Annotated in this window: 49 protein-coding genes and 2 riboswitches (2 of these 51 cut by a window edge); of the genes, 27 read left to right on the top strand and 22 right to left on the bottom strand. The window is 75.0% G+C overall.

Annotated elements, in window-relative coordinates; all coding sequences use genetic code 11:
- From LGQ04_RS09055 to thiO, 3 genes are all read right to left on the bottom strand, one after another.
- On the bottom strand, positions 1 to 592 hold the 5' portion of the coding sequence (locus LGQ04_RS09055; protein ID WP_229243363.1) for a thiazole synthase. Its footprint begins 251 nt before the window's first position; the window shows 592 of its 843 coding nt (coding positions 1–592); the start codon lies at positions 590 to 592; its stop codon lies off the left edge, out of view.
- 9 nt (positions 593 to 601) lie between these two features.
- Positions 602 to 838, bottom strand: a complete 237-nt coding sequence (gene thiS / locus LGQ04_RS09050) for a sulfur carrier protein ThiS (RefSeq protein ID WP_229243362.1) — start codon at positions 836 to 838, stop codon at positions 602 to 604.
- 5 nt (positions 839 to 843) lie between these two features.
- Positions 844 to 2145: a glycine oxidase ThiO gene (thiO, locus tag LGQ04_RS09045; RefSeq protein WP_229243361.1), complete on the bottom strand. Its 1302-nt coding sequence runs from the start codon at positions 2143 to 2145 to the stop codon at positions 844 to 846.
- Positions 2135 to 2237, bottom strand: a riboswitch (TPP riboswitch). Its footprint overlaps the gene before it by 11 nt.
- 217 nt (positions 2238 to 2454) lie before the next feature.
- On the opposite strand from thiO, the gene LGQ04_RS09040 reads away from it, so the two are divergent.
- The 7 genes from LGQ04_RS09040 (at position 2455) to guaA (ending at position 8968) form a co-directional block, all read left to right on the top strand.
- A complete protein-coding gene (locus LGQ04_RS09040) occupies positions 2455 to 3207 on the top strand; it encodes an ABC transporter ATP-binding protein (RefSeq protein ID WP_229243360.1) in 753 nt (250 codons plus the stop codon).
- Between the two features lie 4 nt (positions 3208 to 3211).
- Positions 3212 to 4432, top strand: coding sequence for a hypothetical protein (locus LGQ04_RS09035; protein WP_229243359.1), 1221 nt, complete (start codon positions 3212 to 3214; stop codon positions 4430 to 4432).
- A 59-nt stretch (positions 4433 to 4491) separates the two neighbouring features.
- On the top strand, positions 4492 to 5001 hold the full coding sequence (locus LGQ04_RS09030; protein WP_229243358.1) for a hypothetical protein: 510 nt from the start codon (positions 4492 to 4494) through the stop codon (positions 4999 to 5001).
- 82 nt (positions 5002 to 5083) lie between these two features.
- A complete protein-coding gene (thiE, locus tag LGQ04_RS09025) occupies positions 5084 to 5740 on the top strand; it encodes a thiamine phosphate synthase (protein WP_229243530.1) in 657 nt (218 codons plus the stop codon).
- A 97-nt stretch (positions 5741 to 5837) separates the two neighbouring features.
- Positions 5838 to 6515 carry a hypothetical protein gene (locus tag LGQ04_RS09020; protein ID WP_229243357.1) on the top strand — a complete coding sequence of 226 codons (678 nt, stop codon included), beginning with the start codon at positions 5838 to 5840 and terminating at the stop codon, positions 6513 to 6515.
- Positions 6512 to 7189, top strand: a complete 678-nt coding sequence (locus tag LGQ04_RS09015; protein WP_229243356.1) for an OmpA family protein — start codon at positions 6512 to 6514, stop codon at positions 7187 to 7189. Before LGQ04_RS09020 ends, LGQ04_RS09015 begins: the two co-directional genes overlap by 4 nt.
- A 162-nt stretch (positions 7190 to 7351) precedes the next feature.
- Entirely contained in the window at positions 7352 to 8968 is a 1617-nt protein-coding gene (gene guaA, locus LGQ04_RS09010) for a glutamine-hydrolyzing GMP synthase (RefSeq protein ID WP_372470027.1), read from the top strand.
- Between the two features lie 222 nt (positions 8969 to 9190).
- Here guaA and LGQ04_RS09005 read toward each other — a convergent pair whose 3' ends face one another.
- A complete protein-coding gene (locus LGQ04_RS09005) occupies positions 9191 to 10333 on the bottom strand; it encodes a glycosyltransferase family 4 protein (RefSeq protein WP_229243355.1) in 1143 nt (380 codons plus the stop codon).
- Positions 10334 to 10539: 206 nt separating this feature from the next.
- Between LGQ04_RS09005 and LGQ04_RS17710 the strand changes: the two genes are divergently transcribed.
- Positions 10540 to 11319: a hypothetical protein gene (locus LGQ04_RS17710; RefSeq protein ID WP_308016382.1), complete on the top strand. Its 780-nt coding sequence runs from the start codon at positions 10540 to 10542 to the stop codon at positions 11317 to 11319.
- A gap of 122 nt (positions 11320 to 11441) precedes the next feature.
- On the opposite strand, the gene LGQ04_RS08995 is transcribed toward LGQ04_RS17710, so the two are convergent.
- Together LGQ04_RS08995 and LGQ04_RS08990 are read right to left on the bottom strand one after the other, a co-directional pair.
- Complete coding sequence (locus LGQ04_RS08995; protein WP_229243354.1) at positions 11442 to 11867, bottom strand: hypothetical protein; 426 nt, start codon at positions 11865 to 11867, stop codon at positions 11442 to 11444.
- Between the two features lie 3 nt (positions 11868 to 11870).
- Complete coding sequence (locus LGQ04_RS08990) at positions 11871 to 13358, bottom strand: PspC domain-containing protein (protein ID WP_229243353.1); 1488 nt, start codon at positions 13356 to 13358, stop codon at positions 11871 to 11873.
- 135 nt (positions 13359 to 13493) lie between these two features.
- Here LGQ04_RS08990 and LGQ04_RS08985 point away from each other — a divergent pair, with 135 nt between their 5' ends.
- The 3 genes from LGQ04_RS08985 to LGQ04_RS08975 all read left to right on the top strand — a co-directional run bounded on the left by LGQ04_RS08985 (position 13494) and on the right by LGQ04_RS08975 (position 17023).
- Positions 13494 to 14906 (top strand): ATP-binding protein, encoded by a 1413-nt coding sequence (locus tag LGQ04_RS08985; RefSeq protein ID WP_229243352.1) that lies wholly within the window; start codon positions 13494 to 13496, stop codon positions 14904 to 14906.
- A gap of 74 nt (positions 14907 to 14980) precedes the next feature.
- Positions 14981 to 15598, top strand: coding sequence for a LuxR C-terminal-related transcriptional regulator (locus tag LGQ04_RS08980; RefSeq protein WP_229243528.1), 618 nt, complete (start codon positions 14981 to 14983; stop codon positions 15596 to 15598).
- 294 nt (positions 15599 to 15892) lie between these two features.
- Positions 15893 to 17023 (top strand): DegT/DnrJ/EryC1/StrS family aminotransferase, encoded by a 1131-nt coding sequence (locus LGQ04_RS08975; protein WP_229243351.1) that lies wholly within the window; start codon positions 15893 to 15895, stop codon positions 17021 to 17023.
- A 48-nt stretch (positions 17024 to 17071) separates the two neighbouring features.
- Here LGQ04_RS08975 and cobA read toward each other — a convergent pair whose 3' ends face one another.
- The 5 genes from cobA to LGQ04_RS08950 all read right to left on the bottom strand — a co-directional run bounded on the left by cobA (position 17072) and on the right by LGQ04_RS08950 (position 23393).
- Positions 17072 to 18298 carry a uroporphyrinogen-III C-methyltransferase gene (gene cobA / locus LGQ04_RS08970; RefSeq protein WP_229243527.1) on the bottom strand — a complete coding sequence of 409 codons (1227 nt, stop codon included), beginning with the start codon at positions 18296 to 18298 and terminating at the stop codon, positions 17072 to 17074.
- A gap of 88 nt (positions 18299 to 18386) precedes the next feature.
- Entirely contained in the window at positions 18387 to 19769 is a 1383-nt protein-coding gene (locus LGQ04_RS08965) for a sulfate adenylyltransferase subunit 1 (RefSeq protein ID WP_229243350.1), read from the bottom strand.
- Complete coding sequence (gene cysD, locus LGQ04_RS08960; protein WP_229243349.1) at positions 19769 to 20749, bottom strand: sulfate adenylyltransferase subunit CysD; 981 nt, start codon at positions 20747 to 20749, stop codon at positions 19769 to 19771. The genes LGQ04_RS08965 and cysD overlap by 1 nt, the downstream gene beginning before the upstream one ends.
- An 8-nt stretch (positions 20750 to 20757) precedes the next feature.
- Positions 20758 to 21465: a phosphoadenylyl-sulfate reductase gene (locus LGQ04_RS08955; protein ID WP_372470038.1), complete on the bottom strand. Its 708-nt coding sequence runs from the start codon at positions 21463 to 21465 to the stop codon at positions 20758 to 20760.
- 155 nt (positions 21466 to 21620) lie between these two features.
- Positions 21621 to 23393 (bottom strand): nitrite/sulfite reductase, encoded by a 1773-nt coding sequence (locus tag LGQ04_RS08950; RefSeq protein ID WP_229243348.1) that lies wholly within the window; start codon positions 23391 to 23393, stop codon positions 21621 to 21623.
- Between the two features lie 398 nt (positions 23394 to 23791).
- Between LGQ04_RS08950 and LGQ04_RS08945 the strand changes: the two genes are divergently transcribed.
- A complete protein-coding gene (locus LGQ04_RS08945; RefSeq protein WP_229243347.1) occupies positions 23792 to 24157 on the top strand; it encodes a hypothetical protein in 366 nt (121 codons plus the stop codon).
- A 247-nt stretch (positions 24158 to 24404) separates the two neighbouring features.
- Positions 24405 to 24887 carry a DUF456 domain-containing protein gene (locus tag LGQ04_RS08940; RefSeq protein ID WP_229243346.1) on the top strand — a complete coding sequence of 161 codons (483 nt, stop codon included), beginning with the start codon at positions 24405 to 24407 and terminating at the stop codon, positions 24885 to 24887.
- A gap of 19 nt (positions 24888 to 24906) precedes the next feature.
- On the opposite strand, the gene LGQ04_RS08935 is transcribed toward LGQ04_RS08940, so the two are convergent.
- The gene (locus tag LGQ04_RS08935) at positions 24907 to 25284 is read right to left on the bottom strand and encodes a VOC family protein (RefSeq protein ID WP_229243345.1); all 378 of its coding nucleotides are present in this window, start codon (positions 25282 to 25284) and stop codon (positions 24907 to 24909) included.
- A 112-nt stretch (positions 25285 to 25396) separates the two neighbouring features.
- On the opposite strand from LGQ04_RS08935, the gene LGQ04_RS08930 reads away from it, so the two are divergent.
- On the top strand, positions 25397 to 28288 hold the full coding sequence (locus tag LGQ04_RS08930) for a UvrD-helicase domain-containing protein (protein WP_229243344.1): 2892 nt from the start codon (positions 25397 to 25399) through the stop codon (positions 28286 to 28288).
- Here LGQ04_RS08930 and LGQ04_RS08925 read toward each other — a convergent pair whose 3' ends face one another.
- The 3 genes from LGQ04_RS08925 to LGQ04_RS08915 are packed head-to-tail and all read right to left on the bottom strand — an operon-like array spanning position 28289 to position 30462.
- On the bottom strand, positions 28289 to 29629 hold the full coding sequence (locus tag LGQ04_RS08925) for a chloride channel protein (protein ID WP_229243343.1): 1341 nt from the start codon (positions 29627 to 29629) through the stop codon (positions 28289 to 28291).
- Positions 29630 to 29671: 42 nt separating this feature from the next.
- The gene (locus tag LGQ04_RS08920) at positions 29672 to 30244 is read right to left on the bottom strand and encodes a Clp protease N-terminal domain-containing protein (RefSeq protein WP_229243342.1); all 573 of its coding nucleotides are present in this window, start codon (positions 30242 to 30244) and stop codon (positions 29672 to 29674) included.
- Positions 30244 to 30462 carry a helix-turn-helix domain-containing protein gene (locus LGQ04_RS08915; protein ID WP_229243341.1) on the bottom strand — a complete coding sequence of 73 codons (219 nt, stop codon included), beginning with the start codon at positions 30460 to 30462 and terminating at the stop codon, positions 30244 to 30246. The genes LGQ04_RS08920 and LGQ04_RS08915 overlap by 1 nt, the downstream gene beginning before the upstream one ends.
- A 197-nt stretch (positions 30463 to 30659) precedes the next feature.
- Here LGQ04_RS08915 and sucC point away from each other — a divergent pair, with 197 nt between their 5' ends.
- Entirely contained in the window at positions 30660 to 31838 is a 1179-nt protein-coding gene (gene sucC, locus LGQ04_RS08910) for an ADP-forming succinate--CoA ligase subunit beta (RefSeq protein ID WP_229243340.1), read from the top strand.
- Positions 31839 to 31871: 33 nt separating this feature from the next.
- Entirely contained in the window at positions 31872 to 32750 is an 879-nt protein-coding gene (sucD, locus tag LGQ04_RS08905) for a succinate--CoA ligase subunit alpha (protein ID WP_229243339.1), read from the top strand.
- 73 nt (positions 32751 to 32823) lie between these two features.
- Here sucD and LGQ04_RS08900 read toward each other — a convergent pair whose 3' ends face one another.
- Together LGQ04_RS08900 and LGQ04_RS08895 are read right to left on the bottom strand one after the other, a co-directional pair.
- Positions 32824 to 33882, bottom strand: coding sequence for a 1-acyl-sn-glycerol-3-phosphate acyltransferase (locus LGQ04_RS08900; RefSeq protein WP_229243338.1), 1059 nt, complete (start codon positions 33880 to 33882; stop codon positions 32824 to 32826).
- Positions 33879 to 34739, bottom strand: a complete 861-nt coding sequence (locus LGQ04_RS08895; RefSeq protein WP_229243337.1) for a patatin-like phospholipase family protein — start codon at positions 34737 to 34739, stop codon at positions 33879 to 33881. Before LGQ04_RS08895 ends, LGQ04_RS08900 begins: the two co-directional genes overlap by 4 nt.
- Positions 34740 to 34850: 111 nt before the next feature.
- On the opposite strand from LGQ04_RS08895, the gene LGQ04_RS08890 reads away from it, so the two are divergent.
- Entirely contained in the window at positions 34851 to 36116 is a 1266-nt protein-coding gene (locus LGQ04_RS08890) for a cell division protein PerM (protein ID WP_229243336.1), read from the top strand.
- Positions 36117 to 36149: 33 nt separating this feature from the next.
- Here the strand turns inward: LGQ04_RS08890 and LGQ04_RS08885 are convergent, their stop codons facing one another.
- On the bottom strand, positions 36150 to 36701 hold the full coding sequence (locus tag LGQ04_RS08885; protein WP_229243335.1) for a hypothetical protein: 552 nt from the start codon (positions 36699 to 36701) through the stop codon (positions 36150 to 36152).
- A gap of 133 nt (positions 36702 to 36834) precedes the next feature.
- Here LGQ04_RS08885 and purN point away from each other — a divergent pair, with 133 nt between their 5' ends.
- On the top strand, positions 36835 to 37476 hold the full coding sequence (gene purN / locus LGQ04_RS08880; protein WP_229243334.1) for a phosphoribosylglycinamide formyltransferase: 642 nt from the start codon (positions 36835 to 36837) through the stop codon (positions 37474 to 37476).
- On the opposite strand, the gene LGQ04_RS08875 is transcribed toward purN, so the two are convergent.
- On the bottom strand, positions 37473 to 38072 hold the full coding sequence (locus tag LGQ04_RS08875) for an ArsR/SmtB family transcription factor (RefSeq protein WP_229243333.1): 600 nt from the start codon (positions 38070 to 38072) through the stop codon (positions 37473 to 37475). The two genes, purN and LGQ04_RS08875, sit on opposite strands and share 4 nt — an antisense overlap.
- Positions 38073 to 38168: 96 nt before the next feature.
- Here LGQ04_RS08875 and LGQ04_RS08870 point away from each other — a divergent pair, with 96 nt between their 5' ends.
- The 4 genes from LGQ04_RS08870 (at position 38169) to LGQ04_RS08855 (ending at position 44017) form a co-directional block, all read left to right on the top strand.
- Positions 38169 to 39563 (top strand): MFS transporter, encoded by a 1395-nt coding sequence (locus tag LGQ04_RS08870; RefSeq protein WP_229243332.1) that lies wholly within the window; start codon positions 38169 to 38171, stop codon positions 39561 to 39563.
- A 4-nt stretch (positions 39564 to 39567) separates the two neighbouring features.
- A riboswitch (ZMP/ZTP riboswitch) is annotated at positions 39568 to 39655 on the top strand.
- Between the two features lie 79 nt (positions 39656 to 39734).
- A complete protein-coding gene (purH, locus tag LGQ04_RS08865) occupies positions 39735 to 41399 on the top strand; it encodes a bifunctional phosphoribosylaminoimidazolecarboxamide formyltransferase/IMP cyclohydrolase (protein ID WP_229243331.1) in 1665 nt (554 codons plus the stop codon).
- A gap of 132 nt (positions 41400 to 41531) precedes the next feature.
- Complete coding sequence (locus tag LGQ04_RS08860; RefSeq protein ID WP_229243330.1) at positions 41532 to 42443, top strand: ABC transporter ATP-binding protein; 912 nt, start codon at positions 41532 to 41534, stop codon at positions 42441 to 42443.
- Positions 42440 to 44017, top strand: a complete 1578-nt coding sequence (locus LGQ04_RS08855) for an ABC transporter permease (RefSeq protein ID WP_229243329.1) — start codon at positions 42440 to 42442, stop codon at positions 44015 to 44017. Before LGQ04_RS08860 ends, LGQ04_RS08855 begins: the two co-directional genes overlap by 4 nt.
- Before the next feature lie 25 nt (positions 44018 to 44042).
- Here the strand turns inward: LGQ04_RS08855 and LGQ04_RS08850 are convergent, their stop codons facing one another.
- A complete protein-coding gene (locus LGQ04_RS08850; protein ID WP_229243328.1) occupies positions 44043 to 45326 on the bottom strand; it encodes an NAD(P)/FAD-dependent oxidoreductase in 1284 nt (427 codons plus the stop codon).
- A 54-nt stretch (positions 45327 to 45380) separates the two neighbouring features.
- Here LGQ04_RS08850 and LGQ04_RS17705 point away from each other — a divergent pair, with 54 nt between their 5' ends.
- Positions 45381 to 45812, top strand: coding sequence for a DUF3017 domain-containing protein (locus tag LGQ04_RS17705; protein WP_229243327.1), 432 nt, complete (start codon positions 45381 to 45383; stop codon positions 45810 to 45812).
- An 82-nt stretch (positions 45813 to 45894) separates the two neighbouring features.
- On the opposite strand, the gene LGQ04_RS08840 is transcribed toward LGQ04_RS17705, so the two are convergent.
- Positions 45895 to 46986 (bottom strand): aquaporin, encoded by a 1092-nt coding sequence (locus LGQ04_RS08840; protein WP_229243326.1) that lies wholly within the window; start codon positions 46984 to 46986, stop codon positions 45895 to 45897.
- A 392-nt stretch (positions 46987 to 47378) separates the two neighbouring features.
- Here LGQ04_RS08840 and LGQ04_RS08835 point away from each other — a divergent pair, with 392 nt between their 5' ends.
- The 3 genes from LGQ04_RS08835 to LGQ04_RS08825 all read left to right on the top strand — a co-directional run bounded on the left by LGQ04_RS08835 (position 47379) and on the right by LGQ04_RS08825 (position 53771).
- On the top strand, positions 47379 to 48596 hold the full coding sequence (locus tag LGQ04_RS08835) for an NADP-dependent isocitrate dehydrogenase (protein ID WP_229243325.1): 1218 nt from the start codon (positions 47379 to 47381) through the stop codon (positions 48594 to 48596).
- Positions 48597 to 49152: 556 nt separating this feature from the next.
- Positions 49153 to 50139, top strand: coding sequence for a malate dehydrogenase (locus LGQ04_RS08830; protein ID WP_229243324.1), 987 nt, complete (start codon positions 49153 to 49155; stop codon positions 50137 to 50139).
- A 92-nt stretch (positions 50140 to 50231) separates the two neighbouring features.
- A complete protein-coding gene (locus tag LGQ04_RS08825) occupies positions 50232 to 53771 on the top strand; it encodes an ATP-binding cassette domain-containing protein (protein WP_229243323.1) in 3540 nt (1179 codons plus the stop codon).
- A 26-nt stretch (positions 53772 to 53797) separates the two neighbouring features.
- On the opposite strand, the gene LGQ04_RS08820 is transcribed toward LGQ04_RS08825, so the two are convergent.
- Positions 53798 to 55108 carry a DUF2254 domain-containing protein gene (locus LGQ04_RS08820; RefSeq protein ID WP_229243322.1) on the bottom strand — a complete coding sequence of 437 codons (1311 nt, stop codon included), beginning with the start codon at positions 55106 to 55108 and terminating at the stop codon, positions 53798 to 53800.
- A gap of 200 nt (positions 55109 to 55308) precedes the next feature.
- On the opposite strand from LGQ04_RS08820, the gene pulA reads away from it, so the two are divergent.
- Positions 55309 to 56509 carry the start of a pullulanase-type alpha-1,6-glucosidase gene (gene pulA / locus LGQ04_RS08815; protein ID WP_229243321.1) on the top strand. Its footprint extends 4967 nt past the window's final position, so the window shows 1201 of its 6168 coding nt (coding positions 1–1201); it begins with the start codon at positions 55309 to 55311; its stop codon lies beyond the right edge, outside the window.

Raw genomic sequence — 56509 nt, 5'->3', positions numbered from 1 at the left:
CGGACGCCGCGATGGCCTCGATGTTGCGCGGGTTGAGGATGCCGAGCCCCGTGCCGATGGGTGCGCCGAGCGGCATGACGGCCGCGCAGCCGACGTCCTCGAGGCGGCGCGCGAGGATCGGGTCGTCGTTCGTGTAGGGCAGCACGACGAACCCGTCACGCACGAGCTGGTCGGCCGCCTCGACGAGGCCGACGGGGTCGGGCAAGAGCGTGACGTCGTCGGCGATCACCTCGAGCTTGACCCACTCCGTGCCGCACGCCTCGCGCGCGAGGTGCGCGGTGAGCACGGCCTCGCGCACCGAGAAGCAGCCCGCGGTGTTCGGCAGCGCGCGGATGCCGAGCCGGTCGAGCAGGCCCCAGATCCCCGCGTCGTCCGACCCCTCGCCGCCCGCCCGCACCGCGACGCGCCGCATCGCGACCGTCGTCAGGGCGGTGCCGGACGCGACGAGGGCGTCCTCGAGCGTGAGCAGGTTCGCCGCGCCGCCCGTCCCCAAGACGAGACGGGACCCGATCGTCGTGCCGGCGACGACGAGCGGGTCGGGCGTGCCCGACGGCGCGGGCCGGGTCGCGGGGTCGTGCTCGGTGACGCTCATGGTTCCTCCTCAGCCGCCCTGGACGGCGGTGACGATCTCGACGCGGTCGCCGGGCGCGACAGTGGTGCTCCCCCACGTGCCGCGCGGCACGACGGCGTCGTTGACGGCGACGGCGACGCCCTGCGGCGTGCCGTCGGTCACGTAGGTCGGGACGAGCGCGGCGACGAGGTCCTCGACGCCGACGTCGCCGTCGAGCGGGTACGGCTCGCCGTTGACGAGCGCGGTCGCGGTGGTCGGTGCGGTCACGGGGTTCACCTTCCGGTCGTGGCGGGGTCGGTCGCTGTCGCGAACCCCGGGTTGTTCGGCACAGGACGGTCGACGTGCCGCACAACCCGGGGTTCGGCGCCGAAGCGGGCCGGGTCGGCCACGGCCAGCGCGTGGGCGAGATCCTCGGACCGGGCGGTGGACGGGGAACCGGTGAGGCCCGCGACGACGGCGTCCGCGGTGAGCGGTGCGAGCAGGATGCCGTTGCGGCCGTGGCCGGCGGCGACGTGCAGGCCCGGAACCGCGGTGGGGCCGATCACGGGCAGGTTGTCGGGCGTCGCGGGCCGGGCGCGGGGCGTCACCTCGACGAGCGCGGCCTCGTCGATGCCGGGAAGCAGCGCGCGGGCGTCGCGCAGGAGGGCGAACACGCCGCCCGCGGTGGCGCGACGGTCGTCGGGGTTCTCCTCCGTCGTCGCGCCGAGGACGACCTCGCGGTGCCCGGCGGAGCCCGATCCCGACCCGGCCGGGACGGGGGAGCGCGGCACCACGTACACCGGCCGCCCCTGCACGACGCCCCGCACGACGTGCTCCAGCGCGAGGTCCGGCCCGGCGTCGAGCCGCAGCGTCTGCCCCTTCACAGGACGCGTCGGCACCCGCACCTCCGGAACGCCCGCGAGCAGCCCGCCCGTCTCCCAGGCCGCCGCGACCACGACCGCACCGGCCCGGTGGACGTGACCCGCGTCGTCGGGCACGCCGGTGACGCGCCCTGCCGCGTCCCGCACCACGCCGGTCGCGGCGCGGTGCACGACGGCGACCCCCGCCTCCGCGGCCAGCGCCGCCAGGAGCGCGGCGTGCGTCGCGCGCGGGTCGACGGCATGGTCGTGCGGCGCCCACGCGGCCCCCGCGACGCGCTGCCCGAGGTGCGGCTCGCGCCGTCGCGCGTCGGCGAGGGTCAGCTCGGCGGAGTCGAGGCCGTGCGCTGCGTGCAGCGCGAGGACACGGCGCAGCAGCGCGAGGTCGTCGGTGTCGTACGCGACGGTGAGCGTGCCCGCCGTCCGCAGCCCCACGTCCCGACCCGTCGCGGCCTCCAGGTCGGCGGCGAACCCCGGCCACGCGCGCGCACCGGCGAGGTGCAGGCGCAGCGCCTCGTCCTCCCCGAAGTCCGCCTCGGTGACGGGCGCGAGCATGCCTGCCGCGGCGTGCGTCGCACCGCCGCCCGGTGACGGGTCGAGGACCGTCACGCTCGCGCCGGACCGCGCCGCGCGCCACGCGACCGCCAGGCCGACGATGCCGCCGCCGACCATGACGACGTCCCGCGACGACGCGGACGGCAGGACAGAGGGGTGCATGTGCGCTCCCTTCGCTGGCATGACCCAGATCAGGTTCGACGGTCGGCTCCGACGCCCTCTCAGCCCCGTGCGGGGCTCCCGTGCTCGGGCCAGCCTAGACCGTGCCGCCGCTCCGCGACGACGTTCTCGCGTGGCGGGACAGCATCAGGGTGCCGCCTCTCGACACCCGGTCCTCGGGGCGCTACCGTGCGCCGTGCAGCGACCGGTGCAGGGGGGCGTACCGGTGCTGGGACTCGCGGTGCCGGGCTTCGCGAGGCCGTCGGAACCGTCGCTCCCGCCGTGCACGACGAACGGGGCGCGAGGCGCGCGATGATCGAGATCGACCATGTGACCCACGGGTTCCGCGACCGGGGCGTGCTCGTCGACGTCGGACTCGAGCTGGATTCTGGCGTCAACGCGCTGCTCGGTGTCAACGGCGCCGGCAAGAGCACGTTGCTGTCCGTCGCGGCCGGAGGAGTGCAACCGCGCAAGGGGTCCGTACGGGTCGGTGGTGCCGAGCTGTACGGCTCCCGCCGGGATCGCCGACGTGCGCTCCCCGCAGTGGCGCTCATGCCCCAGCACGCTGTTTTCCCCGGGACGCTGACTGTCGTCGAGGTCGTCGAGTACCTCACCTGGATGCGGGGCGCACGCGCTCGTGATGCTCGGACTGCGGCGCGTGATGCCGTGCGGAGGGTGCTGCTCGACGATCGCGCCGACTCACGGATCAAGACTCTCTCCGGGGGGATGGTCCGCCGTGTCGGACTCGCGCAGGCGATCGCTTCCGGAGCGCGACACCTGTTGCTCGACGAACCGAGCACAGGGCTCGACCCCGAGCAGCGGCGCGCCATGGTCAACCTCCTCGCCGATCTCGAAGGAACCGTCCTGTTGAGCAGCCATGTCATGGAGGACGTCCGCGACCTCGCGTCCCGTGTGCTCGTGCTCGACGGCGGACGGATCGTCTTCGACGGGACGGTCGACGCGCTCGCGGGGCTCGCTCCCGCGGGCGATGCCGCGCGCTCCGCCGAGGCCGGCTTCCTCGCAATTCTGTCCGGCAGTCGTTCGCTCGGCTCCCTGGAGGGGTGACGGCATGGCGTTTCGACTGTGGTTCGTGCGCGCGCACGGTCCCGTGCTGTGTCTCGTGTTCACGGCGCTCACGCTCGCCATCGTCCTCTCCAGCACCCCAGGGTGGCAGTGGCAGTCCTTGTGGGCGGCGAGCCGCGCGACCGGGTCGACGATCGTCGTCGCTCCTGTGCTGGCCGGTGTGATCGCCTTCGTGGTGCAGCGAAGGCTCACGGGTGCCGCGCGGTTGCTGTCCGCGTCGTCGCGCAAAGGTGTTGCGGGCGCCCTGGCGCTCGCGGCCGTGCCGTGGAGTGCCGCGCTCGTCGGGCTCGGGGCCGGGATGACCTTCGTCGCCGTGCGGACCGCCTCGGTCGTCGGAAGCTTCGACGTTCCGGTGTGGGTGCTCGTGCACGGGCTCGTGGCTCTGACCGCTGCGTCCCTGTTCGGGCTCGCCGTCGGAGTGTGCGTCCCGAACCTCGCGGCGGGACCGCTCGCCGCGTCACTCGCCTACGTGCTTCCGATCCTGCTGCTTCCCTTCGGGGTCGAGGGGTTGATGGCGGCTCCCGGCGCGACCGGGCCGGCATTCGGGATGGAGCCCGACCCGACGGTGCACAGCGCGATGATCGTCGTCAACGTCGCCGTGGGAGCGCTCTGCGCCGTCATCGCCGTGGGACGTCTCGGACCCGTGCGTCGACGGTGGTGGTACGGCGCCGGAGCGCTGGGCGTCGCGGTGGTCATCGCCGGAGGGACGCTGTCGACCATGGATCCGCGGATGGCGTGGCTCCGGCCGGTCGCGGACGACCCGGTCTGTGTCGGCGCCGACACACAGGTGTGCGGACCCCCGGACTCCGCGGCGCTGCTGCGGATCGCCGAGGCCGACATCGCTGACGCGCGGGCGTTCCTCGCGGAGCGGGGGCTTCCGACCACGGGACGGTACTCGTTCACCCCGCGGCCCGGGACCGCCGACAGCGAGGTGGGTGTGCTGCATGCGGAACCGTTCGCGGTGCTCGACGGCCGTCTCGGGAGCTGGGACGTCGCCGCGACCATCGCGACACCGTCCGCGTGCCCGGAGTACTTCGAGGACATGCCGCCCGAGGACCTTCTCGTGGCACAGGCGCGGCTTGCCTCGTGGGTGTCGGACGCCCGGGCCGGACGAGGCGCCCTGGTCGACGACGACGTCCTCCAGACCTACGACGCGCTGGATGCGTGCGACGCATCCGCCCTGCCCGACTGGGCGTACGGCGAGTAGTGAGCATCCTCACCGCCCACCGGTGGCGTGCGACCACAGCGCTGTGCGTCGCGCTCGCGGTGATCGGCTACCTCGGCCGCACCGAGCTCGTGTCGATCCCGATGCTCCAGGAGCAGATCCCGGTCCGATCGCTCGTCGTGGTGTTCGCTGCAGCCGTGGTCGTAATGCCCCTCTACGCAGTGCTCGGCGTGCTCAGCCCCACACTCGTCCGCGAGCCACGGCTCCGCCCCACGCGCATCGCCGTGATCCTCGCACTCGCAGCGCTCACCCTGGCCCCGACTTTCGCCGGTGAGGTGGTGAGAGCGCCCAGGGTCGTCGTCGATCTTCGGCTTTTCCTCGCGCTGCTCACCGTCGGGCTCGTCGGGGTCGTCGTTCTCGGCGACGCGGCCGGCCTCGTCGTCCTCGGGCTCGGGTTCCTCGTCCTGCTCGTCACCGCGGCGCCGGGGAGCTGGGTCACTGGCCTGCTGCTCGCCACGCCGACCGCAGTCCTTGGCGTGGCGGACGCGGTAGCCGCCGCTCTCTACGCGTTCCGTGGCCCGAGGAGCCGCCGCGTCGACGAGGAACGATGACGACGGCCGCCCATGAGACACCGGTGACCTGGCGGCCGAGCCGGGTCGTACAGTCGGCGGCGTGACGACGACTTCTGACCTGATGACCGACGCCCGCGCCCGCCTCGCCGACGCGCACCTCTACCTGTGCACCGACGCGCGGGAGGAGCGGGGCGACCTGGAGGACTTCCTGCACGCGGCGCTCGCGGGCGGTGTCGACGTGGTGCAGCTGCGTGACAAGACGCTGGACGTCGCGCGCGAGCTGGAGCTCCAGGGGGTGGTCGCGCGGGTCGCGGGGGAGCACGGTGCGCTGTGGGCGGTCAACGACCGGGCGGACGTAGCGGGGCTGACGGGGGCTCCGGTCGTCCACATGGGCCAGCGCGACCTGCCGGTCGGTGCGGTGCGCTCGCTGCTCGGGCCGTCGCCCGTCGTCGGTCGGTCGACGCACTCGGCGGAGCAGGCGGCCGAGGCGGAGGCCGACGCGGACGTCGACTACTTCTGCGTGGGTCCGCTGTGGGCGACCCCGACGAAGCCGGGCCGCGCGGCCGTCGGGCTGGACCTGCTGCGCGACGTCGCGGCGACCGCGCCGCGTACCCCGTGGTTCGCGATCGGCGGGATCGACCACGAGCGCCTCGACGCCGTGCTCGACACGGGGGCGACGCGGATCGTCGTCGTCCGCGCGATCACGCAGGCGCCCGACCCGGAGCGGGCCGCCCGCGAGCTGCGCGACCGCGTCCTGGCCGCGCCGTCCCGCGGGTAGTTCTCACCATCCGGCAGGGGTTCCGCGGGCCCGGTGCCGTGTGGCAGGGTCCGGTCGTCGCCCGGACCGTCCGGGGGCCACGGATGCACGGGGGATCATGAACCGCACGCACCTGACGCTCGCCGCACTCTGCGCGGTGTCCGTCCTCGCGCTGTCGGGCTGCGGCCTGTTCGGAGGCGGCGCGGCACAGGACGCGACGCCCGGCGCCGCCGCCACGGACGGCGCGGCGGCCGACCCCGGTCCCGGCGGGACCGACGCACCGACGGCCCGCGTCGCCGACGCGGTCCTCGCGGAGCAGACCCTCGCGACACCGACCGGCGGCGGCGCGCCGATGGGGGGCGAGCTCACCGTGACGGTGCGTGCCCTGGAGGTGCAGGACGAGACGATGACGCTGCGGTGGGCGTTGCGCTGGGACAACGACGACCTGCCCGACGACGCGGCGGCGAGCTACAACGACATGGGTGTCGACCCCGTCGCGACCGTGACCGACCCCGCGAACCTCGTCGCCTACCGGCCGTTCTGCACCGAGGGCGCGTGGCAGCCCGACACCGAGAGCGTCACCGACGCCGGTCTCGCGCAGCTCGAGTGCCGCCGGTCGATGCTCGTCTCACCGCTGGAGAACATCACGTTCGGCTTCCCGAACCACGGCACGGTCGAGGCGTACGCCGTGCTGCCCGCGCCCACCGAACGGGTCGACTCGCTCGACGTGCTGCCCGCCCAGGGGTTGCCCGCCTTCACGGACGTCACGGTCACGTACCTGGACGACGACGCGTGAGCACCCCGCGAGCACCGCGCCCCGGGGCTCGGGCGCGCGGCGTGGCGCGGTCGGCCGCGCTCGCGGGCGCCACCCTCGTGCTGGCCGCCACGGCACCTCTCGCGCCGAGCGCGGTCGCCGGTGCGGACGACGCGGGCGCACCGCTGCCCGACGACGTCGTGGCCGCGCTCGCGCAGGACGACGCCCGGGTCGACGCCGCCACCGTGACCGGGGCCATGCACCGGGACGCCACGTTCACCCTCCGGCCCGCCGACCCGACGTTGGTGCTCCGTCCCGACGACGCCACCACGACGCTGGAGTCGACGCGCGAGGACGAGGAGGGGACCGTTGTCGTGCTCACCGCCGACCTGCTGTTCGCGTTCGACGAGTCCACCCTGTCGCCCGAGGCGAGCGCCGCGCTCGCGGACCTCGTGGACGACGTCCCGGACGAGGCCGCCGTCGCCGTCGACGGGCACACCGACGCCCTGGGGACGGACGCGCGGAACGACGCCCTGTCGCGGGCGCGGGCCGAGTCCGTCGCCGCGGTGCTGCGCGCCGAACGGCCCGACCTCACCCTGACGGTCACCGGCCACGGCAGCAGGGAGCCCGTCGCGGAGAACACCGTGGGCGGCGAGGACAACCCGGCGGGCCGCGCGCTCAACCGGCGGGTCGAGCTCTCGTGGGGCGCCGCATGACCGTCGCGGGGGCGCTCGTCCTCGCCGCCGGCGCGCTCGTCGCGGGGATCGTGCTGCTCGACGTGGCGGGCGTGCTCGCGTTCGTCGCGACCCTGCCCGGCTGACCGGGCGTCGTCCCGGACGCGGTTCTGAGGGCGCCCGCGCGCCGCCTATCCTGGGACGGTGACGTCTGCCGCCACCGCACCCGACCCCGCCCCCACGACCGCCGAGGTCGCGAGCACGCCCCGCCCCGTGCTCGTCGTCGACTTCGGCGCCCAGTACGCCCAGCTCATCGCGCGGCGCGTGCGCGAGGCGAAGGTCTACTCCGAGATCGTGCCGCACACCTTCACGGTCGAGCAGATGCTCGCGAAGGACCCGGCGGCGATCATCCTGTCCGGCGGGCCGTCGTCCGTGTACGCGACGGGCGCCCCGTTCGTCGACCCGGCGCTCTTCGACGCCGGCGTGCCCGTGCTCGGCATCTGCTACGGCTTCCAGGCGATGGCCGCGGCCCTCGGCGGCGACGTCGCGCAGACGGGCCAGCGCGAGTACGGCGGCACCGAGGTGTCCGTGTGCGAGGCGGGCGTCCTCCTCGCCGACACCCCCGAGAACCAGACCACGTGGATGAGCCACGGCGACGCCGTGCACCGCGCGCCGGACGGCTTCGACGTCCTCGCGACGTCGTCCGGGTCGCCCGTCGCCGCCTTCGAGGACCGCGGGCGCCGCCTCTACGGGGTGCAGTGGCACCCCGAGGTCAAGCACTCGGCGCACGGTCAGACCGTCCTCGAGCACTTCCTGTACGACGGCGCGGGGCTGGCCCCCGACTGGACGCCCGGCAACGTCATCGCGGACCAGGTCGCGGCGATCCGCGCGCAGGTCGGCGACGCGCGCGTCATCTGCGGGCTGTCGGGCGGCGTGGACTCGTCCGTCGCGGCCGCGCTCGTGCAGCAGGCCGTCGGCGACCAGCTCACGTGCGTGTTCGTCGACCACGGGCTGCTGCGCTCGGGCGAGGTCGAGCAGGTCGAGCGCGACTTCGTCGCCGCGACGGGTGTGAAGCTCGTGGTGCGCGACGAGAAGCAGCGCTTCCTGTCCGCGCTCGCCGGGCACTCCGACCCGGAGACGAAGCGCAAGATCATCGGCCGCGAGTTCATCCGCGTGTTCGAGGACGCGGCGCGCGACATCGTCGCCGACGCGGGCGAGCACGGCGAAGAGGTGAAGTTCCTCGTCCAGGGCACCCTGTACCCGGACGTCGTGGAGTCCGGCGGCGGCGAGGGCGCGGCCAACATCAAGAGCCACCACAACGTCGGTGGACTGCCCGACGACCTGCAGTTCTCCCTCGTCGAGCCCCTGCGCACCCTGTTCAAGGACGAGGTGCGCGCCGTCGGCCGCGAGCTCGGCGTCCCCGAGCCGATCGTCGCCCGCCAGCCGTTCCCCGGCCCGGGTCTCGGCATCCGCATCGTCGGCGAGGTCACCGCCGACCGCCTCGACACCCTGCGCAAGGCCGACGCCATCGCGCGCGAGGAGCTGACCAAGGCCGGCCTGGACGACGAGATCTGGCAGTGCCCCGTCGTGCTCCTCGCCGACGTCCGCTCCGTCGGCGTCCAGGGCGACGGCCGCACCTACGGCCACCCGATCGTCCTGCGCCCCGTCTCGTCCGAGGACGCGATGACCGCCGACTGGACGCGCCTGCCCTACGACGTCCTCTCCGTCATCTCCACCCGTATCACCAACGAGGTGAACGAGGTCAACCGGGTCGTCCTCGACGTCACGAGCAAGCCCCCGGGCACCATCGAGTGGGAGTGAGCGCGCGGGGGCGGTGACGCCCCGGCGTGCGGGTGTTCGGGTGCGGGGTGGTCGGTGCGGCGCGAGGTCGGGGGACGACGCCGCGTCTACCCTCCGCCGCTCGTCCCTCGCGGCTCCCGCCAGACCCGCCACGACGCGGCGTCGTCCCCCGACCCCGCGCCTCGTGGTGACCGCACCTCTTGCGCAGGAACCGTGTGGCGCGGCGCCTCGGCAGGCCGCGGGTCAGCGGGCGGCGGCGACGCGGGTGGCTCGGGCGTAGGCCTTCTCCACGTCCGCGAGGACCTGGGGCCAGCCGGCCGGCGGCGGGGTGGTGCGGTTGTGCGCGACGATCCGGTCGAGCAGACCGTCCTCGGTGGCGAGGCGGACGAGCGCGTCGGCGAGGGCTGAGTCGTCGTCGACGAGGAGCGCGTCGACGCCGTCCGTGAGGCGTTCGGCCACGCCCGACTGCGAGCGCGTGACGACGGCGAGGCCCGCCGCCTGGCCCTCCAGGGCGGCGATGCCGAAGGCCTCCTCGACGGCCGGCGCGGCGAACACGTCCGCGCGGCCGTACACGGCCTTGAGGTCGTCCGCCGTGACGCGCCCCGGCAGGGCCACGACCTCGCCGAGCCCGTGCTGGGCGACGAACCGGCGTGCGGTGTCCAGCTCGGGTCCGTCGCCCGCGATCGTGGCGCGCACCGCGCCGTCGGGCACGCGGGCCGCCGCGTCACGCACGGCCTCCAGCAGCGGCAGGACGCGCTTGCGCGGCGCGAAGCGCGTCGCGGCGACGACGTGCATCGCGGGGCCTTCCGTGCGGTCCGCCCGCTCGGTGCGCGGGACGCGCCACGCGTCGAGGTCGAGACCGTTGTGCAGCACCGCGACCTCGCCGTGGTCGCCGACGATGCGGCGCAGGGGAGCGGCGGTCAGCTCGCTCACCGCCGACCACAGCACCGGCCAGCGCGACCACCGCACCACCCGGTCGAGCGCGGCGAACGCGCCCTGCGCGCGGCCCCACACCGAGTGGACGGTCAGCACCGCGGGCAGGCCCGCGCGCACGACCGTCCGCAACGACGCCTGCGTCGACGGGGTCAGGACGCCCATGTGCAGGTGGACGACGTCGGGGCGCACCTCGCGCAGGATCCTCGCCACGTGGTGCGGCGCGCGCGGGTGGACGGGGTAGCCGCCCGGGACCCGGGCGGCGAGGCGGTGCACCGTCACGTCGCCGTCGCGCTCGGTGGTGACGCCGTGCGCGCCCGCACGGGACGGCGTCGTGCAGACCACCGTGACGTCGTGACCCACGGCCGACTGCTGCGCGGCGAGCCGCGCCACCTGGGTCTCGATCCCCCCGAGCAGGGGCAGGTAGCAGTCCGTGACGTGGGTGATGCGCACCCCGGAATCCTCCCACCCGCCCGGACCGGACTCCGACACGCGCGGCGACCTGCGCCGACACGCCCTGCGCTGCGCGCGCGCCCGCGCGGTTTCGTCGCTACCGTGGCCAGTGAAATGGGTGGTTCGACCGTCCTGCGGCGGCCACGCCTCGCGGGCGGGGGCGCGCCGGACGGGCCAGGAGGGTCCTGACGAAGGGGAAGCGCGCCATGTCCAGCACGGTCACCGTCACACCGACGAGAGGGGTCCGAGGCATCGGCCTCATCTCCATCATCGCCGGCATCATCCTCGTCCTCGCGGGAATCGGGACGTGGATCGTCGTCGCCAACCAGCTGTCGGCGGAGGAGATCACCGTCTCCGACGACGCCTCGTTCATGGCGGGCCGCCACGTCAACGGACCGCTCACCGCGTACGCGCAGGCCGAGGTCATCAACAAGCACGCCCTGGAGGCGAGCGGCGGGCAGACGTACGCCGAGCTCGACCAGGAGGACCCGACCCGCCAGACCGTCATGACGGCGTCGTTCCTGCGGGCGTCGCTCTTCACCTCGGTCGTGGCGTTCGGCGTGTGCGCCCTCGTCATCGGCCTCGGGATCATGTTCCTCCTGCTCGGCGTCGCGCTGCGCAAGCTCGCGGGCGGGCCGAGCATCGCCGTCGAGACGCCGGCGGCGTACACGTCGGGCGGCGACCTCTCCGACTCGGGCCGCCACGCGGCGGCCCCGCCGACCGCCGCGCCCACCGCACCTCCCGTGTCGCCGGAACCGCCGGGACGCGCGTCCGCGGTGAGCTCCACCCCCGCCGCCGAGGCGCGAGCAGCGGCCCCCGCCTCCACCGGAGCACCCGGCACCTCGGCACCGTCGGCACCCGGGGCGAGCCCCGAGGCAGCACCCGCCACGTCCGCGCCGACCACACCGCCGCGCACGACGGAGCCGGACACCACCACGCCGCCCGACACGACGACCCCGCCGGAGCGGCCTGGCACGACGGCCTGAGCACACCGGACCCGGCGCCGGTGACCCGCTCCTGACGCTGTTGCGGGGGAGCGTGCGGGCCGGCCGCCGAGCACACCGAGGGGGTCGTGACGCCAACCGCGTCACGACCCCCTCGCCGCGTCTCACGGACGTCGGCGGCGTGCGCCCGCGACGACCGACCCGACGACGAGCGTCACGCCCGCCGCCCCGAGGACGACGATCGTCGCGAGGCCGACGTCGACCCGCGCCCCCAGCGCGCCCGCCAGCACCGCGGCACCGAGTGCCACGAGCACGAACCCCCACACGATCGTCGCGACACGCGGGCCGCGCGAGCGTCCGTCCGCCGGTGCGGTGCCGCCCGGCGCCGTGCTGCTGCCCGCTGCTGTCCCGGCGGGGCCGGTGCCGGACGGGACGGTGCCCGACGGCGCGGGAGCGGCCGGGAGCACGAGGGTCTCGTCGTGACCGCGGTGCCCGACGGGCTCGGTCGGCGCGTCGCTGAACAGCTCGTCGCCCAGCGGGCGTGTGGCGCCGACGGTGTCCTCGCCGGCGGTGTGCTTCTCGTCGTTCATCGCTCAGTCCTCCTCGAAGATCGCCTGGCCGGCCCCGACCACGACGTCCAGCACGAGCAGCGGTTCCGCACCCTCGGCGACCTCGTCGTTCTCGAACGTCACGGGTTCGGTGGCGACGCCGCCGCTGCCTCTGTCGTCGCCGTCGACACGCCACTGCACGTCGCCCGCGACGACCTGGACGTCCGCGTGGACCGGTTCGCCGTCGGGCAGCACGACGGTGAGGTCGCCTGCCCCGAGCTCGATCGGCACCTCGACAGGGTCCGACGCGGTGGCGTCGGACAGGTCGAGGTCCGACAGGTCGACCCTCAGGTCTCCGACGGACAGCGCGAAACCGGGCTCGGCGTCGGCCGGGTCGGTGGCGCTGTGGCTGCCGTTGCCCACCGTGCGGACGGAGTCGTCCAGCACGCCGGGGACCGCGACCGGCCACGCCGAGACGGGGAGCGCGACGATCAGCAGGATCGCCGCGAGCCAGCCGAGGCCGCCGCTCGTGCGGCCGCGCAGGCCGCTGACGACGACCGCGAGGCCCGCCAGGATCGCCGACAGTCCCGCCCAGGTGGCGAACACCGGCCAGGCCAGGTCGCCCTGGCGCTCGACGACGAGCAGGAACGCCCCCAGCAGGAGACTCAGCCCCACGACGACCCCCGTCGTGGTCGCACCGGGCCCCCGCGGGTGCTTCGGACGCCGCGGGTCCGCGGTGTGCGGTCGCGGGGAGGCCTGGGGGAGCCCGGCTGCGGGCGCGGGATCGCGCGGCGGCCGCGGTGCGTCCGGCGCGGCGTCCTGGGGACCTGTCGGAGCCGGGTAGGCCGTCACCGGGCCGGGGGAACCCCACGGCGCGTCGGCCGTGCTCGCGTGTTCGGTGCCCGATGCCGGTGCGGCGGACGCGTCCGCGACCGGTGCGTGCGGCGTCGGGCCCGGGGCACCGGTACCGCCGGACGGGCGCCCGACGCCGTCGCGCCGCAGGACCGGGACCGCGATGACGGCGAGCACGACGATCGCGGCGACCCACAGCAGGCCCGTGAGCCACCCGAGGCCCACGTGGTCCCACCACGACCACCCGCGACCGCTCCAGGACAGGCCCACCAGGACCATCGGGACCGCGCCCAGGAGCGCGACGTCGAACGTGCCCCGGAACGCCTCCTGCAGGTGGATGCGGCCGTCCGACCGCTCGGGGAGCAGCGCCCACGCCACGCCGTACAGGACGAGGCCGGCACCGGAGAGGAAGAACGTCACGAAGAGGATGCCGCGCACGAGCAGCGGGTCGACCCCGAACCGCTCCGCCACGCCCGCGGCGACGCCGCCGACCCAGCGGTCGTCGGACCGCGACACCCCGGCGCGGCGCACCGCGTCGAAGAAGCCGTCGGTCCCGCCGCCGGGCGGGCGGCCCGGGTCGCGGGGGGTGTCGTCGCTCGTCGTGCCCGGTGCGCCCGCGGGTGCAGGGCCGGGCGCTGCGCCGGGGTCGCCCGGGGCGGGCGGGGGAGGTGTGGTGCTCATGCCTCCATGCTGGTCCTGGGCGGCGCCCCGGGGTATCGGGAGGCACCCTGACACGACCCTGAACCCAGCCCGGACGCACCCTGGTTCCCGCCCCGGACGCCCGCTCCGGGGCGTGCGCCGTGTGACGATCGGGGAGTGGAACCACGACCCGGCACACCCGCCGCGCCCCCGAGCGGGTACGCGACGCTCCCGCTGCGCCGCCCCGAGCGCGGCCGCTGGGTCGGTGGCGTGTGCGCCGGGCTCGCCGCCCACCTCGGCGTGCCGGTCGGTGCGGTCCGGCTCGTCATGGCGCTCCTGGGCCTCGCGGGCGGTGCCGGGATCGCGCTGTACGTCTTCTGGTGGCTCACCGTCCCGCCCGGCGACCCGCGTGCCGCGCTCGACGCGCAGCGCCCCGCCTCGCTCGGCCGCCTCGCTCCCCGGCTGCAGCGCGGGGTCGCGCGGCTGCCCGTGCGCGACGTCGCGATCGGCGTCGTGCTGCTCGCCGGGGCGGGGCTCCTGGTCGCCCTGCGGTCCGGGGCCGACGTCGAGGTGTCGTGGGTGGTCCCGCTGCTCATCGCGCTCGGCGGCGCGGTCCTCGCGTGGAGCCAGCTCGACGCCGCGGTGCGCGGCCGCCTGGTCAGCAGCGCCGGGGGCCGCACCCCGGCGGGGGTGCTGCGGATCGCGGGCGGTCTGGTGCTCGTCCTTGTCGGGATCGTCCTGCTCGTCGGGCAGGACGCCGACCCGTCGGCGGTCGTGCGGGCCGCGGCCGCGTCCGTCGCCGTGCTCGGCGGGGCCGCGATCGTGCTCGCTCCGTGGTGGCTGCGCCTCGTGCGCGAGCTCGGCGACGAGCGGGCCGCCCGGGCGCGGGAGGCGGAGCGCGCCGACATCGCGGCGCACCTGCACGACTCCGTGCTCCAGACGCTCGCCCTGATCCGGGCGCGCGCGACCGACGCCGACACCGTCGCCCGGCTCGCCCGCGCCCAGGAGCGCGAGCTGCGGGAGTGGCTCTACGACGACCGCCCGACACCCGGGTCGTCCCTCGCGGCCGAGCTGCGCGCCCTGGTCGCCGAGGTCGAGGACGAGCGCGTGGGGCGGCGCCCCGACGCCCTCGGCTCGGGGACCGGGGTCGGGGAGGCGGGCCCCGTCGTCGTCGACCTCGTCGTCGTCGGGGACTGCGTGCCGACGCAGGAGACGGCCGCCCTGCTGCAGGCGACGCGCGAGGCGCTCGTCAACGCCGTCGCGCACGGCGCGCCGCCGTACTCCGTGTACCTCGAGGTCGGCACGTCGACCGCGGACGTGTTCGTGCGCGACCGCGGCGACGGCTTCCGCATGGAGGACGTCGCGCCCGACCGCTTCGGGGTGCGCGAGTCGATCCTCGGTCGGGTGCAGCGCCGCGGCGGCACGGCCGAGATCATCAGCCGCGCGGGGTGGGGGACGGAAGTACGGTTGCAGGTGCCGCGCGGCGCGACGGCGGGTGCCGAGGGTCGCGCCACCGGCGGTCCGGATGCCGAGCGCCCGGACGCCCCGGTACCGGGCGCCGCGCCCGGACCGACCAAGGAGAGCACGTGACCACGATCCCCGCCCCCGACGGCGCCGCAACCGGCTCCGGGCCCGTGCGCGTCGTCCTCGTCGACGACCACCACATGTTCCGCGCGGGAGTCCGGGCCAGCCTGGACCCGGCGCTCGTCGAGGTGGTCGGCGAGGCGGACTCCGTGGACTCCGCGGTCGAGCGCGTCCACGCCCTCCTCCCGCCCGTCGTGCTGCTCGACGTGCACCTGCCGGGCGGGAACGGCGGCGGCGGCGCGGAGGTGATCCAGCGCTGCACGGACGTGCTGGGCGACGTGCGGTTCCTCGCGCTGTCCGTGTCCGACGCCGCGGAGGACGTCGTCGCGGTCATCCGCGCAGGGGCGCGCGGGTACGTGACGAAGGCGATCTCCGGCCCGGACCTGTCGGCGGCGGTCGGGCAGGTCGCGGGCGGGGACGCCGTGTTCTCCCCGCGCCTCGCGGGCTTCGTGCTCGACGCGTTCGGGACGGGTGCGGGCGACGTCGCGGTCCGCGACGACGAGCTCGACCGCCTCTCCGCGCGCGAGCAGGAGGTCATGCGCCTCATCGCACGCGGGTACACCTACCGCGAGGTCGCGTCCGAGCTGTTCATCTCCATCAAGACGGTCGAGACCCACGTGTCGGCCGTGCTCCGCAAGCTCCAGCTCTCCTCCCGGCACGAGCTCACCCGCTGGGCCGCCCAGCGCCGCCTGCTCTGACCGTCGACGGCCGATCGTGAGTGGTGCGGCGAGCCGGACGGCCTGCGGACGTCGCCGGGGCGCCTGCGGTGGCGGCTCGCGGGGCAGCAGGTGAGAGTAGGAACGCTCGACGGGGGTTCCCGCGCGCCGGTGACGCACCGGCAGGGTGTGGGCCCGTCCGTCGTGTCGACGGCACGTCGTCAGACGTCCAGGGGGGCCTTCGATGCGCTGTGCACCGTACCGTGCGCGACCAGGACCGGTCGCCCGCTCCCCCCTGCCCAGACAGCACCCGGGGGGTGCGGGAACGGAGCTGGCATGTCATGGAGGATCGCCGCAGAAGGTCACGACCGACGTCTGGAGGCGCTGCGAGACCGGCTCCACGCCGTGCTCGACGACCTCGTCACGGGCGGTCGGTACCACCAGGGGGCGCGGACCCGCTCGCTCGAGGAGACGCTCGGCCGTGCCCTGGGACGGCCGGTCGTCGGCACGTCCTCCGGGACGATGGCTCTCAAGGTGGCGCTGAAGGCGTCCGGGGTCGGGCCGGGGGACGAGGTCGTGGTGCCCGTCGCGACCTTCGTCTCGACGGTGTCCGTGGTCGCGGAGCTCGGAGCGACGCCCGTCCTCGTGGACATCGACCCGGAGACCCGCACGATGGACCCGGACGCGTTCGCGGCAGCTCTCGGGCCGCGCACCGCGGCCGTCGTCCCCGTCCACCTGCACGGAGCGCCCGCGGCGATGGTCGAGATCGTCCGGCTGGCGGACCGCGCCGGTGTCCGCGTGGTCGAGGACTGCGCGCAGGGGCACGGCGCCGAGCTGTACGGACGACCCGTCGGGACCTGGGGCGACTACGGGTGCTTCTCGTACTGGGCGGGCAAGAACGTCGGCTCGCTCGGGGACGCCGGTGCGCTGTCGATGCGCGACGCCATGGACCTGGAGACGGTGCGCGCGCTCGTCGACCTCGGACGTCTCCCGAAGGACCGGTACACCCACCACCGACTGGGGTACCGCGGACGCATCGACGAGCTCGACGCCGCAGTGATCGAGATCGAGCAGGACGCCCTCGGCGCGTGGCGGTCGCGGCGACAGCAGATCGCCGACGCCTACCGCGCAGGGCTTGCGGACACCTCCCTGGTGCTGCCCGTCCCACCACCCGGAGCCACGCACGGCTGGTACAAGTTCGCCGTCGGGTCCGACTCCCCACAGGAGCTCATCACGGCACTGGCCGACCGCGGGATCCAGGCCGAGCAGGTCTACCCCACGACGCTGGCGGAGCAGCCGCTGCTGGCCGAGATCGAGCACCGGCTCCTCGACGTACCTGTCGCGAGCGCCGTCGTCCCGACGTTGGTGTGCCTGCCCTGCTACCCGGAGCTGTCCGACGACGAGGTCGCCGAGGTGGTCGAGGCGGTGCAGCAGAGCGTCCTGGGGCGTCACGCCTCGACGGGGTGACGGGTCGAGCGCTGCGGGCGTCGGCCGGACGTGGAGCGGGCGGCGGCCTCAGCCGTCCCAGGCGGGGGAGAGGGTCACGACGTCGCCCACGACGGTGACGGCGGGCGGTCGGACACCCGCCTCGCGGGCACGGTCGGCGATGGTGGCGAGGGTGCCGACGGTGGTGCGCTGGCGCGGGCCGTAGCCGTCCTCGACGACCGCGACGGGCGTCTCGGCCGACCTCCCCTGCGCGACGAGCGCCGCGGCGGTCTCGGCCAGCCGGGACACGCCCATGAGGAGGACGACCGTGTGGTCGCGCGCGGCGGGGACCGCGCCGACGTCCTCGTGCCCGGTGAGCACGGTGAACCCGCGGGACAGCCCGCGGTGCGTCACCGGGATGCCCGCTGCGGCGGGGACGGAGACGGCGCTCGTCACGCCCGGCACGACCTCGACGGGGATGCCGTGCTCGCGGCACGCCTCGGCCTCCTCGCCGCCCCGCCCGAACACGTACGGGTCCCCGCCCTTGAGGCGCACGACCAGGCGCCCGACGAGCGCGTGGTGCACGAGGATCGCGTTGATCTCCGACTGCGGCACGGGGTGGTGCCCGGGCGTCTTGCCGACGTCCACGACGACGACGTCGTCCGCGAGCTCGTCGAGCAGCCCGCGCGGTCCCAGACGGTCGACCACGACGACGTCGGCCTCCGCGAGCAGACGGCGCCCGCGCACCGAGACGAGACCGAGGTCGCCCGGACCGCCGCCGACGAGGGCCACCGACCCGAGGGCGGGTACGTCCTGCGCGCCGCGCACCCGGCGCAGCGGGAGCTCGCCGGAGGCGAGCCGTGCCGCGACCGCGTCCCGCACCCGCTGGGCGCGGCGCGGGTCGCGACCCGCGTGGACCGCGACGGAGACCTCCGCGCCCGCGGTGGGTGCGCCGTCGGGCCCGACGACGCCCGGCACCTGCGTGCGCGCGACGGCCGGGACCCAGGCGGTGCCCAGCGTCGCGTCGCCCGCGGTGACGCACAGGACGCGGTCGGCCTCGGCGTCGGCGGCGACGAGCGCGTCGACCTCGCGGTCGCCGGTCGCGGTGTGCACGAGCCAGGCCCCGTCGAGGTCGCCCGTGAGGTAGTCGCGGTGGACCCAGCGCACCGCACCGGCCGCGACGAGCTCCGCGACGTCCTCGCACACGAACGGGGCGACGACGTCGACCCGGGCGCCCGCGTCGAGCAGCCCGCGCACGCGGCGCGCCGCGACCGGCCCCCCGCCGACGACCACGGTGAGGCGGCCCGCGAGCCGCAGGCCGAGCGGGTACGTCTCGTGGTGGTCGTCGCCGGGCGGGGCCTGCTCGGGGGTCCCGCCCGCGGGGGGTGTCGTCGTCACCGGTCGCTCAGATCGTGTAGGCGCCGGGGCGCTCGACCGGTCGGCGGGCGGCGGCGAGCGCGTCGCCGACCATGCCGGCGGCGAGCGTGCCGCCGTCCTGGCCGTCGACGAGCAGGAAGGCGCCCGTGCGCCGCGCGACGACGTACTCCTCCGCTGCGACAGGGGCGGCGAGCCGCAGCGTGACCCGGCCGATGTCGTTGAGCTCGAGCCGCTCGGCGGGCTCCAGCTCGGCGGTGTCGAGGTCGAGGCGCCCGACGACGTCCCGCACCACCGCCTGGACCGTGCGGGTCGTGTGCTTGAGCAGCACGCGCGCGCCGGGCAGCAGCGGGCGGTCGCCGAGCCACGCGACCGTGCCCTCGACGTCCTGGGTGACCTCGGGCGCCTCCGCCGCGGCGGCGATTAGGTCGCCGCGCGCGAGGTCGACGTCGTCGGCGAGGCGCAGCGTCACGGACTGCGGCGCGAACGCCTCGACGATCTCCTCGCCCGACGCGAGCGAGTCGGCCGTGTCGATCCCGACGACGGTCGTGTGGCGGCCCGACGGCAGCACGACGACCTCGTCCCCGACACGGACGACCCCCGCCGCGACCTGGCCCGCGTAGCCGCGGTAGTCGCGGTACTCCTCGGCGGCGGCGCCCTGCGGCCGGATGACGACCTGGACGGGGAACCGGAACGACTCGGTGTCCGGGTCGTCGCCCGTGGGCAGCTCCTCCAGGAGCTCGAGCAGCGTCGGGCCGTCGTACCAGGGCGTGTTCGCGCCGTGGTCCACGACGTTGTCCCCGACGAGCGCCGAGACGGGGATGGTGTGCACGTCCGCGACACCGAGCGACGTCGCGGCCGCCCGGATGTCCGCGGCGAGCTCCTCGTAGCGCTCGCGCGAGTAGTCGACGAGGTCGATCTTGTTCACCGCGACCACGACGTGCGGCACGCGCAGCAGGCTCGCGACGGCCAGGTGGCGGCGCGTCTGCTCCAGCAGGCCCTTGCGCGCGTCGATGAGCAGCACCACGACGTCCGCCGTCGACGCACCCGTCACGGTGTTGCGCGTGTACTGCACGTGGCCCGGGCAGTCGGCGAGGATGAACGAGCGCCGCGCCGTCGCGAAGTAGCGGTAGGCCACGTCGATCGTGATGCCCTGCTCGCGCTCGGCGCGCAGGCCGTCCGTGAGGAGCGCGAGGTCGGCGGTCTCGAGGCCGCGGTCGCGCGAGACGCGCTCGACGGCGTCGAGCTGGTCCGCGAGGACCGACTTCGAGTCGAACAGCAGGCGGCCGACGAGCGTCGACTTCCCGTCGTCGACCGACCCGGCCGTGGCGAGGCGCAGCAGCGTGCCGCGGCGGTCGTCGTCGAGCGGGAGCACGGGGGTGCCCGTGACCTGCTCCGTGGTGGGCGTGCCCATCAGAAGTACCCCTCCTTCTTGCGGTCCTCCATGGCGGCCTCGGAGAGGCGGTCGTCGGCGCGCGTCGCGCCGCGCTCGGTGATGCGCGTCGCCGCCACCTCGGTGATGACGTCCTCGACGCCCGCGGCGTCCGAGCGCACCGCACCGGTGCACGACATGTCGCCGACCGTGCGGTACCGCACCGTCTCGGTGCGGACGGACGCGGTCTCGGCGTCGGTGCGGGGCTGCGAGTGCGGGCCGACGGCGAGCAGCATCCCGTCGCGGTCGAACACCTCGCGCTCGTGCGCGTAGTACAGCTCGGGCAGCGCGATGCGCTCGCGCGCGATGTAGCGCCACACGTCGAGCTCGGTCCAGTTCGACAGCGGGAACACGCGCACGTGCTCGCCCGGCCGGTGCCGCCCGTTGTACAGGTTCCACAGCTCGGGCCGCTGGTTGCGCGGGTCCCACTGGCCGAACTCGTCGCGCAGCGAGAACACGCGCTCCTTGGCCCGTGCCTTCTCCTCGTCGCGGCGCCCCCCGCCGAACACGGCGTCGAACTTGTGCCCCGTGATCGCGTCGAGCAGCGGCTGCGTCTGCAGCGGGTTGCGCGTGCCGTCCGCGCGCTCGCGCAGACGCCCGTCGTCGAGGTAGTCCTGCACGCGCGCCACCTCCAGGCGCAGGCGCAGCCGCTCGGCCGTGGCGTCGCGGTACGCGAGGACCTCGGGGAAGTTGTGGCCCGTGTCCACGTGCAGCACGGGGAACGGCACCGGGCCGGGCGCGAACGCCTTGACCGCCAGGTGCAGCATCACCACGGAGTCCTTGCCGCCGCTGAACAGCAGCACGGGGCGCTCGAACTCGGCCACCACCTCGCGGATGATGTGGATGCCCTCGCTCTCCAGCGCGTCGAGCTGGGAGAGCCGGCGCGCACCGGGCAGGGCAGCGCCGGGGAGCCCGGTGTCGACGCCGGTCGCGTCGGTCGTCAGGTCGTCGATGGTCGTCATGCCCGTCCTCATACGTGGAGACCGCACTCTGTCTTGTCGAGGCCGGCCCAGCGGCCGGCCCTCGGGTCCTCGCCCGGCGCGACGCGCCGCGTGCACGGCAGGCAGCCGATCGAGGGGTAGCCGTCGTTCAGCAGGGGGTTGAGGACCACCTGGTGCCGCGCGGCGTAGGCGAGGAGGTCGTCGAAGGACCACGCCGCGAGCGGGTTGATCTTCACCAGCCCGTTCTTCTCGTCGAACGTCACGAGCGGCGTGCCCGTGCGGGTCGGCGCCTCGTCGCGGCGCACGCCCGTCACCCACACCTCGTAGCCCGCGAGCGTCCGGTGCAGCGGCTCCACCTTGCGCATCTGGCAGCACAGGGCGGCGTCGCGCGCGAAGAGGTCCTTGCCGTGCGCCGCGTCCTGCTCCGCGACGGTGAGCTCGGGCAGCACGTCGACGATCGTCACGTCCATCTGCTGCTCGACGGCGTCGCGCGTCCCCACCGTCTCGGCGAAGTGGTAGCCCGTGTCGAGGAACAGCACGTCCACCCACGGGATCTGCGCCGCGACGACGTGGGGGAGCACCGCGTCCGCCATGGAGCACGCGACGGCGACGGACGTGCCGAACTCCCTCGCAGCCCACGCGACGACCTGCTCGGCGGTCGCCTCGGGGCGGTCCGACGCGCCGTCGTACCCCGGGGTGCCGACGCCGTGCAGCTCGTCGGCGCCGCGGCGCGCGATCTCCCGCAGCTCGTCGAGCGAGCGCTTCGCGCGTCCCTGCTCCGCCTGCCGCTCCCGCTCGGCGTGGTGCGCGGCCTTCTCCGACTCGCGGCGCTCGGCGTTCGCCCGTGCGGCGGCGCGCAGCGCGGCCAGCGGGTCCTGCGTCGTCTGCTCGCTCACCGCAGCGCCTCCTCGTCCGCCCCGTGCGCCCACTGCGCGAAGGTCTCGCGGTCGTCCTGCGCGCCGGCCTGCGCGGCCTCGTACCGGCGCACGACGCGCTCGACGTAGTCCGGCAGGTCGGCGGCGGTGACCTTGAGCCCGCGCACGGTGCGACCGAGGCCGGCCTCCTCGCGGTCGTCCGACGCGAGCCCGCCGCCGAGGTGGACCTGGAAGCCCGGGACCTGCGTGCCGTCGTCGTCCATGACGAGCTGGCCCTTGAGGCCGATGTCGGCCGTCTGGATGCGCGCGCACGAGTTGGGGCAGCCGTTGACGTGCAGCGACAGCGGCTTCATGCCCGACAGGTCGCCGAGGCGCTTCTCCAGCTCGTCGATCGTCGCCGTCGCGGTGTCCTTCGTGTCGACGATCGCGAGCTTGCAGTACTCGATCCCCGTGCACGCGATGGTGCTGCGGCGGAACGGGCTGGGGTTCGCGTCGAGACCGTTCTCCTTGAGGGTGCTCACGACGTGCTCCACGTGCTCGTCGGGGACGTCCAGCACGAGCAGCTTCTGGTGCGGCGTGAGGCGCACGCGCCGCGACCCCACCGACTCGGCGAGGTCGGCGACGTTCGCGAGGATCGTGCCCGACACCCGGCCGACGTAGGGCGCCGCGCCGATGTAGTTGAGCCCGTCCTTCTGCTTGTGCACGCCGACGTGGTCGCCCGGCACCGGCGGCTTCGGCGCGGGCGGGCCGTCGGGCAGCGCGTACCCGAGGTACTCGTCCTGCAGCACCTGGCGGAACTTCTCCGGGCCCCAGTCGGCGAGCAGGAACTTCAGGCGCGCCTTGTTGCGCAGCCGGCGGTAGCCGTAGTCGCGGAAGATCTGCACGACGCCGTGCCACACGTCGGGCACCTGCTCCTCGGTGCAGAACACGCCGAGGCGCTCACCGAGCCGCGGGTTCGCGGACAGCCCGCCGCCGACCCAGACGTCGAACCCGACGCCCAGCTCGGGGTGGCGGTGCGCGACGAACGCGACGTCGTTGATCTCGTGGACGACGTCCTGGCTGGGGTGGCCCGTGAGCGCCGTCTTGAACTTGCGCGGCAGGTTCGCGAGCTCGGGCACGCCGATGTACTTCTCGGTGATCCCGGCGACGGCCGGGCCGATGTCGATCAGCTCGTCGGCGGCGATGCCCGCGACCGGGCTGCCGAGCACGACGCGCGGCACGTCGCCGCACGCCTCCGTGGTCTGCAGCCCGACGGACTCGAGACGGCGCCAGATCTCCGGCACGGCCTCGACCTCGACCCAGTGGAGCTGGATGTTCTGCCGGTCGGTGATGTCGGCGGAGTCGCGGCCGAACTCCTGCGAGATGCCCGCGATGACGCGCAGCTGCTCGGTCGTCAGCGCCCCGCCGTCGATGCGGACGCGGAGCATGAAGTACCTGTCCTCGAGCTCGTGCGGCTCGAGTGTGGCGGTCTTGCCGCCGTCGATCCCGGGCTTGCGCTGCGTGTACAGGCCCCACCAGCGGAAACGCCCGTGCAGGTCGTCGCCGGGGATGGAGTCGAACCCGTCGCGCGCGTAGATCGTCTCGATGCGCTCCCGGACGGACAGGCCGCCGTCCTCCTGCTTCCACGTCTCGTTCGCGTTGAGCGGCTCGGTGCCGTCGACCTTCCACTGCCCGTTCGGCCGGGCGGCGCGTGCCGGGCGCGCGGGGCGCTCTCCTGCGGGCCGGGCGGGGCGTTCGTGGCGGGGTGCCGGGTCGCCGGTGGTGCCAGGCGCGGTCGTGGCCTGCGTCATCGGTGGTCCTCGTGTCCTCGTTCGGGGGGCGGGGACGCGCGACGGCGAGCGCTCAGCGAGGGTGCGAGTGGCTGAGGTCCGACGGCGCGCGCCGGGTCTCAGGGGGCGGCGAGCCGGGGCTCGCGCTGAGTCGGGCGCGGTTCAGCGACAACAGCTGGGACACACGGGAGCGCACGCCGGCATCTCGTGACGCGTGGTCACGAGGAGGGTGCGGTCTGCCGTCGTCATGCGCGCAACGATAGCCGCCGTCCGGCCGTGTGGACACCCCTCGTCCGCATGGTGGGAACCCTAAAGAGTAGACTGGATTGGTCCAGTATTTCAAGGAGTGCCCGTCGACGAGGCGCATCTCACCTTGTGCACGTTTTCACGACACGTGTGTCAGCAAATAGGGTGGGGGCATGGACTTCGTCTACAACCTCTTCGTCGCGCTCCACTTCGTCGGCTGGGCCATCGTCTTCGGTGGCTACCTCGCCTCCCTCCGTTCGCCGGGCCTGTACACGGGCGTCTGGCACGGGGCGCTCACCGCGCTCGTCGCCGGTGTCGCCATGGTCGGGATCGGGGAGGCCTCGGTCTGGGGCGACGGCGGGCCCGACATGGCCAAGATCGGCGTCAAGCTCACCGTCGCGCTCGTCATCGCGGTGCTCGCGTTCGTCGCGAAGCGCCAGGGTGCGAAGGCGTCCGACGGCGCGGTCGCGCCGGGCGTCAAGCACGCCATCGGCGGCCTGACCCTCGTCAACATCCTCGTCGCGGTGTTCTGGAACTGACGCTCGACGCGCTTCTCGCGAGGTCGGCAGACGCGGGCGAGATCGGCACTCCCGGGGTGCCGACCTCGCCCGCCTCTGCCGACCTCGCGCCGTCTCCAGGATGGAGGGCATTGACCCCGACGACCTCGCGGCATGGTTGACGCCGCTCGCGGCCCGTCGGGAGGTGCACGTCGTCGGCCTCTCGGTGGGCGGGCTCGTGCCGCTCCCGCGTCCTCGCAGACGCCGCTGCCGTGCGAGGATCGCGCCCGTGAGCGTGGGTGGAGAGATTCTCGTCGGGCTGGCGATCCTCGTCGGGCTGGTCGGCATCGTCGTGCAGATCCTGCCGGGCAATGTGCTCGTCCTCGGCGCGATCCTCGTGTGGGCGATCGTCACGGGCGGCACCGGGGCGTGGGTGTGCTTCGCGGTCGCGGCGGTGTTCGTCGTCGCGGCCGAGGTCGCGCAGTACGTGCTCGCAGGACGGCACATGCGGCGCGCCGACGTCCCGTGGTCGACGCTCGTGTGGGGAGGGCTCGCGGGAGTCGTCGGGTTCTTCGTCGTCCCGGTGGTCGGGCTGTTCCTCGGGTTCGTGCTCGCCGTGTTCCTCGCCGAGCTGGTCCGTCGCCGCGACCGCCGTGCGGCGTGGCGCGCGACCGTCGCCGCGATGCAGGCCACCGGCATCACGATCCTCGTGCAGCTCCTCGGCGGGCTGCTCGCCGCCGCGACGTGGCTCTTCGGGGCCTTCTTCGTCTGAGGAGCGTCTGAGGAGCCGGTCAGCCCCCCGGCTCCATGAGGTAGAGGGTGTTGCCGTCGACGTCGCGCAGCGCGAACATCGGCGGGACGCCCTCCCAGCGCAGCAGCTCGCCCACGTCCGCCCCGGCGGCCGTGAGGGTCGCGTGGTCGGCCGGGGCGTCCGACGTGAGCAGGCGGACGCCCGTGTCCACCCCGGCCGGGTTCGCGGCGTCGGCCCGGACGAGGGCGAGCGCCGTCGTCGCCCCGGGCGGGGCGACCTCGACCCAGCGGAACCCGTCCTGGAGCTCGCCGTCCATGCGGACCTCGCAGCCGAGCGTGGACGTGTAGAAGGCGAGCGCGCGGTCCTGGTCCTCCACGGGGATCGCGACGGCGTGCACGCCGGTGAGGTGGGTGGTCATGCTGGTGCTCCGTCCTGCCGCGCGCCCGCGCGGCCCTCCCGTGACGACGCCGCGCGCCGCGCGAACTCATCGGTGCCGGGGTGTGGGTCGGGGCGCCTAGGCTGGGAGGGCTATGGCTTCGCTCTTCGAGAACCTCCCGCTGCCCGGCCTCGACACGCTGTTCGACGGCCCGCGCGTCGACCACGGCGGCGAGTCCCGCCTCCCGCGCACCGCCCCGCGCTGGACCGACGACGCCGCCGTGCCCGACGCCGCGGGGTCGCCCTCCGCGGGGTCGCCCACGGGGCCCGGGGGCGCGGGTGGGCCGGACGCCGCGGGGGAGCGGGCGGCGTCGGGCGAACGTCGCGGACGCTTCGCGCACATCGACCCCGACGGCCTGCTCGACGGGCTCAACCCGCAGCAGCGGGAGGCCGTCGTGCACGCGGGCGGACCGCTGCTCATCGTCGCGGGCGCCGGGTCGGGCAAGACGCGCGTGCTCACCCACCGCATCGCGCACCTCCTCGCGACCGGGCGTGCCCGCGCGGGCCAGATCCTCGCCATCACCTTCACGAACAAGGCCGCGGCCGAGATGCGCGAGCGGGTGGTCCAGCTCGTCGGGCCCGCCGGGCAGAACATGTGGGTCTCCACGTTCCACTCCGCGTGCACCCGCATCCTGCGGCGCGAGGCGACGACGCTCGGGCTGCGGTCCAGCTTCTCCATCTACGACGCCGCGGACTCCCAACGGCTCATCACCCTCGTCACGCGCGAGCTCGACCTCGACCCGAAGAAGTACCCGGCGCGCTCCCTCGCCCACAAGATCTCCGACCTCAAGAACGAGCTCGTCGACCCCGAGACGTACGCGCGCGAGTCGGGCGCCCACGCCACCGAGGACGGGCTCGCCGACCACCCCGGGGCGCGCGGCGCCGTCGTGCCCGAGTTCGACCAGGTCCTCGCCGACGTCTACACCCGCTACCAGGCACGCCTCCAGGCGGCGAGCGCCCTCGACTTCGACGACATCATCATGACGACCGTCAACCTGCTCCAGGCGTTCCCCGCCGTCGCCGAGCACTACCGGCGACGCTTCCGGCACGTCCTCGTCGACGAGTACCAGGACACCAACCACGCCCAGTACGTCCTCGTGCGCGAGCTCGCCGGCGTCGGTGCCGGCTCCGCCGCGACCGACCCCGCCACGAGCGGCACCGGCGAGGCGCAGGCCGTCGCCCTCGACCCCGCCGAGCTCACCGTCGTCGGCGACGCCGACCAGTCGATCTACGCGTTCCGCGGCGCGACCATCCGCAACATCCTCGAGTTCGAGGCCGACTACCCGGACGCGCGCACCATCCTGCTGGAGCAGAACTACCGCTCCACCCAGAACATCCTCTCCGCCGCCAACGCCGTCATCGCGCGCAACCCCGACCGCAAGCCCAAGCGCCTGTGGACCGACTCCGGCGCGGGCGCCAAGGTGATCGGATACGTCGCCGACAACGAGCACGAGGAAGCGCGGTTCGTCGCGCAGGAGATCGACCGCCTCGGCGACACCGACGGCGTGCGGCCCGGCGACGTCGCCGTCTTCTACCGCACCAACGCCCAGTCCCGCGCCCTGGAAGAGGTGCTCATCCGCGTCGGCCTGCCCTACAAGGTCGTCGGCGGCACACGCTTCTACGAGCGCCGCGAGGTCAAGGACGCCGTCGCCTACCTGCGCGCCATCGACAACCTCGACGACGACGTCAACCTGCGCCGCGTGCTCAACACCCCCAAGCGCGGGCTCGGCGACCGGGCCGAGGGCGCCGTCGCGGCGCTCGCCGACCGCGAGCGCATCTCGTTCGGCGCCGCCCTCGACCGCATCGACGAGATCCCCGGCCTCACCAACCGGACGCTCAACCCGCTGCGCGCGTTCGTCGAGCTCATGACCGGGCTGCGCGAGCTCGCCGCCTCGGGCGCCACGCCCGCCGACGTCCTCGGCGCCGTCCTCGACCGCACCGGCTACCTCGCCGAGCTGCGCGCGAGCGACGACCCTCAGGACGCCACCCGCGTCGAGAACCTCGCCGAGCTCCATGCCGTCGCCGCCGAGTTCACCGAGCTCGAGCCCGAGGGCACGCTGTCCGACTTCCTCGAACGCGTCTCCCTCGTCGCCGACGCCGACCAGATCCCGGCGGACGACACCGACACCACCGACACCGATGCCGACGAGGACGGCCAGGGCGACGGTGCGGTGGAGAAGGTCGACCCCGGCGTCGTCACGCTCATGACCCTGCACACCGCCAAGGGCCTCGAGTTCCCCGTCGTGTTCCTCACCGGCATGGAGGACGGCACCTTCCCGCACATGCGGTCCCTGCACGACGACGCCGAGCTCTCCGAGGAACGCCGCCTCGCCTACGTCGGCATCACCCGGGCCCGCGAACGCCTCTACGTGTCCCGCTCCGCCGTGCGGTCCGCGTGGGGGATGGCGAACGAGTTTCCGCCCAGCCGGTTCCTCGACGAGATCCCCGAGGAGCTGTGGGACTGGCGGCGGCGCGAGTCGTCGATGCAGACGCTGCGTGCCGGCGGGTCGGTCTGGGGGCGGGGTTCCGGGTGGTCGGGTGGACGGTCGGGGTCGGGGTCGGGGTCGGGGTTGGGGTCGGGGTCGGGTTCGTGGTCCGGGTCGGGTGCGCGGTCCGGGGCCGACGCCGCCGGGTCTGCCATCCGCGGTCCTCGTTCCTCGGACCGCTCCCGCCAGACCCGCCACGACCCGGCGTCGTCGGCCCCTGCCCGCTCGTCGTCCGGGTCGCCAGGACGCACGGCAGGGTCGTCCGGCTTCCGGCCCGGGTCGTCTGGCGGCTCCGGGGCGACGTTCGGGTCGGCGACGCCGCGGCAGGACGCCGACATCCCGAACCTGGCGGTGGGCGACAAGGTGACGCACGACGCGTACGGGTTGGGGACGGTCGTCGCGCTGGAGGGCGCGGGGCCGAACGCGGTGGCGAAGATCGACTTCGGGGCCGACGGGACCAAGCGGCTGCTGCTGCGGTACTCGCCCGTCACGAAGCTCTGATCAGCGGCCCGGGGCCGGGTCGGCGGACGCGTCCGCCGGGCCCGGGTCCGCGACGTCGGGGTCGACGCCGCGGCGTCGGTGGTCGTGGAAGGCCTTGACGAGGGCGCCGGCGACGGCGCCGACGATGGCGGGGACGGTGACCGCCGGCCCGGCGGACGCCGTGAGCAGGACCGCCAGGACGAGCGCGGTGACGGGCATGCCGAGCGCCAGCGCCGTGCCCGCCGCGATCCCGCACGCGACCTGAGCCGCCAGCGCGGTGTCGGGGACGACGACGGAGGTGAGCGTCCCGACGGCCGTGCCGAGGAACACGGCGGGGAAGATCGCGCCGCCCCGGAAGCCGCTGCCGAGGCTCACGGCGTACGCGAGGGCCTTGAGCAGCGCGACGACCACGAGGGTTCCCGCCGCCGTCACGCCCGTGACGGCGGGCATCGACTGCTGCCCCGAGAACAGGAGCACGTCCACGTCGAGCCCCGTCACCGCGCGACCCGCCAGCGCGACCGCGGCCACCACGGCGCCACCGGCGACGAGCACCACGAGGTGGTGGCGGCGCGAGAGCCCCCGCAGGGCCTCCGCGCCGCGCAGCGCGGCGACCACGACGACCGTCGTGAGCGCGGCCGTGGCCAGGCCGGCGAGGAGATCGACGACCCGGACGGTGGTGTAGGTACCGAGCGGCCCGGTCGAGAGCTCCGACACGTGCACGCCGGGCCAGTCCCCGACGCCCACGCGCACGAGGTACCCGGTGCCGAGCGCGACGAGCAGCGGGACGGTCCGCAGGAGGGGGCGGTGTACCGCGGTGCCGGGCGGGGCGAACAGCGCGGCCTCGAGGACGAGCAGCGCCGTCACGACCGGGTTGCCCATGACGACGCCGAGCGCGGCCCCCGCGCCCGAGAGCACGAGGACGCGGGACACCTCCGTCCCGACGCGGCGCTGCACGGCGAAGCCGATGCTCGTCCCGATCGCGAGCAGCGGCGCCTCGGGCCCGATCACGGCCCCGAACGCGAGCGAGCTGAACGCGGCGAGCAGCGTCGAGCCGAGCTCGCGCGGCGTGATGTCGAACGCGAGCCCGTCGAGCGGGTGGTGCCCGCCGTGGCCCGGCAGCCGGCTCGCGGCCGCCACCCCGAGCGCGCCGAGGACGAGCAGGCCCACGACCCACCACCACGGGGGAGCGTCGAACCCGACGGCGTCGGGCAGCGTGTGCCACAGCAGGTGCTCGGCTGCGTGGACGAGCGACGTGAACGCCGTCGCACCGACGGCGGCGGCCCCGCCCACCAGCGCGGCGAGCAGCACGAGCCGTCCGACGTCGGCCGGGGCGGTCTGCGGGGGTGCGGCACCGTCGGGCATGGGGCGAGTGAACCACCCCTGCCCGGTCTCGGCCTCCCGAGGTCAGGACGCGGCGCGACGGCCCGCCGCGCCCGCGGAGCCGGGGTCGAGGAGCACCGACCGCAGCGCGTCCGGGGTGGAACCGGCCGCGGCGAGCGCCGCGGCGAGGGTGCGGTGCGCCGTCGTCCCCTCGTCCTGGAGGAGCGCGAGGAGCACGTGACCCGAGTCGATCGTCGTGGCGTGCAGGGCGACGGCCTCGCGCAGCGACCGTTCCAGGGCCTTCGCCGCCTCCTTCGTGAACGCGACGTGCCCGCGGCGGCGGCGTCGCCCGGCCCGCTCGAGCGCGCCGGCGCCGAAGGCGGCGTCGGTCCGGGCGCGGACCGCGTCCAGGTCGATGCCGAGCGAGGCGAGCGCCTCTCCGTCGAGCAGGTCCGCGGACCGGACGGCCGCCGCGTGGCGGTCGAGGTCGTCCGCGCCCACCCCGACGGACGCGAGCGCGCGGGCCGCCGGCCCGTCCTGCCGGGCCACGCCGAGCAGGACGTGCACCGCCTCGATCGTCGCGGCGCCGCGGTCCCGGGCGATCTCCTGCGCGTCGACGACGGCCTGTCGGGCGTCGACCGCGAAACGTTCGAACATCATGACCTCCGGTTGCGGGACGACCCGTACCTCTTGTGGACCGCCTGGCGCGTGACGCCGAGCCGGTCCGCGATCTCCTGCCAGGACCAGCCCTGCGCGCGGGCGTTCTCGACCTGCAGGGTCTCGAGGTGCTCGGCGAGCACGCGCAGCGACCGCACGGCGCGCAGCCCGACGTCCGGGTCGGTGCTGCTCGCGGCGTCCACGTCCACGGGATCCATGCTCGTCAATCTAGGTTGACACCTCCGTAGTGTCAACCGGGGTTGACCGGGTGACGAACGGAACACCCCTCGTCGCGCACCGTTCACCGCCGCGGATAGGAGCCGTCGCCCACGCGGGCTACCCTGTACGGGGATGTCTTGATGTCGAGACATCGGTCATGCCGCACACGGCGCATCAGACGGAAGGACGCAGCAGGGTGGACCTGTTCGAATACCAGGCGCGTGACATCTTCGAGAAGCACGGCGTCCCCGTGCTGGGCGGGGTGGTCGCGACGACGCCCGAGGAGGCCCGCGCGGGCGCGGAGCAGCTCGGCGGCGGGACCGTCGTCGTCAAGGCCCAGGTGAAGACCGGCGGCCGTGGCAAGGCGGGCGGCGTCAAGCTCGCCCACTCGCCCGAGGAGGCCGCCGAGAAGGCGTCCGAGATCCTCGGCATGGACATCAAGGGCCACACGGTCCACCGCGTGATGATCGCCGCGGGCGCGCGCATCGCCGAGGAGTACTACTTCTCCGTGCTGCTCGACCGGGCCAACCGCTCCTACCTCGCCATGGCGAGCGTCGAGGGCGGCATGGAGATCGAGCAGCTCGCGGTCGAGCGCCCCGAGGCGCTCGCCAAGGTCGCCGTCGACCCGACCGTCGGCATCGACGCGGCCAAGGCCGCCGAGATCGTCGAGGCCGCCGGCTTCGCCGCCGACGTCAAGGACGCGGTCGCCGAGACCATCCAGAAGCTCTGGACCGTCTACCAGGCGGAGGACGCGACGCTCGTCGAGGTCAACCCGCTCGTCAAGACGGAGGACGGCCAGGTCGTCGCGCTCGACGGCAAGGTGTCGCTCGACGAGAACGCCGGCTTCCGCCACGCGGAGCACGCCGAGCTCGAGGACAAGGCCGCGGCCGACCCGCTCGAGGCGAAGGCCAAGGCGAACGACCTCAACTACGTCAAGCTCGACGGCGAGGTCGGCATCATCGGCAACGGCGCGGGCCTCGTCATGAGCACGCTCGACGTCGTCGCGTACGCCGGCGAGGCGCACGGCGGCGTCAAGCCCGCCAACTTCCTCGACATCGGCGGCGGCGCGTCCGCGGCCGTCATGGCGGCGGGCCTGGACGTCATCCTCAACGACCCGCAGGTCAAGAGCGTGTTCGTCAACGTCTTCGGCGGCATCACCGCGTGCGACGCGGTCGCGGACGGCATCGTGCAGGCGCTCGGCATCCTGGGCGACGAGGCCAACAAGCCGCTCGTCGTCCGTCTCGACGGCAACAACGTCGAGGAGGGGCGCCGCATCCTCGCCGAGGCGAACCACCCGCTCGTGACGCTCGCCGAGACGATGGACGGTGGCGCCGACCGGGCAGCCGAGCTCGCCGCTGCCTCCACCGCCGCCTGAGCCCAGACGACCCGAGAGAGAACAGACACAGACATGGCAATCTTCATCAACGAGGACTCCAAGGTCATCGTCCAGGGCATGACCGGCTCGGAGGGCATGAAGCACACGACGCGCATGCTCGCCTCGGGCACGAACGTCGTCGGCGGCGTCAACCCGCGCAAGGCCGGCCAGAGCGTCGAGTTCCCCGGTGACGTCACCGTCCCCGTCTTCGGCTCCGTCGCGGAGGCGATGAAGGAGACCGGCGCGGACGTCTCGGTCATCTTCGTCCCGCCGGCCTTCACCAAGGCGGCCGTCGTCGAGTCGATCGATGCCCGCATGCCCCTGACCGTCATCATCACCGAGGGCGTGCCGGTCGCGGACTCCGCGGAGTTCTTCACGCTCGCGCAGCAGGCCGGCGTGCGCCTCATCGGCCCGAACTGCCCCGGCATCATCAGCCCCGGGAAGTCGAACGTCGGCATCATCCCGGCGAACATCTCCGGCCCGGGCAAGATCGGCCTCGTGTCGAAGTCCGGCACGCTGACCTACCAGATGATGTACGAGCTGCGGGACTTCGGCTTCTCCACCGCCATCGGCATCGGCGGCGACCCGATCATCGGCACCACGCACATCGACGCCCTCGCGGCGTTCGAGGCGGACCCGGAGACCGAGGCGATCGTCATGATCGGCGAGATCGGCGGCGACGCCGAGGAGCGTGCCGCGGCGTTCATCCAGGAGAACGTCACGAAGCCGGTCGTCGGCTACGTCGCGGGCTTCACCGCCCCCGAGGGCAAGACGATGGGTCACGCGGGCGCGATCGTGTCCGGCTCGTCCGGCACCGCGCAGGCGAAGAAGGAGGCCCTCGAGGCCGCCGGCGTGAAGGTCGGCAAGACGCCGTCCGAGACCGCCGCGCTCATGCGCGAGATCCTCTCCTGACCCGAGAGCCCGACCGGCGGCCCCGCCGCCCGCACGACGCCCCGCTCCGCACGCCGGACGCGGGGCGTCGTCGTCACTCCGTGCGGCTGTCCGTGGGGGAGGCGGAGGACGGCGCTCCCGCGTCGGCCAGCCAGGCGTCGAGCCGCGCCCACTGGGCGTAGAGCCAGGCGGCGCGCGCCTCGTCGCCTGCGGGCAGGTCCGCGCGCGGGGTCGACCAGACCTTCATCGTGATGCGCTTGTCCATCGGCAACTCGCGCCAGATGTCCCGCGGGGTGACGAGCCGTTCCAGGCCGGTGTGCGCGACGACCGCGACACCCGTGGCGGGGGAGGCGTCGAGCGCCGCGAGGAACCCACCGACGTGCGGCGCCAGGACGTGCGGCATCGCCGCGGCACGGTCCGCGAGGTCGAGGTCACCCGCCGCGCGCAGCGCCTCGACGCGGGCCTGCCAGCGGCGCGGCGTGACGTTCCCGCCCTCGGGGAAGAGCAGCAGCGCCGAGTCCGGTCGCATCCCCGTCGCGAGGTGCGCCACCGCGTCGCTGCCCGACGGCGCCCCTCGCCCCCGCCGGGACCGCGGCACCACGAAGTACGCGGGCAGGCGGTGCAGCAGGAGGTCGATCGCGGGGTCCCACAGGAGCGTGTCCTTGAGCACGACCCGGGGCTCGCGACCCGTTCGGTTGACGATCTGGTCCATGAGGATGAACGAGTCCCCGGGGCCGGCGTGCCGGCTCACGACGAGGACCGGCTCGTCGGCCAGGCCCTGCGCGTCGGACGTGTCCACCTCGATGCGCAGGCGCAGCGTCCAGCGCACCTGCCAGAACAGCAGGGCCAGCATCGCGCCGGCCAGGCGGACGTGCGCGCGACGGAACGCGGGCCGGTCGAGCGCCGCGCCGAACCCCGACGCCACCCACAGGGCGAACAGCGCCACGACCGCCACGGCGTCCCACACGACGTAAAAGCACGCGATCCACAGGGCGCGCGTCGTGCGCAGCCGGCCGGGCAGCGCCCAGCTGACGACGGCGCCCACGAGGACGACGAGCATGAGGCTCGTCGGCAGCAGCAGGACGGCGAGCAGCACGACGGCGGGTGCCACGACGAGGCGGCGGACCCAGCGGGGCGGGGGAGCGAGGATCACGGGGCGCCTCCGGCGGGTCCGGGGAGCCCGGCGTCGTCGAGCCCGTCGAGGTACGCCGCGGCGGCGGCGTGCGCCGACGCGGCGCGGGTCCTCGTCGCGTCGAGGCGGCGCGACGAGGAGAGCCGCTCGTCCCCGGGCAGCGGTCCGCCGCTCGGCAGCACGTGCACCGTGACACCGGGCGGGACGTCGGCGAGCTCGCGCGCGAACCGGTGGCGCCGGGCGATCTCGAACGTGACCTTCGCGACCTCCACGGCGGTCCGTGGCGGGCGCAGGGGCTCCTCGATCCGCCCGACCTGCAGCACCCACACCGTGTCCGCGCCCCGGCGCACGGCTTCGCCGAGGGGGATGGAGGACACCACCCCGCCGTCGACGTAGTGCTCTCCCTCGATCACGGTCGGCGGGAGCGCGCCCGGCACCGAGGCGGACGCGAGCACGGCCTCGACCAGCGGCCCCTCGGAGAACCAGCGCTCCGCCGCCCGCTCGATCGACGCGGCGGCGACCACGAGCGGGACGTCCAGGTCGGCGAACGTGCGCCGGTCGCCGAGCACCTGGCGCAGCAGCGCCCGCAGCGGCTGCGGGCTCGCGACGTGCGTCCGGGTGCGGGCCAGGCGGTGCACCTGCCGGTACCACGCCTCCCCGTACACCTGGGTGGCGGCCGGTGACGACCACGCCGCCTCGAGCCGCGGGACGACGTCCGGGGTCGGGTCCGCGGCGAGCGCCGCCCCGTTGATCGCCCCGATCGACGTCCCGACGACGAGGTCCGGCACGATCCCACGGTCGAGGAGGGCGCGCAGCATGCCGATCTGCACCGCTCCGCGCACCCCGCCACCGCCGAGCACGAACGCCGTCGTCGACATGGCCCCGATCGTACGGAACGCGGGCCGTCGGGTCGCGGCGTGCCGACGGGTACGCTGGCGCGCCGGGCACGGTCACCGGGAGGACCGGCCCGATCGACGACGATGGGGACCATGAGCACGACCCGCCCGACCGCCCGCACCTCGCGCCCCCGCACGGTGGAGGGAGCGCCGCCCCCGGCACCCGTGGCGCCCCGGCGCGCCCTGTCCGGCGTGCTCGCCGCGCTGCAGGCCCTCGCCCTCTCCCTGGCCGTCGTGGTGCTCCCCGCGCTCGTCGCGTACGTCGCCGCCGCACCGACGGGCACGTCCGGGTGGGGGCGGTCCGTCACGGTCGCTGCGGGGCTGTGGCTCCTCGGGCACGGCGTGCCGCTCGCGGCGGGGGGTGCGACGGTCAGCCTCGTCCCGTTGGGCCTGACCGCGCTCGCGCTGTTCTGCTGCTTCGCGTCGGCACGGCGGTCCGCGCACACGACGCGGTCGGCCTGGGGCGCCGGGACGGTCACCTACGCGGTCGCCGCCGCCTCCGTCGCCCTGCTCTCCGGCGTGACACCCGCCTGGGGGCCGCTCGTCGCGCTCGTCGGCGGGGCGGTCGTCGGTGGCGTCGGCCTCGGCGCCGGCATCCTCGCGCGTCCGGACGCACCCCCGCTCGCGACGCTCGCCGCCCGCACGGACCGCGTGCTGCCCCCGGTCGCGCGCCTCGGCCTGCGGGGCGCGGTGCTCGCCACGAGCCTCCTCGTGGCGGCGGGCGCCCTGGTGGTCGGGGCGTGGGTCGTCGCGGGTCGCGCGACGTCGGGCGACATCGTCGCCGGGCTCGCTCCCGGGCCGGTGGGCGGGGTCGTGCTCGCGGTCGCGCAGCTCGCCGTCCTGCCCGACCTGGTGGTGTGGGCGACGGCATGGCTCGTCGGCCCCGGGTTCACCGTGGGGGAGGGGAGCACGTTCGCCCCGGGCGGCTCGCAGTCGGCCGCACTGCCTGCCGTGCCGCTGCTCGGTGCGCTTCCCGACGGCGACTGGACCAACGCGCTCACCCCGTGGGTGCCCGCGCTCGTCGTCGTGCTCGGCGGCGTCGCGGGCGCCTTCGTGTGGCGGCGGCTGCGCGACGTCGCGGGGACGCACCCCGACGACGACGTGCGGTGGCGCGACGTGGGTCTCGCCGCCCTGGCCCTCGTCGTCGGGACGGGGCTGCTCGTCGGTGCCGCGGCGTGGCTCGCGAGCGGTTCCGTCGGGCCGGGGCGTCTGGCGAGCGTCGGTCCCGACGCGCTCCTCGTCGCCCTGCTCGCGGCGGCGGAGGTCGGCGGCGGGGCCGTCCTCGTCCTGCTGTGGTGCCGCGCGGGGCTCGGCCGTCGCGGGTGGTCGGACCACGAGGAGCCCGACGCCGCGGGCTGAGGGCCTGACGCGGGAAGAGGTCGACGCCGCGGCTCAGGGCCGGGCGATCCCGCCCACCCAGTCCTCGATCGCCTGGACCCGGGCGGTGGCGCACCGCTCCTCTGCGGCGACGGTGATCGCGCCGTCCAGGCAGCGCTGGTGCGCCATCTCGACGTCCCAGGTCGCGAGCATGCCGACCATCTGGAGCGCGACCATCCCCGCGAGGCCCACCCCGACGGCGAGCGCGGGGACCAGGGCGCCGCGGACGCGCGCGCGCCACACCGCGACGAGGGCCCGCACGCCCACGACCACCGCGACGAGGGCGATCGCGAGCCCGGCGAGCTGCCACGGGAACGGGAGCGCGCTCGCCACGATGACGAGCAGCATGACGAGGCCGAAGCGCAGCACGCGCCGGGTCGCGCGGCGTGCGGCCTCGGGCTCGACGGGCTCGGGCGGGGCGGGAGGCCCTCCGGGTCCGCCCGGTGCGCCGGGTCCGGGCGGCGGTGCCTGGTGGTGCGGCGGTGCCTGGTGGTGCGGTGGTGCGGCGTCGGGCGGTGACGGTCGCCCGGTCGTGTCCGGGCGGGGCGGGGCGTACGGGTTCCCCAAGTCGTCTCCTCGGTCTCGGGCGGGCTCGCGGTACATTCTCCCATCGGAGCCGTGTCGCGCGCGGACCCGTCGGCACGCCCGGTCGGGGTCGCGCGCCCGTTCCGTCCTCCGCACCGCCGTCCCAGGGAGCACCGTGCAGACACCGTCCGGCCACCGCGTGGAGTCCACGACCGCGAAGCGCGTCGTCGTGCTCGTCTCCGGAGCGGGGAGCAACCTCGCGGCGCTCCTCGCCGCGCACGACGACGCGGCGTACGGGGCGCGCGTCGTCGGCGTGGTCTCGGACAAGCCCGCGGCGGGCGGCCTCGGGCTGGCGCGCGAGGCGGGCGTGCCGGCGGTCGCCGTCGCGCCTGCGGACTTCGAGGACCGCGCGGCGTGGGACGCGGCCGTGGCGCAGGCGGTGGACGTGTTCCGCCCCGACCTCGTCGTCCTCGCGGGCTTCATGCGCATCCTCGGGCCGGCGTTCGTCGGGCGCTTCGCCGGCCGCACGATCAACACCCATCCCGCGCTCCTGCCGTCGTTCCCCGGTGCGCACGGCGTGCGCGACGCGCTCGCCTACGGCGTGAAGGTCACGGGCGCCACGGTCCACGTGGTCGACGACGGCGTCGACACGGGGCCGATCGTCGCCCAGGTCGCCGTGCCGGTGGAGGTCGGCGACGACGAGGCGAGCCTGCACGAGCGCATCAAGGTCGCCGAGCGCGCGCTGCTCGTCGAGACGGTCGGCCGGGTCGCGCGCGACGGGCTGCGCGTGGACGGCCGCCGCGCCCTCGTCGGCTAGCCCTTTTCCTCCGGCACCGCAGTCTCCTCCTCCGGCGCCGCGGGGTCGGGCGGCAGGTCGCGCGGCGCGAGCACCGTGAGCACCTGGTAGGTGGCGCGGGGCGCGTCGGGCGTCTCGCGCGCCTCGGCGAGCGACCGGTCCGACCACCGCTCGAGGACGGTCTCGATGTCGTGCGCCATGGCGGTGGCCTGGTCGGGCGTGAGCACGAGGGCGCTGATGGCGAGGATCCGGTCCTCGCGCGCGACGCCGGACTCGTTGGCGCGCCGGAACGTCTCTTCCGCCCACGCGAGGGCAGGACGCACGACGTCGCGCACGGCGGCCGGCGTCCCCGGCTCGACCGCGTAGCTCTTCGCGACGTTGGTCCACACGCGGTCGCGGCGGTCGCGCGCGTGCTCAGGCGCCTCGACGATGAGCCCGGCCTTCGCGAGCACCCGCAGGTGGAAGCTCACGGCGTTGGCGGGCTCGCCCGTGGCGCGGGCGAGGTCGGCGGCGCGCGCGTGCCCGAGCACGGCGAGCTCCATGAGAATCCGCTGGCGCAGCGGGTGGGCGATCGCCCGCAGCGCCGCGGGCTCCTGGACGCGGAGGGTCTCGAGCACACCGCGAGGCTAGCAACGGAAGCGCACGCGTGCGTGCGCACGGGCAACTGCGCAATGACTATTGCGCAACTGGCGTTGCGGATCTACGGTTCCCCCATGACGACGCAGCACGAGGCCGCCCCCGACACCCGCCCGCCGGCGCCGGAGCCACCGACCTCCGCCCCGCCGGGGAAGCCCGCCGACACCCCTGCACGCGGCCCGTCGTCCCTCCTGCGCAACCGCTCGTACATGCTGCTCATGTCAGGTCTCACAGCGGAGTCCCTCGGCGCGGGCATCGCGCTCTTCGCCGTGCCCCTCGTCGCGTACGGCCTCACGGGCTCGGTCGTGCAGGCGGGCGTCGTCGCCGCCGTCGGACAGGTCGGCGCCCTCCTCGCGACGCTGCCCGCCGGGGTGGTCGCGGACCGTGTCGACCGGCGCCGGCTCGTCGTCGCAACCGCGGCGGTCGGGACCGTCCTCTGGGCGACCGTCGCCGTGACGGCCGCGATCGGCTCGCTCACCGCGTGGCACCTCGCCGCCGTGCTCTTCGGGGCCTCCGTCGTCGGCGCGCTCGTCGACCCCGCGACGAGCGGCGCCTTCCGCTCGGTCGTGCCCGTGCCCCAGCTGCCCACCGCGCTCGCCGCCGCCCAGGGCCGGGACGCCGCCGCGGGCCTGCTCGCCGGGCCCGTGGGCGGCGTGCTCTACGCGGTCGCGCACGCCGTCCCGCTCGCGGCCGCGGCGGTGGGGCACCTCGCGACGGCGGTGTGCACGTGGCTCGTGCGCGAGCCGCTCAACGGCGACGTGGCCGAGGCGCGCGCGACCCGGCCGACGGCGGCGCTGCGCGAGGGCCTGCGGTTCGTGTGGAACGTGCCGCTCTTCCGGGCGCTCCTCGGGCTCTTCGTCGTCATCAACGTCGCGTTCGGCGGCCTCATGGTGGGCATCAACCTCGAGCTCGTCCGAACCGGCACGGCGCCGTTCCTCATCGGTCTCGTCGACCTCGCCGTCGGCGGCGGCGTCCTCGTCGGGGCCGTGCTCGCGCCGCGCCTCGTCGCGCGCTTCCGGGCGGGCGCGCTCGTCGTCGTCGCGCTCGGGGTCCTCGCCGCCGGCGCCGTCGTCATGGCGGTCCTCGGGTCGTACACCGGGTACCTCGTCGTGCTGCCGTTCGCCGTCCTGCTCGTCCCCGCCGTGAACGCTGGGCTCTCGGGCTACGCGGCCGCGATCACGCCGCCGCAGATGCAGGGCCGGCTCTCGTCCGTCATGGGCCTCACCGGCCTCGCCGCGGGCCCGCTCGTCCCGCTCGTCGGCAGCGGGCTGCTCGACCGCTACGGGGTCGGCGTCGCGCTCGCCGTGCTCGCCGGGCTCCTCGTGGCGACCGTCGCCGTCCTCAGCACCGTGCGCTCCCTGTGGCGCGTGGGCACACCGGACACCTGGGCCCAGGACGCGCTCGCCGGGGCGGACGTCGCGCCCGCCGAGACGACGGAAGAGCGCTCCGACGACGCGCCGTCGGGCCGGTAGACTGGGCCGCGGCCGCGACTGGCGAGGGTGGGAACGACCACCGGGGAGCGGCCGGACAACCTGCTGGTGCGTCGACCGCCTGGGCGCCTGGGTTCTGCCACTCGGCACCGCGCGCGAGTCCTGCCCGGACCGCACGGTGCACCGACCGCGACCCAGAGGAGCCCCTCGACCATGAGCGCGACCGCACCCCACGTCCCCACCTCGCCCGACGTCCGGCTCGCCGACGACGCGCAGCGCCCGGTCCGCCGCGCCCTGCTGAGCGTCTACGACAAGACCGGCCTCGTCGAGCTCGCCACCGCCCTGCACGCCGCGGGGGTCGAGCTCGTCTCGACCGGCTCGACCGCCGCCACGGTTGCCGCCGCGGGCGTCCCCGTGACGAAGGTGGAGGACCTCACGGGCTTCCCGGAGTGCCTCGAGGGCCGCGTCAAGACGCTGCACCCACGCGTCCACGCGGGCATCCTCGCGGACTCGCGCAAGGCCGACCACCTCGCCCAGCTCGCCGACCTCGACATCGCGCCGTTCGAGCTCGTCGTCGTCAACCTCTACCCGTTCGCCGCCACGGTCGCGTCCGGCGCCGGCCCCGACGACGTCGTCGAGCAGATCGACATCGGCGGCCCGTCGATGGTCCGCGCCGCGGCGAAGAACCACCCCAGCGTCGCGGTCGTCGTCGACCCGGCCCGGTACGACGACGTCGTCGCGGCCGTCCAGGGCGGCGGCTTCACGTTCGCCCAGCGCAAGCGCCTCGCCGCGGCCGCGTTCGCGCACACGGCGCAGTACGACGTCGCGGTGTCGTCGTGGTTCGCGAGCGTGTACGCGCCCGACGCGGACGCCGTCGCCTCCGGCCTGCCCGACGTCACGGGCGCCGCCTACGAGCGGGCCGACGTGCTGCGCTACGGCGAGAACCCGCACCAGCGTGCCGCGCTCTACACGCGGACCGACGGCGCCACCGGGCTCGCGCAGGCCACCCAGCTGCACGGCAAGGCCATGAGCTACAACAACTACGTCGACGCCGACGCCGCGTGGCGGGCCGCGCACGACCACACCGACCCCGCCGTCGCCGTCATCAAGCACGCCAACCCGTGCGGCATCGCCGTCGGGTCGGACGTCGCCGACGCGCACGCCAAGGCGCACGCGACCGACCCCGTCTCCGCCTACGGCGGCGTCATCGCGGCCAACCGGGTCGTCACGCGCGCCGCGGCCGAGCAGATCGCCCCGGTGTTCACCGAGGTGGTCGTCGCGCCCGGCTTCGACGACGACGCCCTCGACGTCCTCCGGGCGAAGAAGAACCTCCGGCTGCTCGTGGTCGACGGCGCCCCGTCGGCCCCCGTGGAGACGCGCCCGATCAGCGGCGGCCTGCTCGTGCAGGACGTCGACCGCGTCGACGCCGTCGTCGCGGACGCCGAGGGTGCCGTGACCGGTGGCGACGACCCGCAGCACTGGACCCTCGTCACCGGCGACGCCGCCGACGCGGCGACGCTCGCCGACCTCGCGTTCGCGTGGCGCGCGGTGCGGGCGGCGAAGTCGAACGCGATCCTCCTCGCCGCCGACGGCGCGGCGGTCGGCGTCGGGATGGGTCAGGTCAACCGCGTCGACTCGTGCCGCCTCGCGGTCGAGCGGGCCAACACGCTCGCGGACGGTGCCGAGCGCGCCCGCGGCGCCGTCGCGGCGTCCGACGCGTTCTTCCCGTTCGCCGACGGCCTGCAGATCCTGCTCGACGCGGGCGTGCGCGCCGTCGTCGCGCCGGGCGGGTCCATCCGCGACGCGGAGGTGATCGAGGCGGCCGCTGCCGCGGGCGCCACGATGTACTTCACGGGGACCCGCCACTTCGCGCACTGACAACCCTTCGCCCGCCCTTCGCGGCGCGCCGGACCGCGCCCGCCTCGCTACCGGGGCGGGCGCGGGCGGCCCCGCCCGCGCCCGGAGCGGGACGACGCGGTCGCTCCCGGCCGACCGGCAGGGGAGGACACGATGGGCGACCTCGTCGTCGAGGTGGACGGTCTGGAGAAGACCTTCGGACGGTTCCGCGCGCTGGACGGCCTCGACCTCACCCTCGAACCGGGTGAGGTGCGCGGCTTCCTCGGCCCGAACGGGGCCGGGAAGTCGACCACCATCCGGGTCCTGCTCGGGATGGTCCGGGCCTCGGGCGGGACGGCGCGGCTGTTCGGCGCGGACCCGTGGCGCGACGCCGTCCGTCTCCACCGGCGTCTCACCTACGTCCCCGGCGACGTCGCGCTCTGGCCGTCGTTGACGGGCGGGCAGTGCGTCGACGTCCTCGGGTCCTCCGGCCCACCCCTGGACGAGGGACGCCGGGCCGACCTCCTCGAACGGTTCGACCTCGACCCGACGAAGCGCGTGCGCGACTACTCCAAGGGGAACCGGCAGAAGGTGGCGCTCGTCGCCGCGTTCGCCGCGCGCGCCGACCTGCTCGTGCTCGACGAGCCCACGTCCGGCCTCGACCCCCTCATGGAGGAGGTCTTCCGCGAGTGCGTCGCCGAGAGGGCCGCCGACGGCGCGACCGTCCTCCTGTCGAGCCACATCCTCAGCGAGGTCGAGGCTCTCTGCCGCACGGTGACGATCATCCGGCACGGCCGGACGGTCCGGGCCGGCAGCGTCGCCGAGCTGCGCCGCCTGGCGCGCACCACCGTGCACGCCGTGACGCGCGGCTCCGCCCCGGACCTCGCCGGGCCCGCCGTCGCCGACCTCACGGTCGTCCCCGCGGGACCGGGCGACGAGGGCGACGACGTGCGGTTCACCGTCGACCCCGCTGCGCTCGACACCGTGCTCCGACCCCTGGTGGAGCGGGGCCTGGCATCCCTCACCGTGCGGCCGCCCAGCCTCGACGAGCTGTTCCTCAGCGAGTACGACGGGCACAGGGCGTGAGCGGGCACGGGCTCGGCGCCGTCCTGCGCCTGCAGCTCCGTACCGGGTGGGTCGGGCTCGCGGCCTGGACCGGTGGTCTCGTGGCGACGTACGTCGCGACCGTCGCCGCGATCGACGCGACCTACGGCACGCCCGAGCAGCTCGCGACGTACGGCGCGACCGTGGGCGCCGACCCTACGATGGCCGCGATCAACGGCACCCCCTACGGGGCGGACACGCTCGGCGGCGTGGTCGCGAACGAGTTCGGCTTCGTCGCCGCGCTCGCGGTCCCGCTCATGGGTCTGACCCTCGTCGCACGGTCGACACGGCGCGCCGAGGAGGTGGGGCTGCTCGAGCTCGTCCGGTCCCGTGCCGTGTCCGCACGGGCACCGTGGACCGCGGCGCTGCTCCTCGGCGCAGGCGCCCTCGTGCTCGTCGGTGCCGGGGCGGCCGTCACCCTCGTCTCCTACGGCGTGGACGTGGGCGACGCCGTCCTGTACGGGGCGTCGCTCACGGGACTCGGCCTGGTCTTCGCGGGGGTCGCGACCCTCGCCGGCCAGCTCCAGCGCCGGGCGTCCGCCGTGGTCGGCACGGGGGTCGTCGTGCTGGGTGCCGCCTACGTGCTCCGTGCGCTCGGCGACGTCCGCGACAACGGCTGGCGGTGGCTCTCGCCGCTCGCGTGGCAGCAGGAGACCCGCCCGTTCGCCGACGATGCGCGCGTGTGGCCCCTCCTGCTCGCGCTCGGGGTCGCGGCGGGCCTGGTCGCGGCCGGTCTCGTGCTGGTCGGGCGGCGCGACCTCGGCAGCGCGGTCGTCGCGAGCCGTCCCGGCCCGGTGCACGCGGGTGCGCTGTTGCGGTCCACGACCGGTCTGGCGGTGCAGCAGCACGGTCCCGTGCTGCTCGCGTGGGCGGCGGGAGCGGCGCTGGTCGGGGCCGTGTTCGGTGCCTTCACCGGCGACGTCGACGACGTCGTGACCGCGAACCCGGACCTCCAGACGCTGCTCGCTGGCGCGACCGGCGGGAGCGACCCCGCCTCCTGGTACGTGTCGTACTGCCTCGTCCTCACACTGCTCATGGCGACGGGAGCGGGGGCCCAGGTGATCGGCAGGGCCCGGGCCGAGGAGACCCGCGGTCGTCTCGAGCCCGTCCTCGCGCGAGCCGTGCCCCGCGCCCGCTGGATCGCCACGCACGCGGGCGTCGCGGTCGCGGGCACCGTCCTCGTGGCGCTCGCCGGCGGCGCGGGCCTCGCACTGACCGCCGCGGCCGACGGGGACGCGGCCGGCACGCTCGCGGCGACGGCCACGTCTCTGCCGGCGGTGCTCGTCGTCCCGTCGCTGGGCGTTGCGCTCTTCGGGGCGCTGCCCCGGTTCACCGCGGCGGTCTGGGGGGCCTTCGCCTACGTCGCGCTGGTCGAGCTGCTCGGTGCCACGCTGCGACTTCCCGGATGGGCGCTGGACCTCTCGCCCCTGCACGCGGTCGGGCGGCTGCCGGTCGAGGATGCCTCGGGGGTGGCCGTGACCCTGTCCGGTCTCCTCGCCGTCGCGCTCGTCGTCCTCGGGATCGTCGGCTTCCGGCACCGCGACATCCCTCGGTGAGCACGGCGACCGGGCGGTCCGCCGCTCAGGCGATCGCGTCGCGCAGGTGTCGTGCGGGGTCGAGCGCGACCGCGAGGTCGAGCCGGAACGGCTGCGGCCGGTTCATGGCCTTGCGCACGGGTCCGACGTCGCGCGGCGAGTCGACGAGCAGGACCGCGCGGACCCCGACGACGCCGGACGCGGCGTCCCCGGGGTCGAGGTAGAACGCCGACCAGCCCAGCGACGCCCCGCCCGACGGGTCGCCGCGGAACAGCACCGCGTCGCCGTCGCCCGGCACGCCCAGCAGCGCGAGGTCGTGCCCGAGCTGCCGGGAGAACACGTAGGGCGCGTGCGCGACACCCGGCGCGGCGTCGAGACCGAGGATCGCACGCGCCGTCGGCTCCGGGTCCTGCAGCGCGGCCGACCAGTGCCCGCCCGGCACATGGCCGAGCAGCGGGTGCTCCCGCGTCGCGCAGTCACCGACCGCCCACACGCCCGGCACGCCGTGCACCGCACCCGACGCGTCCACGGGGACCGTCCCGCGGGCGTCGCGCGGCACGGCACCGTCCAGCCAGCCGGTCGCGGGCCGTGCGCCCACCGCGGCGAGCACGACGTCGGCCGGCAGGTCCGTGCCGTCGGCGAGCCGCACGCCGTCCGCCCGGACGTCGACGACGGCGCTGCCGGTCACCAGGCGCACGCCCGCGTCGTCGTACCAGCGCGCCAGGTGCGCCCCCACGACGCCCCCGAGCTGGCGCTCGAGCGGCGCCCGCCCGGCCTCGACGACGGTGACGAGCGCCCCGGCGCCCGCCGCGACGCCCGCGACCTCGGCGCCGATCCAGCCCGCCCCGACGACCACCAGCCGGGCGCCGGGACGGACCAGCGCACGCAGGGCCGCGGCGTCGTCCGCCGTGTGCAGGACGCGCGCCGCCTCCCACCCCGCCGGCCGCAGCGGCTCGGACCCCACGGCGAGCACGACGGCGTCCGCGACGACCTGCCCGCCCGAGCGCGTGCGCACGGCCGGCCGCGCGTCGTCGGATCCTGTCCCGAGCGCGACGGCGGGGTCGTCGAGGCGCAGGTCGTCGACGAGGGCCGTCACGTCGATCCCCAGCTCGTCGGACAGCCACGCCGGGCCGGGCCGGTCGAGGAGCTCCTTCGACAACGGCGGCCGGTCGTACGGCGCGACGCCCTCGGCACCGAGGAGCGTGACGGTGCCCTCGAACCCGAGCGAGCGCAGCGCCGCCACGGTCCGGGCGCCGGCGAGCCCGGCACCCACCACCGCCACGGAGCCCGACGGCGGGACGGGCGGGGACGACGGCGCGCGGGACGGCATGAGGGTCACGCTAGGCCACGACGGTAGGCTTCCGGACGTGGAACAGGCACGAGCGTGAGCGACGTCACCGCACGCGGCAGCGCCGCCACGGGCTCCCGTCCCGAGCTCGTCCCGCACTGGCACCACGTGCGCGACGACGAGCCCGCGGGGACCGGCGCGGACCGCGAGGACGGCACCGACACGCCCCCCGCCCCGCCGACGCCGCGGGCGAGCCTCGCACCGGTCCACCAGCCCGCCATGTGGCTCGTCGTGGCCGGGGTCGTCCTCGCCACCGTCGTCACGCTGCTCGCCGACGCCCGGGTCGGCTGCCTCGTCCTCGCCGCCGTGCTCGCGACCGCGGGCGTGTTCCGGGCGGTCCTGCCCGGCCCCGGACCCGTGGGGATCACCGTGCGCTCGCGCGGCCTCGACGTGTTCTTCTTCCTCGCCCCCGCCGTCGTCATCGCGTTCCTCGCACTGACCGCGCCGGGCGTCGTCCCCGAGGGCTGAGCCGCCCCGTCGAACGGGCTCGCGGAACGACGCGAGGCCCGCCCCGCCGGTGGCGGGGCGGGCCTCGTCGGGTGCGGCGAGGTCAGGCGCGCGGCGCCGATCCCGTGCCGTCGCCCCGCTCGTCGGTGCTGTCGTCACCGGCGACGGACCCGTCGGCGGCGGGCTCCGCCGTGACAGGCTCAGCGGACGCGTCCGGCGTCGGCGCGACCTCCTCCGTGTCCTCCACGACCTCGGTCTCGACGACCGCGGTCGCGGGTGCCGCCGCGGCGGCGGCGACCGGCACCTCGACCTCCTCGTCCGTCACGACGACCTGGTCCTCGCCGAGCAGGTCGTCCTGCGCCGGGGCGAACGCGAACGCGCGGTAGAACAGGCCCGCGATGGCGGCGCCGAGCAGCGGCGCGACCCAGAAGAGCCACAGCTGGCTCAGCGCCCAGTCGCCACCGAACACGGCCGACACCGTGGAGCGGGCCGGGTTGAGGGAGGCGTTCGTGAACGGCGCCGCGACGAGCAGGAGCGAGGCGAGCGCGAGGCCGATCGCGATCGGGGCGATCGTGCTGCGCGCGCGGTTGTCCGTGACGCCGAGGATCACGCCGACGAAGACGGCGGTCACGACGACCTCGACGAGCAGCGCCGCCGCTAGACCGACGGTGACCTCGACACCGGCAGCGGCGAACGTCGCGGCGAGCGGCGAGTGCTCGTCGAACCCGTTGGCCGTCGTGCGGAACAGCGCCGCGGTCGTCGCCTCGTCGATGAGCGTGTTTTGCTGCAGCACCTCGAGGCTCGTGCGCGGGATCGTCGCGAGGAGGACGAGACCCGCGAGGACGGCGCCGACGACCTGCGCGACCCAGTACGGCAGGACGTCGCGCCACGCGGTGCGGCCGCCGATCGCGGCACCCAGCGTCACCGCCGGGTTGAAGTGGCCGCCGGAGACGTGCCCGACGGCGGCGACCGCGGCCAGGAGCGCGATGCCGCCCGCGAGGGCGACGGCCAGTACGAGGTTCTGGTTGAAGAAGCGCGCCCACATCGCGACGCCGACGATGGCGAGGACGAGGAAGAACGTGCCGAAGACCTCGGCGCCCAAGCGCGAGAGCAGGCCGGGCTGGACGACGTCGACGGACTCGGTCCGTGCGACGGCGACGTCCTCGACGGCGGCAGCGGGTGTGTCCTGGGACATGATGTTCCTGTCTGCTTCGGTGGGGTCCCGGTGGCACGCGCGCCGCGCGAGCGGGCCGGGACGACGGCACGACACCGGCGAACCCGGCATCTGTGCGCATCCTGCCACTGTTGTCCGTGCGCCGGGTGGAGATCGCCCGCACCGGACCTGAGAAACACCGCCGAATCTCATACCGTGGACTCTCCTGTCCACCCGGGGGCCCGGTCGACCTGTGCCCCACCGGAGCGGGGACCCTCGGGGCGAAGTATCTTGACGTCGAGAAGTCGAGTACTCTGGACGACGGTCAGCACACCGCCCTCGTGCGCGACGGCCGGGAGCCCGCACGGGCGGCCCGCCAGGCGCCGTCCGACCTGCCGAGGGCACCAGTCCACGACAGTTGGAGCGATCTGCGCATGGGCAAGATCAAGGTCGTCAACCCGGTCGTCGAGCTCGACGGCGACGAGATGACGCGCATCATCTGGCAGTTCATCAAGGACCGCCTCATCCACCCGTACCTCGACGTCGACCTCAAGTACTACGACCTGTCGATCCAGAACCGCGACGCCACCGACGACCAGGTCACGGTCGACGCGGCCCACGCGATCAAGCAGTACAACGTCGGCGTCAAGTGCGCGACGATCACGCCCGACGAGGCGCGCGTCGAGGAGTTCGGCCTCAAGAAGATGTGGGTCTCCCCGAACGGGACCATCCGCAACATCCTCGGCGGCGTCGTCTTCCGCGAGCCGATCATCATCTCCAACATCCCGCGCCTCGTGCCGGGCTGGAACAAGCCGATCATCATCGGCCGCCACGCCCACGGCGACCAGTACAAGTCGACGAACTTCAAGGTCCCCGGCCCCGGGAAGATCACGATGTCGTTCGAGCCGGCCGACGGCTCCGAGCCGCAGACGTTCGAGGTCGTGACCATGCCCGAGGAGGGCGGCGTCGCGATGGGCATGTACAACTTCAACGAGTCGATCCGCGACTTCGCGCGCGCCTCGTTCGCCTACGGCCTGCAGCGGAGCTACCCCGTCTACCTCTCCACGAAGAACACGATCCTCAAGGCCTACGACGGCCAGTTCAAGGACCTGTTCCAGGAGGTCTTCGACGCCGAGTTCAAGGACCAGTTCGAGGCCGCCGGCCTCACCTACGAGCACCGCCTCATCGACGACATGGTCGCCTCGGCCATGAAGTGGGAGGGCGGCTACGTCTGGGCCTGCAAGAACTACGACGGCGACGTCCAGTCCGACACCGTCGCGCAGGGCTTCGGCTCGCTCGGCCTCATGACGTCCGTCCTCATGACGCCCGACGGCCAGACCGTCGAGGCCGAGGCCGCGCACGGCACCGTCACGCGCCACTACCGCCAGCACCAGCAGGGCAAGCCGACGTCGACCAACCCCATCGCGTCGATCTTCGCCTGGACCCGCGGCCTCATGCACCGCGGCAAGCTCGACGGCACGCCCGAGGTCACCGAGTTCGCGCAGACCCTCGAGGACGTCGTCGTGAAGACGGTCGAGTCCGGCAAGATGACGAAGGACCTCGCGCTCCTCATCGGCCCGGAGCAGGAGTGGCTGACGACCGAGGACTTCCTCGCGGCCCTCGACGAGAACCTCAAGGCGCGCCTGGGCTGAGCCCTCGCTCCTCGCTCGAACGGCGGCGTCCCCGAACGGGGGCGTCGCCGTTCGGCGTCTCCCGGGCGGTGCGCGCGTGGCGGGGTCGGGGTCGCCTCCGCGGGGCCGGGGTGGACGACGGCGCGGGTCTCCCATCCGCACCGCTCGTCCCTCGCGGCGCTCCCGCCAGACCCGCCACGACCCGCGCCGTCGTCCACCCCGACCCCGCTCCCGGTGCCCGTCGCCTCGTGGACCCCGCTCCTGGTGCGGTCGCCTCGTGGACCCCGCTCCTGGTGCCGTCGCCTCGCGGACCCCGTTCCCGGTCCGGTCGCCTCGTGCGCGTCCCAGGGACGGCAAGCCCCGTGGCGAGCGCCGACCGAGGTGACGTCGTACCGGGCGTGGCGGGTGACGTGCGAAGGGCGTCGAGCCGCGCGCGAGAAGGCGAGCCGAGAGGTCACGGTGACGGCGCGGCAGCCCGAGCACGTGACCCGGCTCGCCCACCCGGGCCGAACCCGCGCCGTCGGGCACCAAAGCCGTCGGGCACGAGCACGGGGGCCCGTTGTGGGAGAGTGAGCGCATGACTTCCCCCGTGAACGTGACGGTGACCGGCGCGGCCGGTCAGATCGGCTACGCCCTGCTGTTCCGGATCGCGTCGGGCCAGATGCTCGGCGCCGACACGCCGGTGCGGCTGCGCCTCCTGGAGATCCCGCAGGGCGTCAAGGCGGCAGAGGGCACCGCGATGGAGCTCGACGACTGCGCCTTCCCCCTGCTCGCCGGCGTCGACATCTTCGACGACCCGACCGCGGCGTTCGACGGCGTGAACGTGGCGCTCCTCGTGGGCGCGCGGCCGCGCGGGCCGGGGATGGAACGCGGCGACCTGCTGGAGGCGAACGGCGGGATCTTCACGCCGCAGGGCCAGGCCATCAACGCCGGCGCGGCGGACGACGTGCGCGTGCTGGTCGTGGGGAACCCGGCGAACACGAACGCGCTCATCGCGGCGTCGAACGCGCCGGACGTCCCGACGGAGCGGTTCACGGCGATGACGCGGCTGGACCACAACCGGGCGCTGACGCAGGTCGCGAAGCGGGCGGGCGTGCCGGTGTCCGAGGTGCGCAAGGTGACCATCTGGGGGAACCACTCGGCGACGCAGTACCCGGACCTGTTCCACGCCGACGTCGCGGGGACCCCGGGTGCGCGGCTCGCCGCGGACACGGGCTGGCTGGAGCAGGAGTTCATCCCGACGGTCGCGAAGCGCGGGGCGGCGATCATCGACGCGCGCGGGGCGTCGTCGGCGGCGTCGGCGGCGAACGCGGCGGTCGACCACGTGCACGACTGGGTGCTCGGCACGCCGGAGGGCGACTGGACGAGCGCGGGGGTGGTGTCCGACGGGTCGTACGGCGTCCCGGAGGGCCTCATCTCGTCGTTCCCCGTGGTGTCGCGCGGCGGGTCGTGGGAGATCGTGCAGGGCCTGGAGGTCTCCGACTTCTCCCGCGGGCGCATCGACGCGTCGGTCGCGGAGCTGCAGGAGGAGCGTCAGGCCGTCCAGGGGCTCGGGCTGGTCTGAGCCCTCGGTCGACCCGTCCCCGCCCGGCGCACCGGGCGGGGACGGAAAAGCGCTGCGCCGCCGTGGGCCCTGCGCCGTAGGGTCGTGGAGCCATGATCGACGCTCCCAGCCCCGTGACCACGGACGACGCCCCGTCGCCCGCCGCTCCGCGCGTGCCCGCCGACCCGTCCCGCCGCCTCGACTGGCGGCGCCTGCGCCGACCCCTCGCCGCCGTCGCGCTCGTCGCGCTGACGCTCGGCGCGGTCGGGGCGGCGCTCGGCACCGTCGTCGCCGGCTGGCTCGCGGAGGACCCGACGACGACGGCGCTCGCCCTCCTCGCGGTGTGCGTGGTGGGTGCGGCGCTGCTCGACACGGGCGGCCAGGTCGTGTGGGCGGGCGTCGTGGACCGCGCCGAGGGGCGGCTGCGCGAGGACCTGCTCACGGCCGCGCTGCACCAGCCGCTCGCCACCCTGACGGAGCAGGCGGTCGGCGAGGTGCTCGACCGGGTCGACGACGACACGCACGCCGTCGGCACGCTCGTGCGCCGCCAGCTCTGGGGTGCGGGGCGCACCGTGGTCGGCGTCGTCCCGATGTGGGTGGTCGCCGGGCTGACGTGGTGGCCGGCGTGGCTCCTCTTCCCGCTGCTCGGCGCGCTGGCCGCTGTGCTCGTGCGGCCGATGCTCGGTGAGATCGCCCGCCGCAAGGTGATCGAGGAGATGGCGTGGACGGACCACGCCGCCGCGTTCGAGGAGTCCGTCGCCGCGCGGGACGACCTGCGCACCAGCCTCGGGCAGTCGTTCGCGGTGCGGCGCCTCGCCGAGCGCTCGGCGCTCGTCCACCGCCGGTTCGAGGCGGTGCTGTCCGTCGAGGCGCGCATGCTGCGCCGCGCGGGCCTCGTGCTCGCGTCGCTCCTCGTGGGGGTCGCCGTCGCGGGGACCGCGTTCGCGGCCGACGGCGCGCTGCCCGTCGACCGGCTCGTCACCCTGTTCCTCGTCACGGCCATGTTCGTCGGGCAGACCGACCAGCTGGTGCACCACCTCCCGGACATCCAGGAGGGCCTCGGTGCGCTCACGCGCCTGCGCCAGATGCTGTCGGTCGAGCCGGAGCCGGAGGGCGGCCGCGACGTCCCGGAGGGGCCGGTCGGCGTCGAGCTCCGCGACCTGCACTTCTCCTACGCCGAGGGCACGTTCGCGCTGCGCGGCGTCGACCTGCGCGTCCCCGCCGGGCAGACGGTCGCGCTCGTCGGACGGACCGGTTCGGGCAAGTCGACGCTCGCGTCGCTGCTGTCCCGCGCCGTCGACCCGGAGCCGGGGACCGTGTTCCTCGGCGGGGTCGACGTGCTCGACCTCGACCTGCAGGCCCTGCGCGCCGCCGTGGGCGTCGTCACGCAGCGCACCGAGATCCTCGCGGGGACGCTCGCGGAGAACATCACCCTGTTCGCCGACGTGCCGCGCGCGGACGTCGAGTCCGCGGTGCGCGAGCTGCGCCTCGACGACTGGGTCGCGGGACTGCCCGACGGCCTCGACACGGTGCTCGGGCCGGGCGGCACCACGCTGTCCGCGGGCGAGCAGCAGCTCGTCGCGTTCGCGCGGCTGCTCGTGCGCGACGTCCAGGTCGTCGTCCTCGACGAGGCGACCGCCCGCATGGACCCGCTCACCGAGTCCCGCGTGGTCGCCGCCGCCGACCGGCTCCTCGCGGGCCGCACGGGCGTGCTCGTCGCGCACCGCCTGACGACGATCGAGCGCGCCGGTCTCGTCGCCGTGCTCGACCACGGGCGCGTCGTCCAGCAGGGCCTGCGCGCCGAGCTCGCGCGCGTCCCCGGCCCGTACCGCGCGCTGCTCGACGCGAGCGCCGCCCGCGGCGACACCGTCGACGGGACGGGCGTGCCCGCGCCGTCGGGCACGGCCAGCGCGGACGAGTCCGTGGGCGCGCGACGTCGGCGCGGCGCCCCGCCCCAGCGACCCGACCCGGGCGACGGGCCCAGCCTGGCCCGAGGGGTGCTGCACGCGCTCGTCGTGCGGCCCGCGTGGGGCGTCGTCGGGGCGGTGCTGTTCCTCGTCGCGAGCCTCGTCTCCGCGCAGGGAGCGATCACGGGGTTCCTGTGGGGGCACGCCGTGCAGGGGGTCGACGACGGGTTCCCGACCCTGCTGCTCGTCCCCTTCGCCGTGCTGCTCCTCGTCGCGCCGCTGTGCCTCGCGCGGGCCCTCTACGTGTACCCGCGCTGGTGGATCGAGGCGCTGCTGCGGGTCCGCATGGCCGTCATGGTCGGCCAGACGCGTCAGCACCGGCTCGCCGCCAGCCCGCCCGGCGAGGTCGTCGCCCGCGCCATGGACGCGGACCGGTTCGTGCGGTACGCGGACCGGTGGGTCGACTTCGTCAACGGTCTGCTCATCGCGGGCGTCACCGCGCTGATCAGCGGGTCGTGGCTCGCGGGCGCGGTGCTGCTCGCCGTCATGGTGGTCTCGGCCGCGGCGTCCGCGCTGGGCCGGCCGGTCGCGGGACGTTCGGCGACCAGGTCCTCGGCCGCACGGGCCCGGTTCGGTCGCTCGCTCGTCTCGGCGCTCGACGCCGCCCGCACGGTCAAGCTCGCCGCGCGCACCCCCCAGGTGCACGCCCACCTGCGGCAGGTCGACGGGGGACGCGTGCAGGCGGCGGTGTTCGAGCACCGCGTGCAGGCCGCGCTCGACGGCGTGCCCCTCGTCATGATCCAGCTCGGCGTCGTCGCGGCGTGGGCCGGTCTCCTCGCCGGCACGTGGGACCTCGCCACGGCGCTCCTCGTCGCCAACGCGGTGAACGGCTTCGGCTGGTTCGGGGTCGTCGCGGGAGCCGTCGTCACCGAGGCGCCCGGCACGCGCTCCTGGCAGGTCGCGACGAGCCGATTCGCCGGCGGCGCGGACCTCATGGACCTGCCCGACGGCGTCGACCTCCTCACGGGCGAGGCCCCCGTCCCGGTGGCCGGCCCGCGGCAGAGCCTCGACCGCCTCGACCTCGAGGGCATGACCGCGGTGCACGACGACGGCACGATCGGCGTGCAGGACGTGGACCTCACGGTGCGGCGCGGCGAGCTCGTCCTCCTGCTCGGCCAGGTCGGCTCCGGCAAGTCCAGCCTGCTCGGCGCGCTCGCCGGGCTCATGGAGCACACCGGTCGCATCCGCTGGAACGGCACGGACGTCGTCGACGCCCAGACGTTCCTGCGTCCCGGGCAGGTGTCGTACGTCGCGCAGGTACCCCGCGTGCTCTCCGGCACCTTCGGCGACAACGTGCGGCTCGGGTACGAGCGCGGGCTCGACGGTCCCGTCGCGGCGGCCCGGCTCGACCAGGACGTCGCGGAGGCCGGCGGCCACGAGGCGCTCGTCGGGCACCGGGGGGTCCGGCTGTCCGGCGGGCAGGTCCAGCGGCTCGCGCTCGCGCGCGCCCTCGCGACCGACGCCGAGCTGCTGCTCGCCGACGACGTGTCCAGCGCCCTCGACGCCGCCACCGAGATCGAGCTGTGGTCCTCGCTGCGCGACCGCGGCACGACGGTCGTCGGGTCGTCGTCCAAGCGCGCCGCGCTCGCACGCGCCGACCGGGTCGTCGTGCTCGACGAGGGCGCCGTGGTCGCCGTCGGGCCGTGGGACGAGCTCGCCCCGCGCTGGGGCCACCTCGCGGGGTGACCGCTCCCGGCGCGCGCTGCCGCGGGTCAGGCAGGCGCGAGGGCGGCGAGGACGACGTCGAGCCGGCGCACGACCGGCGTCCGGTCGTGCTCGGGGAGCGCCGACGTCGCGACCGCCTCCCGCAGGACGGTGACCTCCGCGCGCAGGCTCTCCCGGACCGGGGGACGTCGGCTCGCCCTCTCCAGGCGCTCGACGAGGCGGACCGCGGAGCGCAGGGCGACGGGTGACCCGAGGGCGTAGGTGCGGACGGCGACGAGCACCTCCGACACCACCTCCTCGGCGGTCGGCCACCGCACGACGGCGCGCAGCTCGCCGTCCCCGCCGACGGCGCCCGGGCGAGCGGGGTCGCGCCCCGCCAGGCGGACGAGGCCGTCGCCGAGCGCGTCGAACGCCGAGGCGGCGGTGTACGGGTCGTTCGTGCCGGGCGAGAGCGCGCGCACCGCCATCTCGGTGAGCTGCTGGGCGGCGAACGCGAGGTCCTGGTGGGGGGTTCGTTCGTCACCGACGACGACCGTGCGCCGCGCCTGGTCGGCGGCGTCGTCGGACCATGCCGCCGGGCCGCGCAGGGTCAGGACCGGGTCGCCGGCGACGACGTGGTCACCCGGCCCGACGACGGCCTCGGCGAGCCCGTCGGCCCGCTCGGCGGCGTGGACGAGGGCCTCGACGTCGACCCACTGCACGTAGCCGGTCGAGGGGGAGCGGACGACGCCGTGCTCGGGCGGGAGCCGGTCGGCCGCGGTCTGTGGCGGACCGACCGTGCCGTCCGGGGGATCGTCCGGCACGAGCAGCTCGACGACGGCGTCGAGGTCGTCGCGGACGCGGCGCTGCAGCGTGGAGACCTGGACCGAGTCGGCGATGTGGTGGATGAAGTAGACGAGCACCCCGACGCAGAGGACGGCGAGCAGCATCGCGCCGTTGACCGCGATCGTGGGGACGAACGCGGCGCCGTCGTCGGTCTCGCTCCGGACGGACCTCAGGACGACGAGCGAGTACAGGAACGACGCGGTGAACACCGCGAGCACGAGCTGGTTGCCGCGGTCCGTCATGAAGTTGCGGACGAGGCGCGGGCCGTAGCTCGAGGTCGTCGTCGCGAGCACGGAGATCGTGATCGAGAACGTCGTGCCGGTGACGGTGAGGACTGACGTGGCGATGGCTCCGAGGAGGGCGCGGCTGCCGCTCGCGCCGAGCCCCGACAGCAGCGCCACCGACTCGACGGCTCCGGGTGCGAGGCCGCGCTCGACCCTGACCAGGACCTCGGCGAGCGCGACCGCGACCAGCGACAGCACGGCGGGGAAGAACCAGAACGACTCGACCGCTCGGCGCCACAGCACCCTCATGACGCACGATGCTAGAGGGGTCCGGCGTCGCGGGCGCGTCGGCGTCCCGAGACACCCTGAATCCCCTTGCTGCAAGTTTCTGCAATCGGTACAGTCGCTCTCATCGCACGCGCAGTCGTCGCGGTCGACGGTGTCCGACGGCGGGCGCTGGGGCCGGGCGGGCGTGCGCCGCACGCACCGACCCGGACGAGGGAGTCCCCATGACCGCCACGCCGCGACGCCGCAGGCCGTCGCCACGTCCTCAAGCGCTTCCCGGCCGCGCCACGCGCGCGACCGCCTCCGTCACCGCGCTCGCCGTCGCGGGCTCGACGCTCGCGGGCCTCACGGTCGCCGCGCTGGCGACCCCCGCCGCCGGTGCCGACCGCACCGCCGCCCTCGTGGGCGACCTCCAGTCCGAGCTCGGCTGCGCCGCCGACTGGGACCCGGCCTGCGCCGCCACCGAGCTCGCCCCGACCGCCACGCCCGGCGTGTGGTCGGCCGAGTTCGACGTCCCCGCGGGGACGTGGCAGTACAAGGTCGCGATGGACGACGCCTGGGACGAGGCCTACGGGCGCGACGGCGGCGCCGAGAACGCGCCGCTCGTGCTCGGCGGCGACACGCGCGTGCGCGTGACGTTCGACGACGCGACCCAGCGCATCGCCCTCGTGCCGCTCGGCCTCGCGGAGGGCTACGACGAGGCGCAGGACGCCGACCTCGTCGTGCCCCCCGTGCGCCAGCCCGGGTCCGACGAGCGCTTCTACTTCGTCATGACCGACCGGTTCGCGAACGGCGACCCGTCGAACGACACCGCCGGCCTCGGCGACGACCCGCTCGTCTCCGGGTTCGACCCGACGGACAAGGGCTTCTACCAGGGCGGGGACATCGCGGGCCTGCGCGAGAACCTCGACTACGTCGAGGGTCTCGGCACGACCGCGATCTGGCTCACGCCGTCGTTCAAGAACCAGCCCGTCCAGGGCACCGGGGCCGACGCGTCCGCCGGGTACCACGGGTACTGGATCACCGACTTCACGCAGATCGACCCGCACCTCGGCACCAACGCCGAGCTCGAGGCCCTCATCGACGAGGCGCACGAGCGCGGTATCAAGGTCTACTTCGACATCATCACCAACCACACGGCCGACGTCGTCGACTACGAGGAGAAGCAGTACTCCTACGTCGACCAGGCGACGTCGCCCTACCGCGACGCGGCCGGGAACGTCTTCGACCCGGCGACCTACGCGGGCACCGACGACTTCCCGGAGCTCGACCCTGCGACGTCGTTCCCGTACACGCCGCTCGTGCCGGCGGGCAAGGAGGACCTCAAGGTCCCGGGGTGGCTCAACGACCCGACGCTCTACCACAACCGGGGCAACTCGACGTGGACGGGCGAGTCGGTGACGTACGGCGACTTCGACGGACTCG

This window comes from Cellulosimicrobium marinum, from assembly GCF_020551945.1.
GTDB lineage: Bacteria > Actinomycetota > Actinomycetes > Actinomycetales > Cellulomonadaceae > Cellulosimicrobium > Cellulosimicrobium marinum.
Note: the sequence above shows the minus strand (reverse complement) of the source record. Positions and strands in the feature narration are given on the sequence as shown.

Excerpts from the sequence above, each read along its gene's own strand:
- LGQ04_RS09020 (WP_229243357.1), top strand. The coding sequence starts at position 5,838 with ATGAACCGCACGCACCTGACGCTCGCCGCACTCTGCGCGGTGTCCGTC.
- LGQ04_RS08930 (WP_229243344.1), top strand. The coding sequence starts at position 25,397 with ATGGCTTCGCTCTTCGAGAACCTCCCGCTGCCCGGCCTCGACACGCTG.
- LGQ04_RS09035 (WP_229243359.1), top strand. The coding sequence starts at position 3,212 with ATGGCGTTTCGACTGTGGTTCGTGCGCGCGCACGGTCCCGTGCTGTGT.
- LGQ04_RS08980 (WP_229243528.1), top strand. The coding sequence starts at position 14,981 with ATGTTCCGCGCGGGAGTCCGGGCCAGCCTGGACCCGGCGCTCGTCGAG.
- LGQ04_RS08950 (WP_229243348.1), bottom strand. The coding sequence starts at position 23,393 with ATGACGCAGGCCACGACCGCGCCTGGCACCACCGGCGACCCGGCACCC.
- LGQ04_RS08820 (WP_229243322.1), bottom strand. The coding sequence starts at position 55,108 with ATGAGGGTGCTGTGGCGCCGAGCGGTCGAGTCGTTCTGGTTCTTCCCC.
- LGQ04_RS08925 (WP_229243343.1), bottom strand. The coding sequence starts at position 29,629 with ATGCCCGACGGTGCCGCACCCCCGCAGACCGCCCCGGCCGACGTCGGA.
- LGQ04_RS08990 (WP_229243353.1), bottom strand. The coding sequence starts at position 13,358 with ATGAGCACCACACCTCCCCCGCCCGCCCCGGGCGACCCCGGCGCAGCG.
- LGQ04_RS08890 (WP_229243336.1), top strand. The coding sequence starts at position 34,851 with ATGAGCACGACCCGCCCGACCGCCCGCACCTCGCGCCCCCGCACGGTG.
- purH (WP_229243331.1), top strand. The coding sequence starts at position 39,735 with ATGAGCGCGACCGCACCCCACGTCCCCACCTCGCCCGACGTCCGGCTC.
- LGQ04_RS08975 (WP_229243351.1), top strand. The coding sequence starts at position 15,893 with ATGTCATGGAGGATCGCCGCAGAAGGTCACGACCGACGTCTGGAGGCG.
- LGQ04_RS08935 (WP_229243345.1), bottom strand. The coding sequence starts at position 25,284 with ATGACCACCCACCTCACCGGCGTGCACGCCGTCGCGATCCCCGTGGAG.
- LGQ04_RS08860 (WP_229243330.1), top strand. The coding sequence starts at position 41,532 with ATGGGCGACCTCGTCGTCGAGGTGGACGGTCTGGAGAAGACCTTCGGA.
- sucD (WP_229243339.1), top strand. The coding sequence starts at position 31,872 with ATGGCAATCTTCATCAACGAGGACTCCAAGGTCATCGTCCAGGGCATG.
- LGQ04_RS08995 (WP_229243354.1), bottom strand. The coding sequence starts at position 11,867 with ATGAACGACGAGAAGCACACCGCCGGCGAGGACACCGTCGGCGCCACA.
- LGQ04_RS08850 (WP_229243328.1), bottom strand. The coding sequence starts at position 45,326 with ATGCCGTCCCGCGCGCCGTCGTCCCCGCCCGTCCCGCCGTCGGGCTCC.
- LGQ04_RS08825 (WP_229243323.1), top strand. The coding sequence starts at position 50,232 with ATGATCGACGCTCCCAGCCCCGTGACCACGGACGACGCCCCGTCGCCC.
- LGQ04_RS08965 (WP_229243350.1), bottom strand. The coding sequence starts at position 19,769 with ATGGGCACGCCCACCACGGAGCAGGTCACGGGCACCCCCGTGCTCCCG.
- LGQ04_RS08945 (WP_229243347.1), top strand. The coding sequence starts at position 23,792 with ATGGACTTCGTCTACAACCTCTTCGTCGCGCTCCACTTCGTCGGCTGG.
- LGQ04_RS08915 (WP_229243341.1), bottom strand. The coding sequence starts at position 30,462 with ATGGATCCCGTGGACGTGGACGCCGCGAGCAGCACCGACCCGGACGTC.
- LGQ04_RS08830 (WP_229243324.1), top strand. The coding sequence starts at position 49,153 with ATGACTTCCCCCGTGAACGTGACGGTGACCGGCGCGGCCGGTCAGATC.
- LGQ04_RS08870 (WP_229243332.1), top strand. The coding sequence starts at position 38,169 with ATGACGACGCAGCACGAGGCCGCCCCCGACACCCGCCCGCCGGCGCCG.
- LGQ04_RS09040 (WP_229243360.1), top strand. The coding sequence starts at position 2,455 with ATGATCGAGATCGACCATGTGACCCACGGGTTCCGCGACCGGGGCGTG.
- LGQ04_RS08835 (WP_229243325.1), top strand. The coding sequence starts at position 47,379 with ATGGGCAAGATCAAGGTCGTCAACCCGGTCGTCGAGCTCGACGGCGAC.
- thiE (WP_229243530.1), top strand. The coding sequence starts at position 5,084 with ATGACCGACGCCCGCGCCCGCCTCGCCGACGCGCACCTCTACCTGTGC.
- LGQ04_RS08920 (WP_229243342.1), bottom strand. The coding sequence starts at position 30,244 with ATGTTCGAACGTTTCGCGGTCGACGCCCGACAGGCCGTCGTCGACGCG.
- thiO (WP_229243361.1), bottom strand. The coding sequence starts at position 2,145 with ATGCACCCCTCTGTCCTGCCGTCCGCGTCGTCGCGGGACGTCGTCATG.
- LGQ04_RS17710 (WP_308016382.1), top strand. The coding sequence starts at position 10,540 with ATGTCCAGCACGGTCACCGTCACACCGACGAGAGGGGTCCGAGGCATC.
- cysD (WP_229243349.1), bottom strand. The coding sequence starts at position 20,749 with ATGACGACCATCGACGACCTGACGACCGACGCGACCGGCGTCGACACC.
- LGQ04_RS08895 (WP_229243337.1), bottom strand. The coding sequence starts at position 34,739 with ATGTCGACGACGGCGTTCGTGCTCGGCGGTGGCGGGGTGCGCGGAGCG.
- LGQ04_RS08840 (WP_229243326.1), bottom strand. The coding sequence starts at position 46,986 with ATGTCCCAGGACACACCCGCTGCCGCCGTCGAGGACGTCGCCGTCGCA.